The 57,671-nt window shown below is 46.7% G+C and carries 51 protein-coding genes (1 of these 51 running past the window's edge); all 51 read right to left on the bottom strand.

Annotated elements, in window-relative coordinates; translation table 11 throughout:
* Positions 1-2,005: 2,005 nt before the first annotated feature.
* Entirely contained in the window at positions 2,006-2,341 is a 336-nt protein-coding gene (fliT, locus tag AM231_RS27125; protein ID WP_054405534.1) for a flagellar protein FliT, read from the bottom strand.
* Complete coding sequence (fliS, locus tag AM231_RS27120; protein WP_054405412.1) at positions 2,334-2,729, bottom strand: flagellar export chaperone FliS; 396 nt, start codon at positions 2,727-2,729, stop codon at positions 2,334-2,336. The genes fliT and fliS overlap by 8 nt, the downstream gene beginning before the upstream one ends.
* A gap of 18 nt (positions 2,730-2,747) precedes the next feature.
* On the bottom strand, positions 2,748-4,244 hold the full coding sequence (gene fliD, locus AM231_RS27115) for a flagellar filament capping protein FliD (RefSeq protein ID WP_054405411.1): 1,497 nt from the start codon (positions 4,242-4,244) through the stop codon (positions 2,748-2,750).
* 11 nt (positions 4,245-4,255) lie between these two features.
* The gene (locus AM231_RS27110) at positions 4,256-4,630 is read right to left on the bottom strand and encodes a flagellar protein FlaG (RefSeq protein WP_242615321.1); all 375 of its coding nucleotides are present in this window, start codon (positions 4,628-4,630) and stop codon (positions 4,256-4,258) included.
* Positions 4,631-4,755: 125 nt separating this feature from the next.
* Positions 4,756-5,844 carry a flagellin N-terminal helical domain-containing protein gene (locus AM231_RS27105; protein ID WP_054405410.1) on the bottom strand — a complete coding sequence of 363 codons (1,089 nt, stop codon included), beginning with the start codon at positions 5,842-5,844 and terminating at the stop codon, positions 4,756-4,758.
* Positions 5,845-5,995: 151 nt separating this feature from the next.
* A complete protein-coding gene (csrA, locus tag AM231_RS27100; RefSeq protein ID WP_054405409.1) occupies positions 5,996-6,229 on the bottom strand; it encodes a carbon storage regulator CsrA in 234 nt (77 codons plus the stop codon).
* A gap of 2 nt (positions 6,230-6,231) precedes the next feature.
* Positions 6,232-6,684, bottom strand: a complete 453-nt coding sequence (fliW, locus tag AM231_RS27095) for a flagellar assembly protein FliW (protein WP_054405408.1) — start codon at positions 6,682-6,684, stop codon at positions 6,232-6,234.
* 100 nt (positions 6,685-6,784) lie between these two features.
* The gene (locus tag AM231_RS27090) at positions 6,785-7,357 is read right to left on the bottom strand and encodes a DUF6470 family protein (RefSeq protein ID WP_278044652.1); all 573 of its coding nucleotides are present in this window, start codon (positions 7,355-7,357) and stop codon (positions 6,785-6,787) included.
* Complete coding sequence (gene flgL / locus AM231_RS27085) at positions 7,358-8,281, bottom strand: flagellar hook-associated protein FlgL (protein WP_054405407.1); 924 nt, start codon at positions 8,279-8,281, stop codon at positions 7,358-7,360. It lies immediately after the preceding gene.
* Positions 8,282-8,296: 15 nt separating this feature from the next.
* Positions 8,297-9,895, bottom strand: coding sequence for a flagellar hook-associated protein FlgK (flgK, locus tag AM231_RS27080; protein WP_054405406.1), 1,599 nt, complete (start codon positions 9,893-9,895; stop codon positions 8,297-8,299).
* Positions 9,896-9,912: 17 nt separating this feature from the next.
* Positions 9,913-10,413, bottom strand: a complete 501-nt coding sequence (locus AM231_RS27075) for a flagellar protein FlgN (protein WP_054405405.1) — start codon at positions 10,411-10,413, stop codon at positions 9,913-9,915.
* Positions 10,414-10,426: 13 nt separating this feature from the next.
* Positions 10,427-10,711, bottom strand: coding sequence for a flagellar biosynthesis anti-sigma factor FlgM (flgM, locus tag AM231_RS27070; protein ID WP_054405404.1), 285 nt, complete (start codon positions 10,709-10,711; stop codon positions 10,427-10,429).
* Between the two features lie 141 nt (positions 10,712-10,852).
* Entirely contained in the window at positions 10,853-11,257 is a 405-nt protein-coding gene (locus tag AM231_RS27065; protein WP_054405403.1) for a TIGR03826 family flagellar region protein, read from the bottom strand.
* Between the two features lie 239 nt (positions 11,258-11,496).
* Positions 11,497-12,021 carry a ComF family protein gene (locus AM231_RS30125; RefSeq protein ID WP_242615320.1) on the bottom strand — a complete coding sequence of 175 codons (525 nt, stop codon included), beginning with the start codon at positions 12,019-12,021 and terminating at the stop codon, positions 11,497-11,499.
* A gap of 387 nt (positions 12,022-12,408) precedes the next feature.
* Positions 12,409-14,382, bottom strand: a complete 1,974-nt coding sequence (locus tag AM231_RS27055) for an ATP-dependent helicase ComFA (RefSeq protein WP_054405402.1) — start codon at positions 14,380-14,382, stop codon at positions 12,409-12,411.
* 314 nt (positions 14,383-14,696) lie between these two features.
* A complete protein-coding gene (locus tag AM231_RS27050; protein ID WP_054405401.1) occupies positions 14,697-15,119 on the bottom strand; it encodes a hypothetical protein in 423 nt (140 codons plus the stop codon).
* Positions 15,120-15,434: 315 nt separating this feature from the next.
* Entirely contained in the window at positions 15,435-16,157 is a 723-nt protein-coding gene (locus AM231_RS27045; protein WP_053491174.1) for a response regulator, read from the bottom strand.
* Positions 16,158-16,161: 4 nt separating this feature from the next.
* A complete protein-coding gene (locus tag AM231_RS27040; protein WP_054405400.1) occupies positions 16,162-17,316 on the bottom strand; it encodes a sensor histidine kinase in 1,155 nt (384 codons plus the stop codon).
* A 45-nt stretch (positions 17,317-17,361) separates the two neighbouring features.
* The gene (locus AM231_RS27035) at positions 17,362-20,064 is read right to left on the bottom strand and encodes a phosphodiester glycosidase family protein (RefSeq protein ID WP_054405399.1); all 2,703 of its coding nucleotides are present in this window, start codon (positions 20,062-20,064) and stop codon (positions 17,362-17,364) included.
* 469 nt (positions 20,065-20,533) lie between these two features.
* Positions 20,534-21,739: a methionine adenosyltransferase gene (gene metK, locus AM231_RS27030; protein ID WP_054405398.1), complete on the bottom strand. Its 1,206-nt coding sequence runs from the start codon at positions 21,737-21,739 to the stop codon at positions 20,534-20,536.
* 226 nt (positions 21,740-21,965) lie between these two features.
* Positions 21,966-22,253 carry an alpha/beta-type small acid-soluble spore protein gene (locus AM231_RS27025; RefSeq protein ID WP_054405397.1) on the bottom strand — a complete coding sequence of 96 codons (288 nt, stop codon included), beginning with the start codon at positions 22,251-22,253 and terminating at the stop codon, positions 21,966-21,968.
* Positions 22,254-22,434: 181 nt separating this feature from the next.
* Positions 22,435-22,998: a hypothetical protein gene (locus AM231_RS29345; protein WP_054405396.1), complete on the bottom strand. Its 564-nt coding sequence runs from the start codon at positions 22,996-22,998 to the stop codon at positions 22,435-22,437.
* 200 nt (positions 22,999-23,198) lie between these two features.
* Positions 23,199-26,726, bottom strand: coding sequence for an Ig-like domain-containing protein (locus AM231_RS27015; protein ID WP_054405395.1), 3,528 nt, complete (start codon positions 26,724-26,726; stop codon positions 23,199-23,201).
* 367 nt (positions 26,727-27,093) lie between these two features.
* A complete protein-coding gene (locus AM231_RS27010; protein WP_054405394.1) occupies positions 27,094-27,438 on the bottom strand; it encodes a hypothetical protein in 345 nt (114 codons plus the stop codon).
* Between the two features lie 188 nt (positions 27,439-27,626).
* Positions 27,627-31,364, bottom strand: coding sequence for an S-layer homology domain-containing protein (locus tag AM231_RS27005; protein ID WP_242615319.1), 3,738 nt, complete (start codon positions 31,362-31,364; stop codon positions 27,627-27,629).
* Between the two features lie 155 nt (positions 31,365-31,519).
* Positions 31,520-32,644, bottom strand: coding sequence for a glycosyltransferase family 4 protein (locus AM231_RS27000; RefSeq protein ID WP_054405392.1), 1,125 nt, complete (start codon positions 32,642-32,644; stop codon positions 31,520-31,522).
* 114 nt (positions 32,645-32,758) lie between these two features.
* Entirely contained in the window at positions 32,759-33,520 is a 762-nt protein-coding gene (locus AM231_RS26995) for a WecB/TagA/CpsF family glycosyltransferase (RefSeq protein ID WP_054405391.1), read from the bottom strand.
* Positions 33,521-33,525: 5 nt separating this feature from the next.
* The gene (locus AM231_RS26990; protein WP_054405390.1) at positions 33,526-34,806 is read right to left on the bottom strand and encodes a polysaccharide pyruvyl transferase family protein; all 1,281 of its coding nucleotides are present in this window, start codon (positions 34,804-34,806) and stop codon (positions 33,526-33,528) included.
* Positions 34,782-36,800, bottom strand: a complete 2,019-nt coding sequence (locus AM231_RS26985; RefSeq protein WP_054405389.1) for a DUF5693 family protein — start codon at positions 36,798-36,800, stop codon at positions 34,782-34,784. Before AM231_RS26985 ends, AM231_RS26990 begins: the two co-directional genes overlap by 25 nt.
* Before the next feature lie 114 nt (positions 36,801-36,914).
* Positions 36,915-38,633, bottom strand: coding sequence for a phospho-sugar mutase (locus AM231_RS26980; protein WP_054405388.1), 1,719 nt, complete (start codon positions 38,631-38,633; stop codon positions 36,915-36,917).
* 45 nt (positions 38,634-38,678) lie between these two features.
* Positions 38,679-39,110, bottom strand: coding sequence for a 3-hydroxyacyl-ACP dehydratase FabZ (gene fabZ / locus AM231_RS26975; RefSeq protein ID WP_053491160.1), 432 nt, complete (start codon positions 39,108-39,110; stop codon positions 38,679-38,681).
* Between the two features lie 428 nt (positions 39,111-39,538).
* On the bottom strand, positions 39,539-39,739 hold the full coding sequence (locus tag AM231_RS26970; RefSeq protein ID WP_053491159.1) for a DNA-directed RNA polymerase subunit beta: 201 nt from the start codon (positions 39,737-39,739) through the stop codon (positions 39,539-39,541).
* A gap of 9 nt (positions 39,740-39,748) precedes the next feature.
* Positions 39,749-40,573, bottom strand: coding sequence for a flagellar hook-basal body protein (locus tag AM231_RS26965; protein ID WP_054405387.1), 825 nt, complete (start codon positions 40,571-40,573; stop codon positions 39,749-39,751).
* A 68-nt stretch (positions 40,574-40,641) separates the two neighbouring features.
* The gene (locus AM231_RS26960; RefSeq protein ID WP_054405386.1) at positions 40,642-41,523 is read right to left on the bottom strand and encodes a flagellar hook-basal body protein; all 882 of its coding nucleotides are present in this window, start codon (positions 41,521-41,523) and stop codon (positions 40,642-40,644) included.
* 49 nt (positions 41,524-41,572) lie between these two features.
* Positions 41,573-42,571, bottom strand: coding sequence for a rod shape-determining protein (gene mreB / locus AM231_RS26955; protein WP_053494080.1), 999 nt, complete (start codon positions 42,569-42,571; stop codon positions 41,573-41,575).
* Positions 42,572-42,767: 196 nt separating this feature from the next.
* A complete protein-coding gene (gene spoIIID / locus AM231_RS26950; RefSeq protein ID WP_009594246.1) occupies positions 42,768-43,052 on the bottom strand; it encodes a sporulation transcriptional regulator SpoIIID in 285 nt (94 codons plus the stop codon).
* Between the two features lie 265 nt (positions 43,053-43,317).
* Positions 43,318-44,055, bottom strand: a complete 738-nt coding sequence (locus AM231_RS26945; RefSeq protein WP_054405385.1) for a M23 family metallopeptidase — start codon at positions 44,053-44,055, stop codon at positions 43,318-43,320.
* Positions 44,056-44,407: 352 nt separating this feature from the next.
* Positions 44,408-45,433, bottom strand: coding sequence for a stage II sporulation protein D (gene spoIID, locus AM231_RS26940; protein ID WP_054405531.1), 1,026 nt, complete (start codon positions 45,431-45,433; stop codon positions 44,408-44,410).
* A gap of 902 nt (positions 45,434-46,335) precedes the next feature.
* Complete coding sequence (murA, locus tag AM231_RS26935) at positions 46,336-47,682, bottom strand: UDP-N-acetylglucosamine 1-carboxyvinyltransferase (protein WP_165593477.1); 1,347 nt, start codon at positions 47,680-47,682, stop codon at positions 46,336-46,338.
* A 508-nt stretch (positions 47,683-48,190) separates the two neighbouring features.
* The gene (locus tag AM231_RS26930; RefSeq protein WP_053491153.1) at positions 48,191-48,445 is read right to left on the bottom strand and encodes a DUF1146 family protein; all 255 of its coding nucleotides are present in this window, start codon (positions 48,443-48,445) and stop codon (positions 48,191-48,193) included.
* An 851-nt stretch (positions 48,446-49,296) separates the two neighbouring features.
* A complete protein-coding gene (locus AM231_RS26925) occupies positions 49,297-49,701 on the bottom strand; it encodes a F0F1 ATP synthase subunit epsilon (protein WP_053491152.1) in 405 nt (134 codons plus the stop codon).
* Between the two features lie 99 nt (positions 49,702-49,800).
* Complete coding sequence (gene atpD / locus AM231_RS26920; protein WP_053491151.1) at positions 49,801-51,201, bottom strand: F0F1 ATP synthase subunit beta; 1,401 nt, start codon at positions 51,199-51,201, stop codon at positions 49,801-49,803.
* 114 nt (positions 51,202-51,315) lie between these two features.
* Positions 51,316-52,176, bottom strand: a complete 861-nt coding sequence (gene atpG / locus AM231_RS26915) for an ATP synthase F1 subunit gamma (protein ID WP_053491150.1) — start codon at positions 52,174-52,176, stop codon at positions 51,316-51,318.
* 268 nt (positions 52,177-52,444) lie between these two features.
* The gene (atpA, locus tag AM231_RS26910) at positions 52,445-53,959 is read right to left on the bottom strand and encodes a F0F1 ATP synthase subunit alpha (RefSeq protein WP_054405384.1); all 1,515 of its coding nucleotides are present in this window, start codon (positions 53,957-53,959) and stop codon (positions 52,445-52,447) included.
* A gap of 18 nt (positions 53,960-53,977) precedes the next feature.
* Positions 53,978-54,523: a F0F1 ATP synthase subunit delta gene (locus AM231_RS26905; protein ID WP_054405383.1), complete on the bottom strand. Its 546-nt coding sequence runs from the start codon at positions 54,521-54,523 to the stop codon at positions 53,978-53,980.
* On the bottom strand, positions 54,520-55,011 hold the full coding sequence (atpF, locus tag AM231_RS26900) for a F0F1 ATP synthase subunit B (RefSeq protein WP_053491147.1): 492 nt from the start codon (positions 55,009-55,011) through the stop codon (positions 54,520-54,522). Before atpF ends, AM231_RS26905 begins: the two co-directional genes overlap by 4 nt.
* Positions 55,012-55,109: 98 nt before the next feature.
* Positions 55,110-55,322: a F0F1 ATP synthase subunit C gene (atpE, locus tag AM231_RS26895; RefSeq protein WP_006213098.1), complete on the bottom strand. Its 213-nt coding sequence runs from the start codon at positions 55,320-55,322 to the stop codon at positions 55,110-55,112.
* A 95-nt stretch (positions 55,323-55,417) separates the two neighbouring features.
* Positions 55,418-56,185, bottom strand: a complete 768-nt coding sequence (gene atpB, locus AM231_RS26890; protein WP_053491146.1) for a F0F1 ATP synthase subunit A — start codon at positions 56,183-56,185, stop codon at positions 55,418-55,420.
* Positions 56,186-56,219: 34 nt separating this feature from the next.
* Positions 56,220-56,600: an ATP synthase subunit I gene (locus AM231_RS26885; RefSeq protein WP_053491145.1), complete on the bottom strand. Its 381-nt coding sequence runs from the start codon at positions 56,598-56,600 to the stop codon at positions 56,220-56,222.
* Positions 56,593-56,826: an AtpZ/AtpI family protein gene (locus AM231_RS26880; protein ID WP_053491144.1), complete on the bottom strand. Its 234-nt coding sequence runs from the start codon at positions 56,824-56,826 to the stop codon at positions 56,593-56,595. The genes AM231_RS26885 and AM231_RS26880 overlap by 8 nt, the downstream gene beginning before the upstream one ends.
* 174 nt (positions 56,827-57,000) lie before the next feature.
* Positions 57,001-57,671 carry the 3' portion of a non-hydrolyzing UDP-N-acetylglucosamine 2-epimerase gene (wecB, locus tag AM231_RS26875; RefSeq protein ID WP_054405382.1) on the bottom strand. The gene runs 487 nt beyond the window's last position, so only the last 671 of its 1,158 coding nucleotides appear in the window; its start codon lies off the right edge, out of view — the gene reads right to left on this strand; the stop codon is at positions 57,001-57,003.

The raw sequence follows: 57,671 nt of genomic DNA, 5'->3' as shown, positions 1-57,671 counted from the left end.
CTGTTAAATTAATTGTTTCCTCTGGAGGCAGTTCCCCGCCTTTTCCAAACACATTCCACTCGTAAATTCTCGAACTGCCTCCCGTACTTTTTAAAACAACTGTCGAAACATCTTGTACCGGAGCAGGAAGTACCTGGACCTCATCATTACTTAATAGATCATATCTTTGCAGCAAGTTATTATTTATATCGTAAAACTCAACCGTTACGGGACTCGTATATTTTGCGATGACTGCTGAAATCTCAACCGGGGAAGTAAAACTATACCAGACAAAGTCACCGTTAGTTATGATCTTATAAGTAGTCATATTGTTATCGGTCAATTCTCGTACCGTACCTGTCGGGCTGGATATCGATTTGCCTAATTGCAGAGTAACCCAATCAAGCAATCCCCCTGTATACTTCGTTGCCTCAACTTTAATATTCTTCTCAGGCGAGTTGCTGCTTTCACCTGCCTGATTTACCGCTGAAACTACATAATAATAAGTTGTTCCGTTCGTTGCGGTGTTATCTGAATGTGAGGTTCCTTTAACATTCGCAATCGTGGCATAAGGTCCACCTGGAGAAGTAGCTCGCTTTACATTGTACGATGCTGCTCCGTTCGCCGTCCATTCCAGTTTGGCTACTTGGTCACCACCTTGAATCCAGGTGATCGTTGTGGGCAACGGTGCAGTTAGTGGGGCTGCGAACACATTCCACTCGTAAATTCCTGCTTCCCGNCTTCCCGTACTTTTTAAAACAACTGTCGAAACATCTTGTACCGGAGCAGGAAGTACCTGAACCCCATCACTACTTAATAGATCATATCTTTGCAGCAAGTTATTATTTATATCGTAAAACTCAACCGTTACGGGATTCGTATATTTTGCGATGACTGCTGAAATCTCAACCGGGGAAGTAAAACTATACCAGACAAAGTCACCGCTGTTTATGATCTTATAAGTAGTCATATTGTTGTCGGTCAATTCTCGTACCGTACCTGTCGGACTGGATATCGATTTGCCTAATTGCAGAGTAACCCAATCAAGCAATCCCCCTGTATACTTCGTTGCCTCAACTTTAATGCTCTTCTCAGGCGAGTTGCTGCTTTCACCTGCCTGATTTACCGCTGAAACTACATAATAATAAGTTGTTCCATTCGTCACGGTGTTATCTGAATATAAGGTTCCTCTAGTATTCGCAATTACGGTATAGGGTCCGCCTAGAGAAGTAGCACGCTTTACATTGTACGATTCCGCTCCATTCGCCGTCCATTCCAGTTTAGCTACCTGATCACCACCTTGAATCCAGGTGATCGTTGTAGGCAGCGGTGCAGTTAGTGGGACTGCAAACACATTCCACTCGTAAACTCTCGAACTGCTTCCCGTACTTTTTAAAACAACTGTCGAAACATCTTGTACCGGAGCAGGAAGTACCTGAACCCCATCACTACTTAATAGATCATATCTTTGCAGCAAGTTATTATTTATATCGTAAAACTCAACCGTTACGGGACTATTATATTTGGCAATGACCGCTGAAATTTCAACAGGGGACGTAAAAGTATACCAAGCAAGATTTCCGTTATTCAGACTCACATAGGTCAATGGATCATTGTCTGTCAGTTGTGTAGCCGTAGTTGATGATTGCCCTACAGAAGCGCCAATTTGTACCGTTTCACCATCCAGTAGTCCCCCGGTGTACTGGCTTGCTGCTTTGGCAACTGATGGATTAAAAAAAGCCAAACTAATAAATACAGATAGAACTAGTAATAAATAACCACTTTTCTTCAATTTTTATCCTCCTGTAGTATTATAATGGTTCTTTCATACCAGTAAGTTAGCACTTTATCCCATTATTGTCTATGTATATATTGCTAGTACAGGATTCAAATGTTTCTTTGTCCTTTTTGGATGACACAACAAATATCCCCTCCAATCGACAATGTTGAGTTCATTTTGACATGATCTCTCTTTTCACTGTCTATCATGAGGGGATAAAACCAGGCGTCGTATATTATATTGATCCTATTTTCTTTGATCCATAATCATACTGTCAAAAGAATAGGAAGACTCATATGCATTACGCTGTACCTTTACTGCATCACGTTGACGCAACCAATTAGATGCCTCTAATTTATAATCAATCATTCTTGATTGTATCTCCTGGTCATTCTGCAGTATATTCTTAACACCTTTTTTTTGATCTGGGGTAAGAGGATTCTCCGAAATCATTATCGCCATCTTATCCAATACAGGCTGTCGCTTCTCCGTGTATTCAAGTAACTCTTCGTACGAAACTTCTCCAATTCGGCTGATTATTGCGAAACACAGCTTCTCCAGTTCCTGGATTAAATTATCCATTTGCAATATCTGAACCCGCTGCAGCTGACATTTTAGCAGCTTGAGACCATGTTTCCCGTAATTCTACCAGGTAACCCAGTGCCTCTTCCGCAGGGCCTGCCTCTTTTTTGATGTTTGCTTGAATCAAAAGATGGTTGATGTACTCATACATTGCTGCGAGTCCTTTTGAAACCTCAAAGCTATAATCCAACGTGACAATTAACTCACTCATGATGGTTTGAGCTTTGTTCAGAAATGTGTTCGTATTCTGATAGTTACTATCCGTAAGTCCTTCTAAAGCGCCTCTTACAAATTTGATAGCACCGTCATACATCATCAATAGTAATTGAGCTGGAGTAGCCGTTTGGACAGACGACTGTCTATATTTATCATATGGTGATGAAATCATCTAAATCCTCTCCTTCCCTTATTGCCCCATAAAGCCCGCCAAGCTTGCTGACTGTGAATTCATTCGGTTGATTGCCTTCTCCATTGCAGTAAATTGAGTATAATAGTTGTTTTCGATCTGAGTAAGTTTCTTGGCCAATGTAGAGATTCGGCTATTCAAATCTGTCAATTCCTTACCCATCGTACTCTGTTCATTCAAGGATGTCGTTATATCACTGCTATATTTGTAAGTACCCGCTTTATCCGATAGCCTTCCTAAAGTTACAAGCAGGTCATCATACATCTTATCGAAAATACCTTTCTTGCCATCTGAAGAGCCTATGAACAGCTCCATAACCTGCTGGGGGTTATCTTCGATTGCTTGTTGCAGTTTCGTCTCATCGCGCAAATATAACTTACCATTCTCGGTGTACTCACCGGTTGTGATTCCTATCGAAGCTAAATTAATCGTTTTATCACCCAATTTAATGGATGAGGAGGATAACAGTGTTCTCATGCTTGAAAGTGACTCCACCAAAATTTCATCATTTCTAAGCAACCCACTCTTCGCTCTTGCTTCCCAGTTCTTGATGTCATCCTCTTTCATATCTTTCTTCTGGTCTTCGGTCAGCGGCAGGTAGGACCTGTATTTCTGCTCAGACACTTTACTGTTCAGAGTAGCAATAAGATTGTTGTACTCCTCAATGAAAGATTTAATAGTTTCGATAGCCTTTTTGCCGTCTGGTTTGGTTGTGATGGTAGATAACTCCTTTGATGCTGTTTCATCTGTCTTTTTAAGGAGCGTTATCTCAATACCATTAACAGTTAATTGATTGGATGATGGTTTGTACGTTGCACCGTTGATCACAACATTAGCCGGTTGTCCATTTTCAGTCTTTGACAAATCCATCCCAAAGGCATCTGTCAGAAGGTTGCCTTCAAATCTTACAGTATCATTACCGTATTCCTTGGAATTGATTATAAACTTTCTTCCTGCTTCGTCATACGTAGCGAAGAGACCTGCGGAATCATTACTATTTATCTTCGTAAGTACATCTTGGATTGTGTCATCTTTAGAAAATTTAAAAGATTGCTGCACAGGGGACTTCTCGCTGCCTCGGCTCACGGTAAAATCAAATTCTGTTTCCCCTGCGAACAGATTACCTAATTTTGTTCTACTATTGGTTCCCTCGGGGAGTGCTACTGAAGATTTTAGGGTTGTCTGTGTAGCAAGTGATCTAACCTCTACTTCCATAGAAACCGGATTAGCACTTGTGGTTGCTCTTACGCTAATCGCATCCTTATTCCCCGAAACTTCTGCAGAATAAACATTCATTTCCGTAACTTTTCTGAAATTTGATAGTTTATTTTGTCGAAAGTCTACGATCGCACTGTTCATGGCTCGGTAGCTATCACGACGCCACTCCAAGATTTGTTTGTTCTGGTTCAGTTTATTGAGCGGCGCTCGTTTGGCCGTCATCATTTGTTGAACGATATTATCAATGTCCATTCCGGAAGATAATCCAGATATTCTCATAACTTTGCCTCCTATCTGCGTTCGTCAATAATAAGTCCAGCAAATTCCATCATCTTCGCTACAATCTCTAACGTCTTCTCGGGTGGAATTTCCCTAATCAGTTCCCCAGTTTCTTTATTCAATACTTTGATCATGATCGCTTGTGTTTTCTCATGCACATTGACTTCAACCATCGTCTCCGGTCCCTGTAATGCCTTAATTGCTCGATCGATAGAGCGAACAAGCTGCTGCTCACCTAAGGTAACATACTCACCTTGACGCTCCATACGTTGAAGCTCTTTCTCTTGACTCACAAGTGGTCTAGCCTCGATATCATTCTTAGGTGGCTGATTATACATAATGTTCGAAGCCGAAGGATTTCCTGTAATCGAAATTTGCAGATTCACCTTGGCACCTACCTTCGTAAGAATACTATTGTTACTTATATCGGATAAAAGATCGCAATCTATTAGTACTAACAACAAAAAAGGACCTTGGTAGGATATCCAAGGTCCTTGAAATTGTATAAATATTAACGAAGCAATTGAAGAACGCCTTGTGGCTGTTGGTTCGCTTGAGCCAACATAGCTTGAGCTGCTTGGGTAAGGATGTTGTTCTTCGTGAAGTCCATCATTTCTTTCGCCATGTCTACATCGCGAATACGGGATTCAGCAGCAGTCAAGTTCTCGGAAGTAGCACCCAGGTTGTTGATGGTGTGCTCTAAACGGTTTTGGTTCGCACCCAATTTGGAACGCTCTTCGGAAACTTTGTTCAGAGCATCATTAATTGTTGTGATTGCTTTGTCAGCAGTAGTTTGCGACGAAATGTTAACCGCGAGGTTAACCTCTGCATCTGCATCCAATGCAGCATCAGCTTTAAAAAGTAAGTTACCATCTGTATCATAGTAGCCAGCGGCTTTAGCTGCTTGAGCTGGTTGAGCTGGAGTTCCTGGAACAGCAGGAGTTATTTCTGATCCATCATTAGGGTCAATTTCTGCAGGTGTACCCGGGGTTCCAGGGACTGCATCTTTAGCAGCTTCAGCAGCTTGCCAACTACCTACAATGTCTCCAGCAGCATTCTTCAGATCGTCACTATCAGCTGTAACCTTTTGAGAAACTCCCAATTGCTCTGCGCTCATATCACCAATGCTCAGCTTAATATTTTGGCCAGAGTTAGCACCGATATGGAATGTCTTATCGGAGAAATCGCCATTCAGCACTTTTTGGTTGTTGAACTCAGTATCTGTTGAAATACGTGTGATTTCTTTAGCCAGCTCGTTAACTTCAGCTTGAAGCTTCTCGCGGTCAACGCCTTCGTTAGTATCGGAAGAAGCTTGAACTGCAAGCTCACGCATACGTTGCAGGATGCTGTGAGTTTCAGTCAACGCACCTTCAGCTGTTTGGATCAGGGAGATACCATCTTGAGCGTTCTTTTGAGCCATATCCAAACCGCGGATTTGTCCACGCATTTTTTCGGAGATTGCCAAGCCTGCAGCATCATCACCTGCACGGTTGATACGAAGACCGGAAGACAATTTCTCCAGGTTTTTAGAAGAAGCACCAGTGTTAGCACCCAATTGACGGTGAGTGTTCAGTGCAGCAATATTGTGGTTAATTCTCATTTTAAAATTTCCTCCTTGAAATGGTTTATCCCACATCCATGTGGATTTCGCTTGCTTTCGTTAAGGTCGGCCGCCCCTCCGAAATAGCGTCTAATTCATATATCGTCATGTGATTCATACAACTTTATAGTTTTTTTCCTGTTTCAAAAATTTATTTTGGGCTTTTATAATGTTTCAGCAATTCTCCTATATCAACGGATGACTGTTGAGCTGATTCGAGGTTGGCTTCTTGAATGGATAAGTACACCTCTCTCCGGAATACATCTACATTTTTTGGCGCTTTAATCCCCAACCTTACATTGTCACCATCCACACCCAGCACGGTAATCTCAATCTCATCCTCAATGATGATGGATTCTCCCTTTTTTCGCGACAATACCAGCATACCTATTCACCCGCCCCTTCAATTTGAGATGAACTCTCACGCTCTGGCCATAGCGGATGACGTGATTTGTAGTCTGAGGAGTGGAGAATGACCTGCCTTCCGCGCTTATTAGCTATGTTAAACACTAAAGGAGCTAACAAATTAATCGTGCATTGTTCAGGTTTTACATTCAGAGTAACGATGTTGCGAATCATGAGATCCGATTCTATGTTCATCTCTTCCACTACAGATTCAGGCAAGTCAAACTCATAATCTTTATAGAACATAAAGGGCTCTGTAATTAGTAAAGCAATATGGCTGTCTTCCAAAGATTGCAAATACGCAAACGGCCCTTCCTGAAGCTCGATCACTGCAAATCGGGTATGACTTTCAAATCCAGGGATTCCTTTTTCAAACGAAAATATTCTTTCATCTGGCACCTCGATCTGACCAAACTGAGCTGTCTCTACTATCATCGTCGATTTCACTCCTCTGTCCTCTATAGGAAACTGTCAAAAATGAATGAAAACAAGCTATAGATGATGTAACTCACCTTATAGCTTGTCTAAAATTTATTTACATAGTTATATCTATCTGCGGCGGTATGATCTGAATGGAGGCATACTGCTTCACCTGAATGCTCAGATTTCCCGGGTGAAAGTCAATCTCCGGATCATTGGCTTGAGCTGTGATCTGAGGGGCGACCGGATCAATCGTAATGACTGGTGGGTTGCGCCTAACATGAATTTCAACATTATCATATGATGCCGGTGCACGGTATTCTACAAAGGGATCACGTTTCCAGTCCGAACCATAAACTTCAGCGACCGAATTCCCTGGCAGATGAAATTTGGCCAGCTGGTTCCCCTGCTCCACCCGTTTGGCAAGTCCTTCAAGGAATAAGGCAGGCAGCTCGGAATAGATCTGCTGGTTCATTTCAAGAGCTGTTCCACCGTTATAAGCCCTCCACGCCTGATGCTGATCAATCTCCATATCAGGGCGAGGCTGATTAAAGTCCATTTTGGCTTGAGACGTTGTAATTTCCATATCCGGTCGTGGCTGTCGTATCGATATCCCGGCACTTTGAGATTGAAACTCCATAACAGTCGGCTGTTGACGAATTTGAATCTGTGGAATCAAGAACAACACCTACCTCATAAAATCAACAAGTGTGGTGGAGATAATCTTCGCCCCTACCGAAAGAGAAGCATTATAAATACTCTCCTGGATCTTAGATTGAATAATCAATTTCTCATAATCTGCATCCTCGGCTTTAGATTGAAGATCCGTTAAATTGATACCCATATCCTCAAGTCTTCCTGCCATCAGCTCCACGCGATTAGTCTTGGCACCGATCTCGGCCCGGACGGTCAGAACCTTATCCATCCGAGTATCGAGTTTGTCCAACTGGGCAGAAATCACATCGAACTCACTTTTGCCCAACGCGTCGGTAAGTCGATCTATCATTAAGAATAAATGATCGTCCTCACCGGAAGCTCCAAAGATGGAATCGCCCGTAACATTAATCGGAAGTTGTACACTCTCACCGACAATAAAATTAATGTTACCTGGGTCAGTTGGTACCTTACCTGCATTACTAGTATCGGAAAGATGATTCGCATCCTTCGGAAAATCGTACGGTTTCTTATCGTACATCTGACCGTTGAATATGTACTTCCCGTTTAACTTGCTGTTCCCGATATCGATTAACTGTTCCTTCAGCTGCTCTACCTCGGTTTGTATTCCGGTCAGCGCTTCCGGCGGATTCGTTGAATTCGAGGCTTGAATTGTCAGATCCTTCAAGCGCTTAATAATATCGCCCACCTGTCCAACAGTGGTGTCATTATAATCAAGCCAGGACAGGGCGCTGTCCACATTACTCCGATACTGATCATTAGAGTTCAGCTCTGTTCGATAACGGAGTGAGTACGTCATGGCTACGGGATCATCGGAAGGTCTATTCACTTTGCGTCCGGTAGAAAGCTGAAGCTGCGTATTATTCATAGACCGGGCGTTACGATTCAAGTTCAGCATTAACTGCGAGTTCATCATATTCGAAGTGACTCTTAACATTCGCTATGGCCTCCTTTATCGACCGACCACGCCGGTAGAATTAATTAATTTATTCAATAACTCATCAAATGTGGTCATAAAACGGGAAGCGGCACTATACGCATGCTGAAACTTAATCATATTCGACATTTCTTCATCCAAAGAGACGCCGCTTACAGATTGTCGACGGCTCTCAACTTGCGATACCAGAAAAACCGAATTATCCGTCTGACGATTAGCTTCCTGTGCTTCAATACCCAATTGTCCAATCATCGAGCTATAGAAAGAACCAATGGTTCCCTCTTTGCCTGATACATCCGTAAACTTCGTAACATTCAGATTAGCAATCAATAATGCCAACGTATTATTACCTTTAACCACAGTCTCATCAGTACCTGTTCCTGTTGTTCGCATCGAAGTTGCGATTTTGCTCGGATCAGAAGCGATTACGGGATTAAAACTGATATTTCCAGCTGTTATTGTTGTTCCGCCACCGGCAGCCACGAAAAATGGCAATCCTGGCGTCATAGTTCCATCCATGGTATAACCAAGCATATGAAGGCCGTTCAACCCTGCAACCTTTAAATCAGCGCCTTGATTTAACACTGCCCCTTGAGGAATCTGTTGTCCCGCTGGAATCGTGCTAATATCTCCGTTAAGGGATACTTCCACCTCAACGTCAAATGTTGTATTCTCCGGTATTCTTGAACCTGCTGGAATGGTAACGGTGATCTCTCCATTGACAATCGTATTCGCCAGATTGTTCAATTGACTTCTATAGTTCGTGATAATGGTATTCCTCGATACCATCATTCCATGAATTTCACCACCCGACAGAGCCCCTGAAGCGAACGCAGTCTCCAAAAATGCAGCATCCACATTAGCTACAGCAATCTCTGCGCCCTGTACCAAGGCTGTTCCGCCAACTGAGACGTTATATCCCGTTTCATCTTCAACAACGGTAATATTCATAATTTTGGATAGTTTATCTGTGATCAGGTCACGCTGATCGCGAAGATCATTCGCATTATCACCTAACCCTTCAATCCGAGCAATCGAACGGTTCAAATCTGCGATCGTTGATAAATGATTCTGGACTTCCATACCTTTAAGAGCTACATTCTTATTCAGATCCGAATCCAGATTATCTATTTGCTTACTCATATAATTGAGAGCATCTGTAAAAGCTTGTGCCGTTTGTGCTACTACTTTACGTGCAGTTGGGTCTTCAGGATTCTTGCTCAAATCCGACCAAGATGTGAAGAACTTATCCATCACTGTACGAATTCCCGTATCTGACGGTTCATTGAATATAGCTTCCAGTTTCTCTAGGGTATCAGCTTGAATACTCCAGCTACCGAACATATTGTTCTCTCCCCGAAACTGATCGTCAAGGAACATTTCACGAATCCGGTCTATGGAGGTGAACTCCACGCCTGTTCCGAGTTGTCCTGGAAAAACCGATCTCTGAATACCGTATGCTTCCATAGGTCGAGAAGCTGTCATCCTTACCGTCTGCCGCGAGTACCCTTCCGTGTTAGCATTAGCAATATTATGACCTGTTGTTCCTAATGCTGCCGTCTGAGTAAACAAGCTGCGCTTGGCTGTTTCTATTGAGTGAAAAGTTGATGCCATGAATTATCCTCCTGTCATTAGGCACGAGTATCAAAGATTCCAGGACTGCCTGCTCCACTGCTTCGTTTAGTTGGGGGTTGATATGTCATATCCTGAGCTGGTTTACCTGTCAGCAAATCCAGCGATAAATCAATAAAATCCAGTGATTGCTTCATCAAGTGCTGGTTTAGATTGTTCTTCTCCTTAAGATCATTTAAGGTCTCGGACAATCGGGTCTGTATTTGCATCAATCTTGCCTTCTCATCCTGGTCAAAAACCAACCTCACAAGTTCAGTCATTGTTAACTGCAGCTGTGATTTAATGCCTCGACTCTGTAAAAATGCATTCACCATTTCCTGTCGTTGAGTCTCCAGCTGCTCTATCGCTTTTACACCTTTGGTTTCCCTTGTCATGAGCTGTATAATGCTGTCTACATCATTATCTATTATGGCCTGTCTCTTTAATTCTGCTAATTCAAGCATATCTCTGTATACAGAATTCAACTTCTCCAAGACATCATTAAAAGCTGTTACATTCATTGATTAGGCTCCTTTAGCTCTCTGGAAACTGTTTGAAATAAGGAATAAGCTTATCAGCGAGCTTATCGGCATCTACATGATAGGTGCCTGCAGAAACTCTGGATTTGAGATCCTGAATTTTTTGTGCCCGTTCGGCATCTATGGTTTTATCCTTAGCTTGAAGCATTTCCATAGCTTCTGCAGAAATGGAGATCTCGTCTTTCTTGCGGTTAGTCTTCTGCCCTTCTTGCCGTGGTATATCCATATTACGTTTATAGGAGTTAATCCCACCAACACGTCCAGTTTCGTTAATTTTCATGTTTCCACCTTCCTCTTTATAAAGGTTGTATGAAAGTTAATTATGTGCATTATCTGAAATCACTATAAAACAACCGATAACCTTTACTAAGATTATCGGCGGATATTAAAACATATTTAATAGTACATTTGTATCGTTTGCTTAACGGAGCTTATCTATGGCATTGTAGGCACCATTTCCTGTACGATAATCATCTGTCCCGCTCTTATCCTCAGACACAGCCTGTCGCAGTTCTTTGGTTAAACGAGCTCGACAAGAATCACACATATTACTTTCGCGTATTAAGATTCCACAAACCTCGCAAGGATAATTCATATTGGGCGCATCGGCTACCGATATTCGTCCTTCCTTGATAAAGCGGGTAATCTGGCGAATTGAAACCTCTGTTGCTTCAGAGACCTCATTTATGGTCGCCCCTCTTTGTTCTCTTAAAAACTCAACACAGCGCTCGTATTCAAGCTCGATTTCCTTCAGACAATTGCCGCACATCTCTTTGAGATTTAACGCGTACAGCTTCCCACACTTAGGACAATTCCCTATATTCATGATAAACCTCCATTGGCATAATGCATCTCTATACCTATGCTACCAATTATATCATATCCTTTATTCTAACTGATACGTTTGAATTGTTCGCGCCCCCCATTTTCAAAGCAAATTTATTATTAATAAACAACTATGTAGTGGTGTATCGCCAACTTCTATAAGATTACATTTTATCACGCCTATCCCCATTAGCTTTAGAACTTCATATTTTGTCCTGTATTAAATGCTTCCGGTAGCAATTAAGAACGTGCCCAAGTTAAACAAAATACTTCTATCGGCTTCTGCAAAATGGGTTCCAATCGGCATAATACCCGAGAACAGGCATTTACTGTGCTCCCCGTCGTATAGATATCATCTATCATTAGAATACGTAACGGCTGACCTCTTCCGGACACGTTATCTCCTTCTCTGTAACGGTTGGCAGATATCAACTTTTCAAAAGCCTCATCCGCTATCGGATCAAGCTCAAAAATACCATTCATATCCTTCTTTCGTGCGGTACGACTCTTAAAGCTCTGTTTATCCGAGTGGCGCTCTCGAGTCAGCAGATTCAGATAGGGAATATTCCTCTTCCGGGCCAGACCACGGCCCAATACTTCGGCTTGATTAAAGCCCCGTTCCAGCAGCCGTTGTCCACTGACCGGCACCGATGTAATGATATCGATGTTCCAAGGCGGCGTGTTTGCCAGTAACTGTGTATTCTTGATCCTGCTCCGAACTGCCTTCGAGTCTTCTGATTCTAAAGCTCTACATTCGTTAATCATTAGCTCCAAAAGCCCTGTCCAGCATCCGTACTAATAAGGGCGCATATCGCTCCTGGCCCCGGTACTTATACTGCGCAAGCCATTCCCGCATGTCTCCATTATAAAATACTGCACTACGGTTTGCGATGAAGTAGCGCTTTCCATTCGAGGTTCGGCTGCAGTCGGGACAACCGATGCCTCTTCCGCAAATTAGACATCGCGGCGAAACAATCCACGGAATAGCCGCGCTGCACTTATGACATATCCCATAACGTCTATCTAGCGAAGAGGTTCTCATGGAACAGGTTAGGCAGTCCTCACGAATGGGAGCAAGCAAAAGGTAGAGCCGCTCCAATAAAATTTTAAAATATTTATTAACCATAAATGAATACCTCCATTTCCTTCTTCCTAAATACGCAAGTACCCGCCTTTGCTCGCGATTCGGTTCATCGCTTTGATCTGCCGAACCGCCAGGTTTTGGCTACGCGTCCACTGGGGGGCTGCTAACACCACCCGTCCTGCCGGATCATCCTTGGACCGGCCTGCCCTACCGGCCATTTGAATGAGCGCAGCTTCATCAAATAGCTCGCTGTCTGCATCCAATATAAACACATCGCTTTTGGGAACGGTTACCCCGCGTTCAAGGATAGTCGTGGTCACGAGCAGGCGAATCTCCCGGTTACGGAAGGACATCACTTTGCTAGCCCGTTCAGGATCGATGGAGGAAGTCCCTTCAATCGGCATATTAGCAATGGCCTGTCGAAGCAGCTCCAAACAAGGCTCAATATGCTTGATCCGGGAAACGAACAGAAACACTTGGGCGCCACGTTGCAAGGAGGCACTTAGACTGCGAACCAATAATGCGGGAAGCTTCTTCTCTTGTAAGCAGCGTTTCACAGGAGGCATTTTCAGCTTGCGCGGTACAGGCAGCGGATGTCCATGAAAACGCGCCGGAACTTTGGCATGAGGCAAGCGGCCTGCAGCCGCCTCCCGCTGCAGCGGCGCCGGCGGAGTAGCAGACAAGTAGATGTATTTTCCGCCCGGCTTGCTGGCCCCTCTGGCGGCATAATCGAGCATGGGATCATTATGATATGGGAATGCATCAATCTCATCAATGACAACCAGGTCAAATGCGCCACGAAAACGCAGCAGCTGATGTGTCGTGGCGAGGGTGATACTGCCCCGCTTCCAACGCTCGGGACTTCCCCCATATAGCGTGACCACCGTCTCATCCGGAAAAGCTTTGGATAACCGGGGAGCGAGCTCCAGCACCACGTCGCGTCTTGGGGCTGCCACCAGGACGCGCCCTCCCGCATCCAGGATCGACTGCAACAGCGGAAAGATCATTTCGGTCTTTCCGGCTCCCGTTACCGCCCAGATGAGAAACCGGGCGAGCCCTGCGGAGCCCCCTGCGGGCGGCTCCGCCAAGAACCGCAGCGCAGCGCCAGCGGCGACGCTCTGCGCTGGGCTCAGCCCCCACCGGCCCAAGGCCGCGGAGGGGGAACCCCCGGCCGTGCCCCGCACGGCCGACCCTGCTATGCCTTGCAGCAGCAGGGCACAAGCGCGGCTGCGCCCCATCGCGAGGCAGGCCTCGCAGTAGGCGCAAGCCGCCGAGCCGCACGCGGCGCATGCCGTGCGGCTCTTGGCCTCGCTGCCGCAGCGCCGGCAGCGGGGGGCCCTGGCCCGGCGGCGGAGCCAGCCGGGCGCACTACCCGGGGCGGGCTGAACCAGCCCCGCTTCCAAGCGCAGGCGGCCCAGCAGGATGCCAAGCTGGGCCGCGGAGCGCCAGTCGCCGTAATTCCCGGCGACCTCCGCCAGCAAAGCTTCGACCTCGCCAGCAAGCAAGGCTCGTCCTGCCATGCATTCAATCAGCAGCTCCGCTTGCTGCATCAATTCATCCCCACCTGCCTTGACCCCAGTTGGGCTTTTTATAACAATCCATGCCTCTTCCTGTTCCTGACCCCCAATTCTCTGTTCCGGGACCCCAACTAACTTCGAACCTTGATTGCCATCTGGATTCTCAACATATGAAACCAGAGTGTGCTTCTCCAGTATTCGAACGTTCCGCACGCATTCCGCCCATCGCTGCCTGTTGCTTTCCGGTTCTTGAAGAATGAACGTGCTAAGACGCTGATATACATATCGCTGCCATTCTCGGTTTCCCCAATTGTCCATTTCACTCATCGGTCTAAAGCCGTTCCGAAGCTCCACTGCCCATCCGAGTGGACAGTTCATGGATAACAGCACGAATGGCCGCATGCTTGCATTCCGATTCGGTCGCAGCCTCATTCCATACCACCACTCCAGATCAACCCTCATATCCAGCGTGAGGTAACACTCCCACTTCTCCGAAGTTCGAATGGCGTAGATTACTATTTGCATAACACCAACTCCCATACCCGGAAATAACTTAAACTGTTCAATACACTATTCATTAAGAGGCCATTTATTCAAGCACAACCAGCCTTTACGCTGTATGGCTGATAACCATCCAAGCATGCCCAGATCCACGTACCGTCCGCACAATAGGCCAAGGCATCTTTTCCAAAAAGTCCTCGCTATCCACAACATCCATCTTGCCCCATCTGCAATAATGCAAAGTAAAAAGCACACCCCTTCGCTCACGCGGTCGGAGTGTGCTTCACGCCTTCATTAATATGAGTAACATCCAAGGGGCCGTAACCACTAGTTGAAGATTATCCCTGTACATAAGGAATGGGAATTACCTCCAAAGAGTTTCTTAGATCAATCCGTATGGTTTCATCTTCATCATGATCAACATGCTGCTCCCGTGCTGTTGAATCACCGGATGGCAGGGTCCCATACACCAATTCGATTCCAGACATATGAGTTAATCTTTGGACAATCTTCAACGTGTCGTCATACGACTGGTCATCAAGGACGGTGACACGCACGCGCGTCCCGCTCAGCAGGGCATACCATGAAAGGGCTCTCAAATACCATTCCACCTGCCGCTCATGGTTGGACGTGATCAGCACATAATGCTTGCGCCGCCCCGTACCATCACCGGCTCTTCTGAGATGACGGGCATGCATGATATGAACCAGAGCTACAGCGATCCCGTACACCGCGAGTATCCACAGCAGTTGGGCAACCATGAGACTCACCTCCTTCTCTTATCAACAATATATGCGGATCAAGAGGGGTCGGTGACAGTTATATAACGGAAGCCCACACAAAGCCTGCGGGGAACGGCTGAATACCCTAGTCATAAGAAAAACATATATCGAAGTTGCTTCTAAGAAGTCAGACCGCGTTTAGAGGTAGTAGTTTTTCTTGCGATATCAAGACGCCCTTGCTTCATTGCTTATACACTCTGATATCTAAAGAAAAATATATAACATAACAAAAAGGAACCGCCCCTTGGCAGTTCCCTCCCTATGTAAGACGCGTCCGTGCATTCGGAACGACGGTTACAATGTCACCCAGCCATATTTGATCGAGTTGATAACCGCTTGTGTACGGTCGTCCACTTCCATCTTTTGCAATATACTGCTGACATGGTTTTTTACAGTTTTCTCACTAATGAACAGGTATTCCCCAATCATCTTGTTGCTCTTGCCTTCTGCCATTAGTCTAAGCACTTCTGCTTCGCGTCTAGTCAATGGGTTGTTCTCACCAGCCACAAACTTGACTCCCGCTTCGCGCGAACCGCCCTCCGCCATGGCGCCTGCTTCATTAACATAAGTCATACGACGGAGCTGCTGAATCAGCTTGCCCGTTACCTTCGGATGAATAAAAGCATATCCTTCGTGTACCGAACGAATCGCATTAATCAGTGACTCGGCTTCCATATCCTTCAGGAGGTAACCGTTAGCTCCCTTACGGAGCGTTTCAAACACATAGCTTTCATCGTCATGAATCGACAGAATGATGACCTTGATCTCCGGGAACATTTCACGCAGCTTCTCGGTAGCTTGAACGCCATTCTCGGTCGGCATGTTGATATCCATCAGCACGATGTCCGGCTTGGTTTCGTTACAGAACTCAAGCACTTGAATGCCATCGCCGCACTCGCCGATCACGTCAATGTCGTCCTCCATATTCAGTATACGCTTCAGTCCCTCCCTAAACAGCTGGTGGTCATCCGCTAATAATACCTTTATAATCGTGTTCTCTTTTTCCAAATGTTCCATCCGATTACTCCTTTCTCTTTTCTACGTTCGTCGGGATATGAATCACGATCTTGGTTCCTTGATTCTCAGCTGATTCGATCTCCATTCTCCCTTCGAGCAGCTCAACCCTCTCCCGCATGCCAATTAACCCAAAGTGGTCCTTGCTTTTCTGCTCCAGCAAATTGACATTGAATCCCAGGCCATTATCATGGACAACAATTTTGACCAATTGCGCCTGGTACGTAATTTCAACAAGCACATAAGTCGGGTAAGCATGTTTTGCAGCATTCGAAAGTGCTTCCTGCACCAGCCGGTAGATGGCAGCCTCCATCGCAGAAGAGAGACGATGCTCTTTACCCCGTGTCTCGAAGATCGTGCGGATTTTCGCCTTCTCTTCATAATCATGCACATATTTACGCAGTGTGGGGATTAATCCTAGATCATCGAGTGCCATTGGACGCAGATTAAAAATGACTTTTCGCATTTCCTCCAGGCTCGATCGAACCTGGCCTTTTAAATCTACTATTTCGTCCTGCACCATCTTAAATTCCTGCTTTGCCAGCATTCTTTCTACAATTTCCGTCCTAAGAACCAGATTCGCCAACAATTGCGCAGGTCCATCGTGAATCTCTCTGGAGATGCGCTTCCGTTCTTCTTCCTGAGCCAGAATAATCTTCAGGCCAATCACCTGTCTATTCTTCGCAGATTCGATAATCCGGGATACCTGGCCGAGCTCACCGGACAAGTATTCCAGCACGACGCCCATTTGAGATCCGATCGATTCTGCGCGCTCCACCGAGTTCTCGACATTGCGAACCCGCTTTTGCAGCTCATCCCGTCTTGCCTTCAGATACATTTCCTTCTCTCGGTAAATCATGAGGTCAAGCTGAAGCTGCGTTGCTTTCTCATACGCTTGCTTGATGTCCTCTTCCTTATACCGAACAAAATCCCGGCTGACCGCGGTCAGCCGGATTCGGGAACGTCGGTAATTCAGCTCTAACTGATCTACCTTCTCCAAGGTTTCCGTTGTTTCTTTTAACGTTCGCTGCAGCTCATGATTGAGAGACGCCAGCTCCTGACGCGACGCCTCCAATATTTCGAACATCTGGTATTTGCTGTCCTCCATCACTTGGATGGCATTCTTTATGACACGGTCGATGGCATCGGCTTGATAATCCACGCACTCTACTCCATTTCTAACGTTTCATATACATATCATACCATATCATGATTCGATCGTGACGGTCTTCGTTTTCTTGTCCCATTTTACTTTAAGGCCTAATTGCTCGGAAACGAGACGGAGAGGGACCAAAGTCCTACCTCCTTGTACCATTGGAGCTACAGCAGCCGAACTGCGCTTGCCATTTAGTATGAATTCCTTCTTGCCAACCGTCAGTTCCATAAGCATGCCGCCTCTTAGAACGCCTACCCGTTGAGCCGATTGATTCCAGGTAGCTTGTCCGCCAAACGCGTCGAGCACATGTTTAATCGGAACGTAAGTCGTGCCATTCTTCAAGATCGGTGCCGAATCGATGGCCACTTTTGAACCATTTAGCATCATCGATTTTTGTCCAATGGCCATAATGGCTTTCCCAGTCGGAAGTCCCTCATTGCCTGATAGGGATGGCATGGTAAAGCGGATATCATCAAAAGATACAGTGCCCGTCAATGCACGCTCGTCCTGACCTTCCTCCACATTAACCACATACAGCCGCTTCATCTGCGCAGGGAATGCGATGTTAGATCCGCTCAGGTCAATGTTCAGTGTCTTCCAGCCGCTCCAATCAATCGCTTTGGCCAGATCGACATAGACGGTTTTCCCGTTATTGTCCTTAAGCTCGGCACGCAGCCAGTTCAGGCTGTTATCTCCCTCCACATCGATCGTCATCGACGTCGCTTGTGCCGGAATCGTTTTGCCTGTTGTGCCATTTAACTCGGCATATGCGTACATCTTCTGCCCTAAACCGCCTGTCATATCATAGGTCAAGTTCAGCACTTTCGATTTGGCTTTTGTACCGCTGCCATTTTGAATTGCGACGGTTCCAGTGACAGCCGGCACATTGGTCGTAAACTTCACCGGGTAATTAACATTCTCAAAGTTCTCCCATGTGCTCTCACCTGCAGCCGATAAAATAACGACTGTGCTAAAGCCATCGTAACGAGCAATCGCATAACCCACCTTGGTATTGCTATCCACGGAGGATACGGTCAGTCGCCCATCTTGAACGCTGCCTTTAAATCCGATAAACTCCCATTTCAGTGCGCTGCTTGGAACTTCCAGGCTCTGACCATTGGTCGTTACGGCTGTAACCGGTACAGAGACGCTAGTACCCGCCTGAAGCGGCGCACTAGATACGCCCGTGGTCAAGGCTGCGATATCCTCTGCACCCAGCACCTTCACCTGCATCGTTGCTTTTGTGCTGCCGCTGATCGCTGTCAGTGTCGATGTTCCCGGCTTCGTTGCTTTAATGTTTTGTCCGTTGATTGCCAGATTTCCGTTGCTGGATTTCCAGGTCGGTTTGATGGAGCCTGCTTCGATTGGATTGTAGTAGGTGTCATAGCCTTTGAGCTCATACGATCCCGTTTGTCCGATCAGAAGCGTGCTGCTTCCGCTCACTTTCAAGCCCTTCAAGCTGCCCTGTGGCGCTGTAGAGAACACACCGAGTGCGTTAGCAATACTGCGCTGTGTGGTCCCGTATTCAGTGTTAAAAGTCAACTGCGTATTCATCTCGGCCAGCGGACGGTTTACCATCGTTGTTGATCCTCCGCCGTCGAGGTTCATGCCCTTCCAGACCCCAGCCTTCATCATAAAATCCTGAAGCTGCTGCAGCGTCATGCCTTTACTATTAGAATTGCTTTCGGTAGCTATCAGATAAGCGTAGCGTCCGTCTTTGGAATATCCAACAGCTGTGCGAGCACGACTGCCTCCAAGATCGTTCACATTTCTTGAAAAAGAAGTCGCTTTTCCGTTATCCACCAGGATCGTATGCCCGCCAATCATCATCTGCAGGTTTGCAGGATCCAGCTTTTGACCGGATTTCTTCGACACAAGCGTATAATCTGCGTGCAGCTTCTCGCCTACGGCCAGATTGTTCTTCACAAACTCTGCTGCCGCACCATGGGTGCGAAGAATATAGCTCCCTTTAGGCACTGCAGTAGGCAGACCCGCCATCACCGAAATATCCGTAATAACCCCATCCGTCACCATTACTTCGGTTGGTGTGCTCGAGCTATTCTTCGGCCGTTCCAGCGCCTTCCATGCACTCGTGTATATATAAGCGGCATTCACATGGCTGAATTTTGAATCTGTGCCTTCAGGGGTATACGCTGTTTTATTTATGCCTGCCAGCGGGAAAGCGGCTCCATTCTCAGCCCTGATGCTTCCCGAAAAAGAATACTCATCCAGGATCGGCTTGCCATCATTCGTTACTGCAAAAGCATACATTCCCTTAAGCTCCGAAGGAGATGACATCAATTGACCATTGGAGACTTGAGCTCCCATAGGCGCTCCTTCTGCGCCGGTAATAAAGAAGTCACCGTTGATTGCTGCAACAGCGCCATTCTCCTTAGCCATTCCGCCTGTGCTTTGTCTCGTTGTAAATTGATTTCCCTGACCCGCCATAACGTCCAGTTTAACGTATTTGTTGTGCAAATCGATTCGAATGATATTCGCCAGCGATTTTGCACCTGTGCTGTGGGTATACTGATATTTCATCAGAACCGCACCAGAGGTTATAATCTCCTCACCCAGCTTCTTCGCTGAGGTTGATGCTGCATAAGCTACCTGGGAACCAGGTATATTCTCCAGCATCGGGATTCCGTTGCTCAGTACGGGACCTACCCAGATGACTCCCGCCAATGTAACAATCAACCATTTCCTGCTAGTGCTTGTTTTAGTAGATTTCAGTGATTTCCCCTGACTAACCATGTATTCGTAACTCTCCCATCTCTCGTTCAACACGGATGCCGAACAATTAAAGTCTCTAATTAATAGACTTCAATTTTGAGGAAAAGTTACGAATTTGTTATAAAAAATCACTTTCGCGTATCTTACACTATGTTTTAGTGAAATTGTAGCAGCATTAATTGGGCCCTTATGTAAATCCATCCTGCTTTACTATGTTTTCATTAAAAAGTAACTGGTTTGTCATTAAATCCTTTCCTATTCTTCCAGTTATTCAGCAAAAAGAACCGATACTTCGTGTAAGTATCAGCTTGAATATACCTTTTCTAATTATTACATTTTTGCAACAATTTCATCTTCAACATATGATTCTCAGATTACTTTGTGCCGTAAGCAAAATAAGCCTGTGCAAATTTATTTTCATCAGAAAAATAAATTCACACAAGCCTAAAATTTACATATAGAACATATTCTTAGATTACCTCAAAATCCCTTAGTTCACGCCAGCTTGTTCCTTCAGCACTTCGGCTTTATCTACGCGTTCCCAAGGCAGATCCAGGTCGGTACGCCCAAAGTGTCCATAAGCAGCAGTCTGCTTGTAGATCGGACGACGAAGATCCAGCATACGGATAATGCCAGCAGGACGAAGGTCGAAGTTGTTACGCACAAGCTCAACCAGTTTCTCTTCGCTTACTTTACCTGTTCCGTACGTATCAACACTAATCGATACCGGATTCGCTACACCAATAGCGTAGGCCAGTTGAATTTCGCATTTGTCAGCCAGGCCGGCTGCAACCAGGTTTTTAGCCACGTAGCGAGCCGCATAAGCCGCAGAACGGTCAACTTTTGTCGGATCCTTACCAGAAAATGCACCGCCGCCATGACGAGCGTAGCCGCCATAGGTGTCCACGATGATCTTACGTCCAGTCAGACCTGCGTCACCTTGTGGACCGCCGATAACAAAACGGCCGGTAGGGTTAATGAAATATTTCGTCTCTGCATCCAGCAATTCAGCCGGAACGACAGGAAGAATAACTTGTTCTTTAATATCCTTTTGGATTTGCTCCAGCGTTGCTTCTTCAGCGTGCTGCGTCGATACAACGATCGTATCCACACGGACCGGTGTGTTGCCGTCATACTCGATCGTTACCTGGGTTTTGCCATCCGGACGCAGATAATCCAGCGTACCGTTCTTACGAACCTCAGACAAACGACGAGCAATGCGGTGAGACAATGCAATCGGAAGAGGCATCAGTTCGGGTGTCTCATTGGTTGCAAAACCAAACATTAGACCTTGGTCGCCAGCACCAATGTTCTCGGTTTCCTCGTCCATTTGGGAAGGGTCACGATTCTCCAGTGCAGCGTTTACTCCCTGTGCAATATCCGCAGATTGCTCATTCAGCGATGTTAACACCGCACAAGTATTCGAATCAAAACCGTATTTTGCACGGGTATACCCGATTTCCTTCACGGTTTCACGTACGATGGATGGAATATCCACGTATTCGGATTTCGTGCTAATCTCACCAATAACCAAAACAAGACCCGTCGCTACGGAAACCTCACAAGCTACACGTGCGTTCGGATCATTAGCCAAAAAAGCATCGAGCACCGCATCGGAAATCTGGTCACAGATTTTATCCGGATGTCCTTCTGTTACGGACTCAGATGTAAATAAACGTCGCCCTGTTAAAGACATGAAATCAACCTCCCATATGAATAGTATATGAAATATCAAGAGGTCCTACACAAAAAATGAACCTTTTCCGATAGGAAAAGGTTTGAAATGTACAATCCTCAACATGCATATTAACGTATTTGTTACTAGGTGTCAATCCAGTAAGTAAGCTGCTTTCCAAGGATTTTCTTGGGTTTTTCAATCGGATGTTAGTCAAGGATAAGTTCCGCTTTTAACTGAAAAACAACTACAATTTACCGAAGAGACTTTGTTCAGCGTTTCGAACCAAACGTTTAGTGATCTCTCCACCAACCGATCCATTCTCACGGGATGTTAGATGACCCCACCCAGGACGACGGCTGGAAGATCCACCACCGATGACTCCTAACTCAGAGCCAAATTCCGTATCGGCTCCATTGGAACCGCTAGCATATCCCACGGGTAATCCAAACTCTGCTGCAATTTCGTATTTCATTTGCTTCAGCATTTCACGACTCTCCGGTACTACTTGACGGTTACGACTGCTGCGTGCCATGAAAATACACCTCCTGTATTGGTTTTTACAAGATGTATTATTTGTTGATTTCAAAGCACTCACACGTATAAAACGTTGTCACTACTGGCAATAATTATAAGAGGATTATACAGGACAGATGTTAATGCCTCTCGGTAGGATGGAGCAAGTATGGCAGGAGCCAAACGCATCCTAGTGCTTCCTACTTAATAGTGTAACCACCACGTACCATGACAATCAGATTGCTCGTCTGCCCTTCTTCCACCTGTATGCCGCGACCTTCACGCGGGAAGGAAAGCAGATGGTTCTTAGGCGCCGTTTCACCATTTAAGAGGTCTTTACCGTCCGTAAGGTCTGCAACGCCGCTAGCGACTTCTGTGTAAATCACAGCGATACCTGAACGCACAATGAACTCTGTTCCTGCATCGGCAATCAGAATCTTACCTGGTTTCAGCGCAACGTTCTTAACTTCATCAGCACTTTGGGATGGCTGAGTTGGATTTGTAGGGTTTGTTGGGTTTGTTGGGTTTGTTGGGTTTGTTGGGTTTGTTGGGTTTGTTGGGTTTGTTGGGTTCGTAGACCCTCCACCACCGCCATTCAGTGCCTGCTGAATTTGTTGATCTACGTAGCTCTTGGTGACGACCGGGTCGTCCGTGGTGCCTGGGGTGGTGCCGGCACCGGTGGCGGTGTTGCTGTATACTGCCCCGATCCATATGCCGGCTCCAACTGCTAGTGCTGCTATTGATACTTTCCAATATGACTTCATTCGTATTCTTTCCTCCTCCACGGTTAGATCATGACTCTTAATACTATAGAGAAAATGAATAGCAGGAACAAGCAAAAAATTGCTCCATACAAAAATACAATAAATAATATGAAATTGTTTTAGAGGTATAAAAAACACACCAGAGAACATTAAGTCCTCTGGTGTGTTCCTAACCGTCAATATTTAGATTCGATTGACAATTACTTAACAGTTACCTTGATTGGGTTAACGCGACCTACTTCACTAGTCACATCAGCAGTAAGTTCTTTACCAATTACTTCATCAGAACCAACATTAACCTCAAAGCTCAATCCATCATTGGTATTAAGAACAACATCAGTACCTTTGTATTCTTTGCCGTTAATTTTAACGTTTGCCACGTTAGTAGCTTTTTGTTTAAGCACTACATTAACTTTACCTGCAGCTACTTCACCGCGAGCAAGTACATGAGTACCTGCTTTTGCAGTAGTAACAGTGCCGTCCAATGTTGCTACAAACTTAAGATCTTCTTTAGCATCGTAAACAGCTGTAACTACATCTTGAGTTGTTGCTGCTGCTTTAATATTGATGACACCGTTTCTAACAACAACGTTAGCACTTTGTGCATCATCTTTTACCTCAACCAATTTTACTTCAGTACCATTAGCTGCAGTACCTTTGTTAAGAGCTGTGAATGTAAGACCATCAGCTGTTACTGTAGCAGCTTTTCCTTCTTTACCTTCATCTGCTACAAATGTAGTGCTCTCTACAGCGATTACACCAGTATTTTCTTCAAAGGTATTCACAGTTGTTCTGTACACATCTGATTTACCTGCAAACTTACTAGGTTCAGCAAAATTCCGGATAAATGTAGCATTCTCTTTAACATTAATGAGATATGCAACATTGTTAGGGTTGTTATCTTGGAAAGTAATCTCCAAGTTATTACCATCAACCTTAACTTTGTAATCAATATCGGCTCTCAGCGCATCACTATCGCTAGGTTTGTCAGCACGTTTAACATGGAGATTTGCTGCCAAGCCTGCTACGCTAGCAGAATCATCAAGCTTTGTTGTGAACGGAAGTTTTACAGAACGATCAGTTTGTACGAGTTCTTTATCATTTGAAACCGATACTTTCGGTGCAACTTGACCTACAGAAGTAATGTTTACCGCACCGATTTTGTGTCCAGAGAATGTCTGAATACCATTGTTGCTCACAGTAGAGATGCTGCTGCCAGTGGAGACATCAGAATCAGTTTTTAATGTAACTTTATTGCCACTTACAGATACAGAAGTAACTCTTGTTCCTGCAACTGCAAAATCACTATTATAAGCGTTAGCGATAGCTTTATTGAATACTACTTCGATTGTTCTGGAATCTTTTTGAATCGCATCAGTTGCTTTCAATTCCGTTTCATTCAAGATACCGGTAGTGATCCAACCAGTTGCTTGACCAGTTTTGGATTTCAGTCCAGCAATGCTAACAGATTGGACAGAGCTCGGGAACGATACCGATGTTCCTTCAATGTATTGAGGGAATACCAGTACAACGGATTTGCCACTGTCTAACACGTTCACTTGAACATCGTTTGGAATGGAAATGTTTTGCGTCTGACTGGAACCGTTTTTATTGAATCCAATGTAATAGTTAGCACGGTTGTTCAACGTAGCGAGATCAATTTCTCTATCGAAAGTGAGTGCAACTGTACGATTGGAGTTGTTCACATCTACACCGTATGCTTCCAATTGCGGTGCTGCACTATCACTTGCCAAGAAAGTACTATCGTACGTTACCATAGTGTTTTTCAGAGCCGTTAAGTCCTTAACATCAGACACTTTCAAATTATAAGTACCTGACAAGTTGGAGTAGAACTCAACATTAAACACTTTATTATCTGTTCCAGGTTTTACATATACATTCTTAACAGGAATTACATCGCTACCTTTTTTAACAGAGAAGTATTTGATATCAGCAGCATCAACTGCTTTATCAAAACGCACTGTCAATTGGTGTGCAACATCTGTACCGTAAGATGCATCGATCAATCTAGGTTGAACCAAGTCTACAGTTGCAGTAACTTTGTGCTCTTTTACAGCGTTAGCGTTACCGGAATAGTCTTTAACTTCAACAAACAATGTAGTTTCGTATCCTGGCAGACGGTTTTCAGTAAAGTCTACTTCATACACGTTTGATTCGATTTGAGTTGCTTTACCTGTTTTCTTGCTGTCCCCAGACTTCCAATAGAAGCTGTCGTTAGTTACAGAAGTCGGATCGATTTCTTCATCGAACGTTACAGTTACTTTTTCCAAAGTAGCAGTAATTCCAGTTACTTTAGGGCCTTCAGTATCAATTTTCGCCGTGAAATCAGTAGTTGCTCCCAATGATTTCAGACCAGCGTAATCTTCAACCAAAGAAGTAGTCAATTTGTGAGCACCTTCAGAGATAGCTCCTGTGTAGTCACGAAGGATTACTTCTCTTTCGTTCGCACCCAGAGTTACAGAACCAACATAACCTTTGTCATCCAATTGGAAGTTGCTGCTTGTTGGAGTTTTGATTGGCTCAGAGAAAGTCACTTTGATAGCTTTAGTTCCCAGAGCTTTCACTTCTGTTACTGTAGGCAAAGTGTTGTCAGAAGATGTGAAGGAAACTTCACCTTGTGGCAATACAGAACCACTCTCACCTTTTACATTCTTCACAACAACTTTGTAAGTTGTACCTTGAGTGAAGATTCCAGATGAAGTTGAATCCAACAATACACGAACTGTTTTTCCATCTTCCAACAAAGTTACAGACTTAATTTTTTTCGAATTGGAATCCACAGTGTAGTTGTTTTTGTCAGTAGCAGTAGCTTTGTCTACTTTACCGTCAAATGCAACTTCAACCTCTTTCAGGTTAGTGGAGCTAGCGGACTCAACTTTAGTAGCGGAAGTTACAACCCAAGTTACGCTTTCAGTGTACTCGTAGTTGTTGTGTTTGAACTTAACTTCAGTAGCTGTGTTAGCTTTCAGAGCTGTTTCCAGTTCAACTTTCACTTCTTCGTTGTTAGCAAGTTTGAAAGTTACAACTTTACCGCTCTCAGTAACTTCGTAAGAAACTACTTTTGGTTTTTGTTGGCTCAGGTAGATAGTGTAAGCAACTTCAACCAGTTGGGAACGGGAAGCGTTCGCTTTAGGGTTTGCTTTAGCGTCTACCAGACCAGCGTTGATTGCTGCTTGAACATATCCTTTAGCCCAGTCAGAAGCGTTGTTGTTTGTTTCTGTTGGGATTTCAAGTTTTTGAGCAGTAACGAGAACCTTCGCCATTTCTTGAACGGTGATTTTACCGTTGAAGTCGAAGATCATTTTCGTTGTGTTCTTACCTTCCATCAGACCAGCAGAGTATACTGCTTCTACGTATGGAGCAGGCCATTTGCCAGCTTTGTAGTTTTTGTCTTTGAAGGAAGCTTTGCCTTCGATTGGCTCAAGACCCATGATGCCTACCAGGACTTTAGCGAACTCAGCGCGAGTCATCTCTTTGTCAAGGCCAGCTGTTTGGTCTGGATAGCCAGTGAAGATACCTTTCTCTTTCAGTACATCAAATTTCTGTTGTGTGTTAAGCGCATCGTCACCGAATGCAACAGAAGCAAACATGGAGAATGCCATTGCTGTAGACAGTGCTACGGATAAAATTTTCTTCATAACCTTTTTTTCTCCTCCTTGGATCATCACTTGATTGTTTTCTTTAATTTGGTAGCTCTTATCACTCATTTACGTGCACCTCCTTTCTCGAGTTGAGCGTAAATCATAAATGATGTCTGTGACGGTATCACAGAATCTTGTTAACGAGAGAACACTACAAACTAGAATAGAATTCCTAATCCTACCTAGGTATTATACAACGAGTCCAATAGTCCGTAAAGAACATTTTTCTAATTTATAGACAAGTTTCTTGTATCGGATAATCTTGGTTAGCTCGTTGGGCTCTACATTATAAACGTTTGGTTTTCCAAAAAGTTGCGGTTGTTGCAAAGTTTTTTTAAAAATATTTTTCAAAATCTGCATTCTTCATCTAACAATTAGCTGATTACATATTGCGACAACAAAAAAGACGCCCGTCGGGCGCCCCTGTAGAATGTTAGCGAATCTTCATAGCCAGCTGAATAATGCGCGCACGCATCTCCGGGTTACTATGCAGGGTTTCGTACATTATATCGATCTCGGCTTTGTTTGTGCGATATGTTTTATCATGTTTAATGGTTGTATGAGACCACTGGATCAACGCATTCTCTGCTGCTGTCATTTCGTTAAATGAATCATGAAAGCCTGTCTCAACAACGAGTCCCTCCATGACTTCCTGAGTTATCTCATTATGAGCGGCACGAGCCAGCTCAATCTTCTTCTCCATTACTTTGGCTTTTTCCTCGAACTTGGTCTTCGCCTTCATGTAGTCGAGCTGCGCTTTAGATAATATCGGCTTCATAAATTCATCTTCACCCTCTAAAAATAGTATGTGCTTCCGCTATTGTAGCGTATTCTACATGAAATTACAAAACAATAGATAATGGAAAGATTTTTATGACACTGAAAAAGGAACGAGAGCACCGCCATTAGAAATCCAGGCATCTGCTCTCGTACCTTGTGTCATGCTGTTTCTTCTATTAATATAACCTACAGCAACTTGAGCTTGCTCATCATGCGTTTCACGATTGTTGCCATATCCGCACGATTCAGAACAGCGTCCGGATTGAAGTTATATGTCGGTTTTTTCTCGCCTTCTTTTAAGCTATTGGCCACGCCAGTGATGATACCGGCTTTGGTTACAGCAAGAATGGCTGGGTAAGAATAATTCGATTTGATCTTGCCGACATCCTCGAATTGCTTCTGAAGCGCAGCTTTATCTTTATCAACTTCACCCATTTTCAAGTTCATTGCACGGGCGATGATGCTGGCCGCTTCTTCACGTGTCAACTCCATATTCGGAGCGAAGCTTCGAGGCGCGATGCCGCGGATGATCCCTTTTCTGGCCGCAGTCTCGATATAACGGTAATCCCATAACATGCTGTTGATTACATTTTCCTGATAAATATCATCAAAGGTCAACTTGCTCTTATCTGTATCGTAATCCAGCTCAATATCCAGCAATTTCACGATGATCGTAGCAAACTCGCCGCGGGTCATCGGATCGTAGATACCAAACGCATCTGTTTTGGATGCTTTCATATATCCTCTCGCCAGCATCAGTTCAATATCATTCCGTGCTGTTTTGTGGGAGATTGCATCGGAGTAGCTGTAACGCAGTGATTTGACGACATAGTATCCGAAGCCTTTAAATGTAGCCGTAACCGTCTTTTTCTTAGCGTCTACCTTACCGCCGATATTCGTCCATTCTCCCTGAGAAGGATTGTACCACCAAATCCCCAGGTTGCTGGCAGCTGCGTTCACAATTCCCGAATCATACTGCAGCGTAATCGTACCCTTCAGCGATGTTTCCATCCAATTCTTAGGCATCATACGTTGTAGTACAAAGTCAGATCCCTGCGCATATGGATGAGTTGCCGGCTTCACAAGAAAGTCATTTACTGGCTCAAGCGTGTCAGCATTCAATGAACCTGCATCCAGCCAGTAGAGCGGAGAAGAGTATCCGAAATGAGGTTTCGGGAATAGACGAGCTGCAAGCTCATTCTTGCCTGGAATCAAAGCCAAGCGTCCATCCATCTCCACACCGTTCTCGATTTCTCCAATTCGATTATAGGCCTTAATGGTCCGGCCATCAATCGGATTCGCGATTCCGAACATGATATCATGCTCTCCGAGCAGGTTGATCGTAGGCACCTCAGCGTTAGGGCTGGAATCTGACTGCTGAAGGACTGTTCCTTTTGGCAAGGACAGGGACAAGCCGCCCTTGAATACTTTCACTTTACCTGACTTGGAAATATTCGTTTTATACTGGGAGCCTTCTGTAGCATCGTCTGTATACGTTACTACAATAGAACCGTTTGTCTTCTTCGATCCTTGCTGGATCGTAAACTTGATGGTGTTCTTTCCGCTCTTCAGATTCTTGACCTCAAGACGAAAAATATCGCTGATCTCCGATTTCACCATAGGCTCTTTGCCAATCAAAATGGAGTCTGCGCCTTCTGCCTTAATGCTTACCATCACGAAGTTTTGCTTCAACACACCCTCGTTAGGCAGTTTCGGTGACAGCACTTCATATGGCGCACGCTCACGTGTAATTTCAATGCTGTCCGTAGTTGTAACAGCCTGATAACGCGATTCGATCGTAACTGCCTGCAATCCAACTTCAGGAAGAGCAAGTTCCTTCAATACAACCCGGGCAGAACTGGAATTGGCACCATTGGTAATATTATAGTACAGCTTGTGATCCGCCTGGTTGATCGCATCCAGTTGAGTTTTCAGGGAGCCCCCTGTCAGAGTCCAGGAGCCCAAATTTCTTGTAAATACAGCATACATGGTTGGAGTCGGGTAACTGAGATTTACTGTAATTTCATCAGTGTTCTCAACTTCAAACCGAAGTCCAAGAGCCTTCTCATACGTATTAAAAGCATTCTTGGCCGTTTCTCTAAAAAGACCATCCGGATCGGAATCGGTAGCAGAACCAACAGGGAACGGAACCATATTCTTGATTATGGATTTGGTATCACTGAAATACAGCAATGTCAGTTTAGTCGAGATTTTTCCGGCTTTATCCTTGATGACCAAGGTGTTCGGTCCGGGAACCAACTGCAGGAAGCTGGTGTCTGTAAAAGCGAACTGGCCGTTTGTCACCGTCAGGTCACGTGTATTTCCGTTCAGGGAAATGGTGAACTCCGAATTTCCCGTGTAGTTTACAACTCGTCCAGTCACTTTATTGAATTCGGTGCTGTTCTTAAACAGCTGGTTGTTGTACAAATCATAAACATCAATATACGAGGAGGACAGGAAAGTTACTGGTATAACTCGGGTATCCGATGTTCCGGAAGCATTCCCTGCATTAATGATCAGGTTCTGCTGTCCTGAAGGCAGATTCGTAATCTTGAATACAGTGTAGCCATTGTACGGACTGCCAGTTTTATTATAAGTATAGATATCGGCTATGCCTGCGCCTTTGCTGGACTCGATAGTTATCGTACCCGCGTTTTTCTGTTCCACCATTAAATAAACCGGCAATTCGTTCAGAATCGTATCGTTACCGCTTGGAAACACGGATTCCGAGGTTGACGTAACTGTTTTATTCGTGGCATCATCTACGACGCCATACAACTGATACACTTGTTCAATCGTCGGCGCGTTCCTGTCGCGATATTGGAAAGTTTTCTTCAGATCCAAGCTGCCTGATTTAATAAAGACAAAATACTCGCCGCTTTGTGTAATGTTTGCTGAACTCTGAGTTGTAAAATGATACATATAGGAATTATTCAACACGGTCGCTTGACCTAAAGTGATCGTGCTGTTAGGACCGCTGGTCGTGTTGCTTAGAAGCGGTGCCGCTGTTCCGACTTGGTACAACTCCACATCCAATTCAGGGGTGACCACAGGTGCACCTGCTGGTGGAGCATCCACGATAATATAACCGGAGATAACCCCGTTTACACTCCCTGTGACAACTGCTTGTCCATCAATTCTTGTGCTGCCGATTTGCAGATCATTGACAGTCAAGCCACCCGTCGGATGATATACAACCTTGCGGGTAATGGTCTGTGTCTTCGATTCCGAATTGACGACGATGACCAGTTCATTGACGCCTTCTTGCAGGAGTAAGCCTGCCGAGTAGAAAGTATCCCCGCCGCCGGCATACATACTCTGCCCGTTGACGGTAACACCCTTGGATCCATTCGTTGCTTTAACAGAGATACTGATGGTTTGCGTGGTAACAATGACCGGATTCGTGGCGTTCTCTTCCAGTATGCGTCCATCGCTCAAGGCTACTTCATATGCGGCGGGAACATCCGAGAATTTCACATAAGCTGTAGCACTTACCCGCTCACCGGTTGTGCTGATACCGGAAACAATGATTTTATTATCACCTTGATTCAGCTGTACGTTCAAGAATTGGAACGTATTTGTTGCCTCGTCAAGAATCGGCTTTACGCCTGTACCGCCTGTGACTGTATCATCAAAACGTTTGATCTCATAAGAGATCGTACTAGGGTTAATCTGGCTGTAGGTACCTGATACGACAATGGAGCTTCGGTTCTCTGGCGTTGGTGAGCCGGGAGCCATACTCAAGTTAGAAAAATGGAAAAATGATGCCCCGGTTGCAGCAGAAGCCGGCATGGCCGGGATCAGAGAAAAGAACATAGCTACAGCCAGCAGCATGCTTGTTATAGCCCGGAATTGGTTTCTCAACGGTTTAGCCTCCTTGATCGTACGGACATTGGAGTCCGTTTTGGTTGTTACGTCGTTCACTGAGTCCCCTCGCTTTCACTCACGATTTGTTACGAGCGCATAGTTCATATATCGGTAACCAAGGTGCTATTATTTAGCAAATCATACAAAAAAGCCTCACCCTTTTTTAGCGGGTAAGGCTTGTCTTATTGTGACGCATTATGAAAGAATAAGTTCTATTTCGTACGGCTTTGAGTATTGGTCTTCATTCGCATTCGATTGATCAGTCCGAGTATCGGGCGCTTGGTCTTGCCGACCAGTCCAATGATCTCTGCCCCGATCTGCATAAAGCACATCATCACGCAGATGACAACAAAGGTTACCCAGTTCGCTTCATACATAGCAGCCGAAGATTGAATGACAGCCAGTACACCGAAAAATGCAGCGATAACGTAAATGATCAGCACAGTCTGTCGATGACTGAAACCGAGCTCACGCAGACAGTGATGAAGATGGCCCTTGTCCGGAGCAAAAATCGGCTTCTTCTGGATCTTGCGCCGGATGATTGCGAAGAACGTATCTGATAACGGAACACCGATAATGATAAGCGGTGTAATGAAGGAAACGATCGCAATTTGCTTAAAACCGAGCAAGGACAGCATGGCCAAACAAAATCCAAGGAATAATGATCCCGTATCCCCCATGAAAATCTTGGCAGGATGGAAGTTGAAGAACAAGAATCCGATAATACTTCCGAGAAGCAGCAGACATAACAGTGCTACGGTGGTATTGCCCATCAAGATGGCCATCACCAGAATCGTACCGATTGCGATGCCGGAAACGCCAGCAGCAAGTCCGTCCAGCCCGTCGATCAGATTAATCGCGTTGGTTACGCCAACAATCCAGAAAATTGTCAGCGGGATGGATACCCAGCTCTCCAGCATGGAGTAGCGGTCCTGAAACGGAATATTTACGAAGTCAACAGTAATATTAAATCCGAACACAACGACGCATGCCGCTGCAATCTGTGCCAAAAACTTCACTTTAGCCGAGAGTTCAAATCGATCATCCAAAGCTCCAATCAATACAATCATGGAACCACCGATCAGAAATGCCTTCATAAAGTTGGCATCGCGAGGTGACAAGCTATCCGGCAAAAATGGAAGTACAGCAATCAGTCCAATAATAAAAGCCAGATAAATGCCAAGTCCTCCGAGCCGGGGCATGATCCGCGTATGAACCTTGCGGGCATTCGGTACGTCAACGGCGCCAATCTTAACCGCAAACTTCTTCACCAGCGGCGTTAAGAGCAGCGCCAGCGCCAGTGAAATGATAAACCCGATGATGTATATCATTAACATGTAATTATTCGACCCCCAATAAAAGTCTACCGGTTGAATTATACTCCGTTCGGGTCCGAAAACCAATGCCAATTTCCGGTGAAATCCCGGACTTTACCCATGGAAATGAGCCATTTAGCTCGATTTCGTTACGTTTTCTTTCTCGCGCAGCACTTTCACGACAAACTTCGGCAGCGCCAGCATTCTTTTGTAACGGGTAGGCTCTTTCAGAAGGCGATAAAACCATTCGAGACGCAGCTTTTGGAATACCTTCGGTGCCCGCTTCAATTTACCGGAAATGATATCGAATGATCCTCCGACACCCATCACAACAGGAACTTGGAGCGCTTCTTTATGCTCCGCAATCCATGGTTCCTGGTTGTCCGCACCGCGGGCCACGAATAGAATATCCGGTGAAGCTGCCCGAATCTGTTCGATCACTTCGGCATCCTCTTCAGGTCCAAAAAAACCGTCCCGATAGCCGCATATAATAGCAGCCGGATACTGCATTTGTAACCTCTCGGCAGCTTCCTGAATCACTTCAGCTGTCGTTCCCAGCAGAAAGAACTTCCATCGATAGGTTTCCCCGGCCTTCAACAATTCATGTAAGAGCTCGAAGCCGGTGACGCGCCCTTCAAGCGGGTCTCCGCCTACACCAGCTGCCCAGACAATGCCTGTTCCATCCGGAACGATGATTTCGGCACCCTGCATCATCTGCTTATATGCTGGATTGTTTACGGCGGTCATAACCATGATCGGATTCGCCGTAATCAGCTGATGGGGCTGCTGCCGAGATTGCACAACCTCGGTCAGGTATTTCACCGTATCCTTCATAGACAGCTTGGAAAAAGGAATGTCGAACACCGATACGGTAGGAAATGGATAGGTCTGTTTCATGTTTATCATCCTCTATGGCGTAAATATTGAGCAATGTGGCGTGCAGGCAAGGCCGCCTCGTGTTTCAAGACGGCAATCTGCTCGCCGTGCTCTGCCTTCCATGCCTCTGCCTCATCCAACAGATGCAGCAGCTGATGCTTCAAAACCTCTGCATCCAGCAGCTCACTGGTCCCGACAGGCCTACTCTCCAGCCGCTTCAAAAAGTGATCAATCTTCGGATCATAGGAAATGCCGAGCAGCGGTACACATTGATTCGCTGCGTAGATCAGGCTGTGTAGACGCATGCCTAATATCAAATCACAGCGGCTAACTTCACGCAGCATGTCTTGGGGCTGCTTTTCATCCAGATAAAAGCTGATCTTGGAACCATTTCGGGAAATATCTCCAAGGACATTGGCAATAAACTGTGAAGCTTCAAGATCATCCGGCTGATGAAAAGGGAGAAACCGAAGGTGAACCGCTCGTTGTTCAGCTAAAGCCCTCAAACCTTCCGCGGCAGCTTTCAGCTCTTTGCGATCAGGATTCCAATATCGAACCGAAATACCGATGACTGGCAGAGAGTCAACACCTGCTATCGTATGGTTTGGTCTTGTAGACTGCAATGGAGGCTCTTCGAATGATCGATCCTCTTCTATAGAAGAAACAGATGCAACATCTGTCTCTTTCAGTTCCGAAGCTGGGTTATTATCAATCTGAGCAGGATTGACCTCTTCCATTGCTGAAACCGGGCTATGAGCAGCCTCAGCTTCTGCCAGTGGCAAGCCCATTACCGGATCCGGTACGACATGAATGGCTTCTTTCGATATTCCCATGGATTGAAGCAGTTCACCCGACTGTATGTCACGCACGGAAATGTAAGAGCATTTACGGAAGATCGAACGAATCATCGGATGAAACAATTTACGATTCACCGGTCCAACGCCCTGTGCGTATATAAATGTCGGTTTTCCGAGCCACTGCGCAATTTTGAGAACGCCCAGATAATACGGTATCGTCTTCGGGCTGGTCGCATCCTGGAGCAGACTTCCACCACCGCTGATCAAGCCATCGCTTGCTTTGATAGCTGCTCGGACCTCTCCCAGCTTCATCCGATGTACGGACTTGACTCCGTAGGCAGCCGAAGTCCACTCGGGGTCAATGGAAAGTACAACGGGGTTGATTACAACCCCGGCTTCCTTCCCTTCCTGTTCCAGCGCGGTCAGGATGGACTTCAGTACCGCTTCGTCCCCGCTGTTCTTGAAACCGTAATATCCGGAAATGACTATTGTCTTAGAAGTGGAGACCATCGTTTCCAGATCCTTTCTGCTACTTGCCATACTACGATCGCAATCAAACCGATGATCAGTCCAAGTCCAAGACCCAGTACTACCCGGATCGCCGAAATATAGATCGGCGTATGGATATGCGTGAATGTGCCGACCATCGACAGCTGCCCCATCACACCGATAATGAGCAAATACACGGCGTCCCGGTACTTAAATGACAGGAAGACGCCAAGCACCATTATGGGATGAGCCAGCAAGAACTCCTTGTTACGCGGACGTACGCCAAATGTATTCTCCAGGAACGAACGGAACGCCATCTCGATCGAGGAAACAGAGCCTGCATTACCTGTACGGGTGAGATAGTACCAACCAACGATACCCACAATGCCGGCTGCGATAACCCATGTCAACGTAATCGGTGATTTAAGCAATTTCTGAATAGAACTAAACGTTGATCCACCGCGATACAATACCACGTAAATGGCTATAAGCCCAATCGGAGCTGCTGCCAGCAAGTTTACACCACGGAACTGCTCCAGGACGAGCATATACGTCACATTGTTCAAGAGCGCAACCACGATCGGAACAGCGGCAAGCGACAGGATCGATGTCTTTATCAGCAATACGATCGAATGAGTCACTCTTCTTCCGGCACTCATATCCGGAATGCTCCGCTGCGTCTCATTAACCTTGCGGATAGCCAAGATGACCGCAACCGTCGGAGCACTGATGGCGGCAAACAAAGCAATAGCCTGCTCAAGCAGTGTCGCATTCAGAACGTACAATCCGGCGCTGCCCAAGAGTCCGATAAGGAACGCAGCAATTGTCAGGAATGGAATAAAGTAAGAAACCATAAGGGCAATCAACGCAATAGCTCCCACGAGAGCCCCCAGCTTGAAGTAACGCTGCATAGACGAATCGGTTACCTTAAACGGCTCTGCTTGTCCCATGGTAAAACCGTTGTCCTCCATCTGCTGGATAGCCTGGCCCGATCCGGTCAAGCTATCAATCAGATTATCCAGCGGATGCGTGACGCTGGCTTTGGTCATATCCCGGCTCGGCTCTGCGTTCAAATAGAACATCCGTATGTTACGGTCTTTGGATGCAAGAGCAAAGCGGTCTCCAATTACCTCAGGATCCAGATTAGCATCCCGCTCGCTCAAGGAATAAATACGGGTTACGTTGTAATCCGTCAAATAAGCCAGTTTCGTAAAGCCTTTTTGCGGACGCTTGATATTCTCAATCGCCACAAGGCCGATTTTATGCTCGTTTAATAGCTCTGCAAATGCATCGAGGCTCTTCATATCCGCATTATCGTTGAAGCCTTTGGCTGAATCTCCTTCAAACAAAATGCGTTGTACGCCGTTATCCGCGAAGTATGTCATCAAGTTCTCCATATAAGCTTCGTCATAAGGGAGACTATCGGATAGACGCGGCACAATGTTGAAGCCTTTATCCCGCAACATGCTAATCGTAATTGGATCAGGAGACAACGGTTTAATCACCGCATTGGAACGCGGGGTCTCCAGAACCAATCCATCTACCGCATGCTCAAACTGCCATGATCTTACCGGGATACCCAATCTTGTAAAAGTTTCTTTTATGATGGGTTTAATTAAAGTCGCACTTTCCTCATTAAGGAATGCAACATACGTAAAGTTCTCGTTCGGAGAGATCATCGTGCCAGTCAGATCAGCAACCTGCTGCCCGTCATATACCGAAATTCGCCGCGATCTCACCAGCTCGTCCAGCGTGCTTTCATAAAGCGCCATACTGATCACGCCAGCGTCTTTCAGGCGGTCCAGCTGCTCGGATACAAAATCCTGCGGCCTGGACTGATACACCGCGACATCCAACAAATCCCGATAATCAAACACCAACTCTATCTTTTTTGATGTTGACTCTGTTTGCAGTCGGTCATAACCTACCGGCAGGGCCGCTGCAACGCCAAGAACAACCAGAATCCACAGCCACTTGCGGGCTGCCGTGTTCCAGCGTTTCCATTTCTGAACCACGAAAGTACCTCCTCATCGAACCTATGGAAATTTACGATGGAGGGCAACAGCTCTAAAGCCTTGCAGCAACCATCGTAAATTCCCTTCGTTCTCATAACATTAATTGTAACTAGCTTATCCGTCTACCCGTGACATTACTTGTTCCGTGAGCAATTGAATTCTTTCCTTCGCATCAGCGAGGGACTCGCCGCGGACGGCAAAGTACACTTTGATCTTCGGCTCGGTACCGGAAGGTCTCAGGCAGAACCAGGATCCGTCTTTAAGCAAATATTTTAACACATTTTCCTTTGGCAATCCGTCCAGACCTTGCGCATAATCAAGCACCTGCTTAACCAATACGCCTCCAACTTCCTTCGGCGGATCGTTTCGCCAATCAGACATTTTCGCTTGAATCTGGGCAATGCCGTCTTTGCCTTTGAGTGTCCGGGATTCCAGTGTCTCAAGGAAATAGCCGAACTGTTCATACAGCTCCTGCAGCACATCGTACAGAGTCTTGCCCTGTCCTTTATAGTAAGCAGCCGCTTCACAGATTAGCATGGAAGCCAATACGGCATCCTTATCGCGTGCGTAATTGCCTGCCAAATAGCCGTAGCTTTCCTCATAACCAAACAGATACGTATGGCTGCCGGACTCCTCGAACTGGGTCATTTTCTCACCAATGTACTTAAAGCCGGTCAATGTATTCATTACCTTAGCACCGTAATGCTCCGCAATGGCTGCTCCCATCTCACTGGTTACGATCGTCTTGATGACAGCACCGTTATGAGGTAGTTTGCCCGCTTCCTTCAATTGACCGAGCAGATAATGGATCATAATAGCACCAGACTGATTTCCTGTAAGCACGACATATTCGCCTTGACTGTTCTTTACAACGGCCCCCATACGGTCTGCATCCGGATCCGTTCCAATCAGAATATCAGCCCCAACTTCCTCGCCGAGCTTCATCGCCAGCGTGAAGGCTTCGCGTTCCTCGGGATTGGGAGATTTTACAGTAGAGAAGTTGCCATCCGGTTGTGCCTGCTGGGGCACGACATGGATATTCTTAAAGCCGATGGTGCGAAGCACATGTTCCACCGGGGCTTGCCCCGTTCCATGGAGCGGCGTAAATACAATCTTGAAATCCTCGCCCAGCTTGGATGCAATAAGTTCTCTATTTACACTGACACTCGCCACTGTATCCACAAATGCCTGATCCTCTTCTTTCCCAAGCCAAACCAGCATACCTTGCGCTTCGGCTTCGGCCTGTGACAGCCTCTTGACCGCGGAGAAGGAATCGACTTCTTGAATCCGGGCAATCACATTCTCTGCTTCATCTGGCACCAATTGTCCGCCTTCGCGGTTGTATACCTTATAGCCATTGTATTCCGGGGGATTGTGGCTTGCCGTAATGACAATCCCGCCTGTTGCTCCCAAGTGACGCACGCTGAAGGACAGCTGCGGCGTAGAGCGCAGGGAAGGATACAGCTTCGCGATAATTCCATTGCCAGCCAAAACCAGTGCAGCCTCTAAGGCAAAATCAGGCGAAAAATGACGGGAATCGTGAGCAATGACAACAGAAGGCCTGCCCTCTGCAGCACCGTGAGCATCCAAGATATAGCTTGCAAAGCCTTGTGTGGCACGCCCTACCGTATATTTATTAATCCGGTTGCTGCCTGCACCAATGATACCGCGCAGTCCGCCCGTTCCAAATTCCAGATCGCGATAAAAACGCTCCTCCAGTTCTTGTGCATCATGCTCAAGGGCGCGCAGCTCCTGCTTCGTCTCTTCATCTACATAAGGATCATTCAACCAGCGCTGTACCGTATCGATTGTTCTCTGACTCATCTCTGACATGAAAAAAAGTCTCCCTTCCTCATCCAAACAAGAATAGTCTGAAAATTACTCCTTATCCGAGAGAGCAAACATTATCTCTCCCTCAGCAACGACACGCCCGTCCACGGTCGCGGTTGCTTTCCCCTTGCCGATCATGCCTTTTAAGCGGATAATCTCGACTTCCAGCCGCAGCGTGTCTCCAGGCACGACTTGGCCGCGGAAACGAAAACCATCAATGCCCGCCAAAAAGCCGAGCTTCCCCCGGTTGCTCTCAACATTGAGAATCGCAACAGCGCCTACTTGTGCCAAAGCTTCTACAATGAGAACTCCAGGCATAACGGCATACTCAGGGAAATGCCCGACAAAAAACGGCTCGTTGATCGTAACGTTCTTGATGCCGACCGCCCGTTTGCCATCCTCGATCTCCACAATTTTATCAACCAGCAAAAATGGGGGGCGATGCGGAATAATTTCTTGAATCTGTTTGATGTTCAACATAATATACAAATCCTCCTTATGTACGTACCCACCAAGCATAGCGTTTGAAAAGCTTCGCTCATTCCAGATGCTTCCGCTATGCCGCTTTTTTCAAGCTGGGGAAGGTTTTATAGATGGTTCTATCCTGCTTCATCTTTGAGGTTCACATGACGAATTTCAATTCATTTGCATAAAAATAAGGATCTGCGGAGAAAATGATAGATATCCTTCACCGCTGCAGAAGTGAAGGTTTTAGATAAGGGGCTTTCTCCTTCTGAACATCTATATGGGGAGAGGGCCCTTTTGTATACATCCGTTCTTTGTCATGGAATGACAAAGCTAACACGCAAGTCCCACCCCATTATACCGTTTAACCCCCAAAAAAGAAAACTCCCCGAAGGGAGTTCTTCATATACACGTAATGAAATTAAATTCACCTTAACTTCGAATCAAGGCGCAAATATCAAATCAAAAACATGCTTCCACGTGCTCCATTCAAACACTTCGCTAAGCTCCTGTTTCCCAAGGACAACATATCCAAAGACCAGACCCCCGCATAATGCCAATACGAGCAATATGGGAACCATGATGCGGACAGCTATTTTCCATCCGGATGTCTTGGAGCGTTTTTTGGCGTTTGATTCACTCATGAAGCCCACCTACCCTCGCATTGTGTTAGCAAGGTTCATCATGGTATCGCTGGAACTAAGTCCACGGGCCATTAGCTGGTAGGTTCGCTGAACTTCCATCATTTTGGACATTTCATCGGCCAGGTTAACGTTGGATTGCTCAATGAATCCGGAGAGCACCTTCGATTTAGGCTCTTCACCCGGAGCGAGCGGCGTCATATCGAACACATCAGCTTCCGTCAAGCCATCCCCTACCACAAACATGTTGTCGCCCACCGCAGCCAAGCCCTCAGGACGCATAAGCTCGACCAGCTTCAAGGTTGCATATGGAGCCGTACGACCTGTTGGGGTCTCCACGATGATCTGCCCCTTCTGATTAATGGCCACTTTCCCTTTGACCGGGAGTGAAATCGGCGCATTATTCACATCTAATACGGGATAGCCCTGGGAATTGACCAACAACAAGAAATTAGGGTCACGTTCATCCGGGGTTACATGGAATCCGCCTTCACGGGTATATCCGATCGCACCATCCCCTTGCACGGCAAACATGGCTTGTCCGTCAACCATCAGATCAAGGGGATTGCCGGTTTCCTTCATGGCCCCCTGTTCCATATTTGGCACGATGGAGGACATTCTCATCCCATATCCGAGAGTATAACCAAGCGGTGTGGCACGTCCGGTCCGATCAAAATCCTTATGATATCCCTGTACCTGCGTCAGCACATCTTCAAAGGAGGCTTCCTTCTTCTTATAACCAGCCGTGTTGACGTTTGCCATATTATCCGCGATCACATCCAGCCGCTGCTGGAGTGCATTCATGGACACCATAGCGCTTATCATCGAGTTGTTCATCACTTACCTCCCGTGGGCTCACATTTAACATACAGCAACGTGCAACCTAAATACATACAAAACCAGCCCTAAACCCGACCGATCTCATTAACCGCTTTATCCAGCGTCCGATCGTAATACTGAACGATCTTCTGATTCGTTTCATACGCACGCAGCGCAGCAGTCAATTCGACCATGGATTGCGTTGGATCCACATTCGATGCTTCAATGAATCCTTGACGGATGACTCCATTATCAGTATCGGTCATAAAACGCGTCTGTCCATCTGGATCCGCCATACGGAATACTCCAAGACCCTCACGAATTAAGCCATGAGGTTCACTCACGATGCTGATTCCGAGGGTGATGCCTGTCCCATTACCATCCGCGTCCATGATTTCACCTTGTTCATTCACTGTAAAGTTACGCGCCGAGCCTGTCAATACGATCGGCCTGTTATTGTTATCCAGAACCTGATAGCCGTTCTCGCTCAATAAGCTGCCCTCCGGACTCAACCGGAAGCTTCCGTTACGGGTATAACGGGTGTCGCCATCCTCATTGCGAACGGTGAAAAACCCTTCCGGACGGTAGATCACTTCACCGTTATCATCCACATATCTTCCGGAAGCATCGAATGGATAATTCTCACCTGTAGCCGGATTTTGAACATTAAAGGATGAAACAAGGGCGAAGTCGGTTGTCTTGCCAGTTTCGCGCAGTGCACCTTCGGTATAAAGCGAGATGCTCTCCTCAGCGTAAACGCCGGTATTGAACTTCCCGAGCTTCCTTCCGGCCTCTGACGATTGATTGCCACCGATCATGGAGACAAGCACTTCAGGGAACGAGCGCTGCACACTGTTCACTGCCTTGTAACCGGTTGTATTGATATTGGCAATATTCTGCGTTACCGTATTATGTCGCTGCTCCTGGGTCATCATCCCCGAAGCGGCTGTATATAATCCTCTAAGCATGAAGGCACTTCCCTTCTAATATCACAATCCTATCATCTATATCGGAAGGTTAGAACTTTTTCTTTACGACCTTGTCCAAATTATCCAGCATGATCCCCGTTCCCTTAACCACACAATGCATAGGATCCTCCGCAACGAGCACGGGTACCCGAAGTTCGTCCGTTAACAGCTCGTCCAATCCATGAAGCAGTGCACCGCCGCCCGTTAAAATGACTCCGCGATCAATAATGTCCGCCGACAGCTCAGGTGGCGTGCGCTCCAATACGGATTTGGCAGCAAGTACAATCGCCGACACAGGATCCCACAAGGCTTCTTGGACTTCGGCTGAGGATACCGTAACGGTCAACGGCAGACCGGATACCATATCACGTCCGCGGATGTCCATCTCAGCTTGCTTGCCGCTTGGACGAACAGTACCGATCGCCACTTTCAAATCTTCTGCTGTCCGCTCACCAATCAGCAATTTATATTTTTGCTTCACGTACTTCGTAATCGCCTCGTCGAATTTGTCTCCTGCCATCTTAATAGAGGAAGCGGTAACGACATCGCCCATGGACAGGACGGCCACATCCGTGGTGCCGCCCCCGATGTCCACAACCATGTTACCGCTTGGCTGGAAGATATCCATGCCTGCGCCAATTGCCGCCGCTTTCGGTTCTTCTTCCAGAAACACATCTCTGGCACCGCTGCGCTCAGCCGCTTCCCGGATCGCCTTCTGCTCCACCGAAGTAATATTGGTCGGTGCACAGATCAGGATTCGGGGCCGGCTGTGCCAACTGCGCGCGCCAACGCGATCAATAAAATACTTCAGCATCGATTCCGTAATATCGAAGTCGGCGATGACCCCGTCCCTCAGCGGGCGGATCGCCGTAATGTTGCCGGGAGTACGTCCGACCATGCGCCGTGCTTCCTCACCGACGGCAAGGACACGTTTGGTGTCGGTCTCAATCGTGACAACGGAAGGTTCGTCTAACACTACCCCCTTCCCCTTTACGTGAATAAGCACGTTCGCCGTTCCGAGATCGATTCCAATATCCTTGCTCAACATCATGAAAAGCCCCCAAAGTGTTATTTTATGGTAAAAGAATCTGTTCACTGCACCGAAACACTCATCGACAAAATCTAGCAATCCATGATGCTCTTCGGCAAAACAGGTTCCAAATGTCGATCCTATACCAGCTTTTAACATATCATACTTTAGGGGAGGGATTCAACGGCAATCTAGCGACCAAAGCCCTAAAAAATCAGGATTTTGCTGTGGCCACCGGTTCACGATTGCTGCCTGTTTTTTTGTACTTGATCTTGGTAGCTTCTCCGCCTCTGAGATGGCGGATAGATTTGTGGTATTCGAGAATGTGCTTCACCTGATCCGCCAGATCCGGGTTGATCTCCGGCAGACGTTCGGTTAAGTCTTTATGCACCGTGCTCTTCGACACGCCAAATTCTTTGGCTATAGTTCGAACCGTATGCCTCGTTTCCACGATACAGCGTCCGATCTTAATGGTCCGCTCTTTGATGTAATCGTGCACGCTCCCGCCTCCCTACTGTGTGGATAGTTTGGTACATTATATGAGGGGCATGACGGGATATTCGCGGTTTCAAGGAGTGACAAGCTTACTTGGACTCATTTATTTTCAGGACATGCCATGGGTGGACAAGAATGAAATGACCATAAAGCAAGGCACAGCAAGGGTAGGACTTGCCCACATGAATGGGACAAAAAAAAGGCAGGATCTTAGCGATCCTGCCCTCTTCACGTGCGCGGTGGGCGCATGCGTTATCGAAGAGATAAATTTATTTTTGCGGAAGCACACTCACAGGGTTGACCAGTTTCCCGCCCTCATACACTTCAAAGTGCACATGGTTGCCGAGATCCTTCTCAAATTCACTGCGTCCAGCAGTTGCGATCGCATCGCCCTGCTTCACTTCCGCGCCTTCCTTCACTTTCACTTCGTTCAAGCTTTGGTACACGGTTTTTGTATCACCGGATGTAATCTCCACCACATGACCGTTAAGCGGATGATTCTCTACCCGAGTTACTTGCCCTGTAAGTGCTGCTCTAACTTCAAACTCCGTGCCATCCGCTGTTGCCAGGTCAATACCCAAGTTGGGCGAAAAGGTATCGTTGTATTGCACCATCGCCTCTTGATGCGTTTCCGGGCTTGCCTCATCGAAATATGGTTTGACAATGCTAACAGCTACGTCATCCGTTACCGGCCAGATCATCGATTGAGCCTGGGCCGTTACTTCTAAAGCTTCTCCGTCTGTTGCGGTTCCAGCAGCCTTCTCTGAATCCTGTGCTGTTTCGTTTACAGTTGCCATTTCCTCTTGTGGTTTCAGCGTTTTTTGGCTGGCGTCCTGGTAGACCCACACGAGGGTTAGTATAATTGCCGCTGCTGCTAAGTATGCTGCCGGGAACACCCACCGTTTGGATAAAGCTTTCTTCCACGAAGATGACGTTACCACCGAATCTCCTTGTACAGTTTTAGGAGTTTCTTCGTGGGGTTTACTATTTTTGTTCTGTTCATTCATTTGCAATCACCTCAGTAACCATTGTTACCGGGGGCAACTCTTTTATACGTTATCACTATTATTTTTTTGAGAGGTTGTTCAAAAAGTCATCTTTTGATAAGAAAACCAATCGAGGCCAATCAAAGAAGAGCGACCGCGATTCAAAGGTAGGTTTTCTTGCGATATAGAATTCCATCAGCTCTGCTGATAATGAATAAATTCTATATCTAACACGAAGTAAATCAAGAAGTAACTCGGCATCGAATCTTGAATTCAGCTGGTCCTAGCTTTATTTAACCTGAAGCATTTTGAAAAAACGCACTTCGGAAGCATTACCCTTCGGTGCTGAAAATTCGACTTTTTGAACTTGCACTTAATGAGAGAGAAGATTTGAAGTTTCGGCAAAAGAAATATTCGTATAGTAGTGCTTCAGAATCTCTTTCGCCTTGTAACCCTCGCGGGCCATGCCCTCGGCTCCGTACTGGCTCATACCTACGCCGTGGCCGTTACCGTAGGTCGTAATCTCAATCTCTCCCTCTTTCATATGAAGGGCGAACTGGCTAGACCGGAGCCCGAGCTTCTCTCTCACCTCGCGACCGGAAAACTTCTTGCCCCCGACCCGTACGCTCTCAATGCGGTGGCCTTGTGTATACGAGAGGACTTTCAAAAAAGAAGAGGCCCCATCCCCGCCTGCCGATACCGGTACGGCTCCATCTGCCAAACCAAGCTTACCTAAAAACTCTGAACGCGGCATCGTAACTGTAGTCTTGTATTTTGGTGAAATCTCTTTATCCCATGGACTCTCCACGCTGCGCAGATAGGGAATCTCGTTCTTCCAATAATCCTCTGAATTTTCGGTATATCCGTTACTTGTGGAGAAAAAAGAAGCCGTGATCGGCTCACCCTCATAGGTCATTACCCAGCCCGCCGTTTCATTTACCGCCTGCTGGAGCTTCGCCAGCTCCGTTTCCTTGCCCAGTCGCTGCCACTCCATTGTCAGCTCGGCTTGGGCAATGTAAGCCTGGTGGCTGACGGTATCGGTCACCAGTGCCTTGTCGTCCGGCACGCCGCTGCGGTCGCCGGACAATAGCCGCTGCACAATATAGGTCCGTGCCGCGATGGCCTGGGCCTTGAGTGCCTCCAGCTGGAACTCTGCCGGCATCTCGGCGGCCAGGACGCCGACGACATATTGTTCCAGCGGCAGCTCTTCCACGGTTTCCGTCTTGGTTAAGTAGACGGAAACCATGGGCTCTTCCGCCGCCTGCGGCTCGGCGGAAGGCAGCGGGGGCGGCCCGGGCGGCAGCGGCTCTGGTGGATGGTTGCCAGGGGCAACCACCAGCAGAGGCAGCGCCAGCGCCAAGGCCAGCAGCCCCGCCACCGCCCAGACGGCAGGGTGCATCCGCACCCGCCGTCTTCCGGCGGTCGGGCGCCGCGCGGCAAAGCCGCGGCGCCCCCAGCGCGAGGGCCGCGCACGGAACGTGCGGCCCCCGCGCGGCACGCGGCCCGATGCCGCAGGCGCGTAGCGCTGCGGCTCGGGCGCGGGCTGCGGGCCCTGCGGCATGGCCGCTGGCCCGCCGGGGTCTGGCGCGGCGCCGTGCGCACGCGCGCCAGCCGGGCGTTCGGGCGGCGGCGCAGATGCCGCCCGCTTGCCGTGGCCGGACTCGCCATAGGCGTCCGGCCCTTCCCCTGGGCCGCGGTGCCCACGCGGCCCGCCCTCCATGCTGTATCGATTTGTATCCGATATCGATAGCTGTCTATGTTTTTCCGTAGGTACCGTTTTCTGCTCAAGCGCTCCGGGAAATTCCCACTTTATTATGGGTACAGCCTCATCTTTGGATGGCTTCTGATACGGCTCTACCTTCTCTGCTTTGGGAGTTTGGTCTGGACTTCTCGCTCGCGTACCGCCTGCGCTGCCCATATTCACCCGAACCTTCGAATCTTTCATTTGCATTTCCCTCCTGTGTCTGTTCCCCTGGTATATGCCTCTTCTGCTTCTCTCCCTCTCCTCGCATCTTTGGTTAAGCCTCTACTGATACTTATGAGAAACGGACTTTTGATAGAACTGTTCTAAGAGAAAGATTGGAAAAGGAATCCAAGCAAAACTTTCACAACCTAAGAGATAATCCATCAGGCACGTTCCTGACGTACCATCGGTCCTAGATAAAAGGTTAGAATGAGGATTAATAAGAAACCCAGCACTTAAGAAGGATCAAAAAAAGAAGAAGAGGCTCGCCCTCACGGGCCAAGCCTCTTCTTCTTCACTCTATCACACTCGGATGACCTCATCATCCAAGATGGTTATTACGCCCAAGTTGGTTGGACTTTAAAAAGTTTGGTCTCTTCCAATTCGTTTGCCACTTTCTTCGGAGCCTTCTCCGTGCTCGGTTCCTCCGTCGAGATGCGCCAGATGTCCGCGCCAAGTCCAGACAGCTTCTCAGCCAAATGAACATATCCGCGGTCGATATGCTGAACGCCACCGACTTCCGTTGTCCCCTCTGATACGAGTCCCGCCAGTATCAAAGCAGCTCCGGCCCGAAGATCGGTTGCTGTGACTTTAGCGCCCTTAAGCTTAGCACCACCTGTAACGATGGCAGAGCGCCCTTCAACCTTAATTTCGGCATTCATCAACTGGAACTCATCCACATGCATGAAGCGGTTCTCGAATACGGTTTCCGTAACTACACTTGTACCTTCGGAGACCAGCAACAGCGCCATCATTTGGGACTGCATGTCAGTTGGGAAGCCAGGGTAAGGCAAGGTTTTCACATCCACTGACTTTAATGGTTTATCCGCGATAACGCGGATTCCATTCTCGTCCGGTTCAATCGTGATCCCCATCTCCTCCATTTTGGAAATGACAGGTCCAAGATGATCGGCGATAGCTCCTTCCACATAAACATCCCCGCCAGTGATAGCAGCAGCTGCCATAAAGGTACCTGCTTCGATCCGGTCTGGAATGACATTATGCTGGACGCCATGCATTTTCTCAACGCCTTCGATACGAATGACCCCCGTACCCGCACCGCGAACTTTGGCGCCCATCGCATTCAGGTAATTCGCTAAATCGACAATTTCCGGCTCTTTCGCCGCATTTTCGATAACGGTAACTCCCTCTGCCAATGTAGCAGCCATCATAATATTTTCAGTAGCACCTACGCTAGCTACGTCTAAGTAGACCTTCGCTCCACGTAATCTGCCATTGCTCTTTGCTTCAATATATCCTTGTCCGAGGCTAATCTCAGCCCCGAGCGCTTCAAATCCTTTAAGGTGTTGATCAATCGGTCTTGTGCCGATCGCGCATCCCCCGGGCAGCGATATCCGGGTACGTCCACAGCGTGCCAGTAAAGGGCCCATGACCAAAAAAGACGCTCGCATCTTCCGCACCCATTCATAAGGTGCTTCACATGTCGTTATGTGCTCTGCATTCACACGTATCACTTCATCTTGATATGTAATGCCTGCACCAAGCGATTCCAATACTTTACTAATTGTAATTACATCGTCAAGAGGAGGCGCGTCAATAATAACACTTTCCCCAACTTCCCCTAAGAGAGAGGCAGCGATGATCGGAAGAACTGAATTTTTTGCTCCGCTGACTTTGACGCTTCCGGTCAGTCTTTTGCCACCGCGGACGATAAATTTGCTCATCATGGTTTCCCTCCGCGTCCATAATTTTCCTGATTCCATGTGTTAGTGATTAAGTTGCTGCTAATTCCCTAACTTTCATCTTACCATTAGGGTTTTCAGCTATACAAGCGATTTTCGAACTATTTATGACACCTGATTCGATGAAACAGCATCTGTTATCAGATACTTATCATACTGCTTTATGAAGCATCTGTTATCCGCAGTAAGGACCTACGAAAGTTACCATGACCGATCAACACTTGTCAATGCACAACAATTACCGGGTGAACTTTATAGTCCGGAAGTCATACGGTCCGCCCGATCAAAGTCTTATTAAGTTAAGTGTTAACATAATAAAATGTGTTTATTCGACATGTTCTCTTCAAGCAATCTAACAGAGATATAACCATTCAACCCGCACTTAAAACAGACGAGTATAAAATGGAGTAAGTGCAACATCATCATACAATCAAATTCGAAAAGAACCTTTGAAAACATTCTAGTGTTATGTATGACGTTCTTTCTCGCCCTAAAACATATATCGGATCATTTGACTCCATGTAATATAGTCAATTAGGAATTCAGCCACGAATCGCCCGAGCACCACAGCTAGCAGCAGGTGTAACAACTTTCCCTGCGGCCCTTTCGGATGACGGACAATCAAATCCAGCTTCACTTGCTGTAATGCCCACCAAGCCAGTGCAATACAAATCAACGAAACGACAATCGATACCAATCCGTTCACACCGATTGCACTGATTGAACTAGATAAATCCTGACTCATGCTCCCTCCTCCTTCGTAAATTCGCAAGTCCACTTCAGGACCGACTCTTCTATAATACTTGGCTGGACGCTAAGAATCCAGCACTTTCTATCCGACATTTCCTCGGAAATAATAAAATTTATCGACATTGCTCAAAAAGGATCAAGAACACGCCATTAATAGAAGTCAAAAACACTGTTTATAACGCCATCATAAACCATTTAAACACCAGTAATGGTAATATTTTCATTCCCTAAGCAGCTATTTATACTTATTATATTACAAAAAAATACCGGAACCTAATTTAGGGTCCGGTAAAGCTTTTAGCATATTCAGGTCACTGTATACCTCGCCTCTTTTAGAAATCTGAGGTCGCTATATGAATGGTTCCAAAAACCGGCAGTGCACCTGACAGGAGAGCAGCAACCAACAAGCGATACCGGCGCGTCTGAGAAGTTATTGACGGTTACGGATGCATTCAAGCCGCCAGCTAGATTCTCATAATACGATTTACCGACATTCTGTGCCAGTGAGAAGATTTGCTTCCGGGAGTAGAATAGCCATAAGGATGACCACCCTACTCTCTTAGATGCTATAGGTTATGCATCAACTCTATTAAAATAACCGATAGATGTAATAGGAAATTCGCACATTTAATAGAATCGCAATCGGCTTATGAGTATTAGATTCCAAGAGCTATTGCAGTTATGATACTCAATGTACTCTCCTAAATTACCGAACCATTTATTTATATAATTGAAGACTCTTCTTGTGATTCATTGTTGAAACAGCATCAATGAAACCTATGTAGACCAGTAAATAAAAAAAGACAGCTTGCTGTATGAATACAGCAAGCTGTCTATGTCTGTTCATTAATTATGTCTCACTTTAATCCGGTTCATCGCTCTTTGCAGAGCCAACTCTGCGCGACGATGGTCAACTTCGTCCTGTCTTCCCTTTGCATGCAGGCGAGTTTCAGCTCTTTCCTTCGCGGCTTCCGCACGCTCCAGATCGATCTCAGTTGCTCTCTCTGCGCTTTCCGCCAGGATAACAATCTTATCTTTACGAACTTCGACAAAACCGCCTTGTACCGCAAACGGAGTTTTCTCGTTGCCGACTTTCACATAAACTGGCGCTATCTGAAGCGGCGTAACGAAGGAAATATGGCCAGGCAAAATACCCAGCTCTCCCTCAACTCCACGTACCGTAACACTGTTCACCTGCTCGGAATAGACCAGGCGGTCCGGGGTTACGATTTCCAACAAAATGGTGCTCACTTCCATCCCTCCTCACCGTTTTCCGCAGAAAACTCGCGCAGCAGACCTTACCGTCCCGGTACGGGTTCGGCTGCGGTCTGCTGATCACGGAGCGTCAGCTTACAATGTTTTTGCTTTTTCAACTGCCTCTTCAATCGTACCTACGAACAAGAAAGCCGCTTCTGGAAGGTGATCGTACTTGCCTTCCAAGATTTCTTTGAAGCTGCGCACGGTTTCTTTAACCGGTACATACTTACCCGGAATGCCGTTGAACTGCTCGGCAACGTGGAAAGCTTGGGAAAGGAAACGCTGAATACGACGAGCACGTCCAACAATCGCTTTATCTTCCTCACTCAGCTCATCCATACCGAGGATGGCAATGATATCTTGAAGCTCATTGTAGCGTGCAAGAATTTGCTTTACGCCCTGAGCTACATTATAGTGCTCTTCACCCACAATTTCCGGAGCCAAAATACGGGAACTGGATGCAAGCGGATCTACCGCAGGGTAGATACCCATCTCGGAAATTTTACGCTCGAGGTTCGTCGTTGCATCCAAGTGAGCAAACGTCGTCGCCGGAGCCGGATCCGTATAGTCATCCGCAGGTACATAGATAGCCTGAATGGAGGTTACAGATCCTTTTTTGGTAGAAGTAATCCGCTCCTGCAAGCGTCCCATCTCGGATGCCAGCGTTGGCTGGTAACCTACTGCGGAAGGCATACGGCCCAGAAGGGCGGATACTTCGGAACCCGCTTGAGTAAAGCGGAAAATGTTGTCGATAAAGAGCAATACGTCTTTACCTTCTTGATCACGGAAATATTCCGCCATCGTCAAACCAGTCAATGCTACACGAAGACGGGCACCTGGAGGCTCGTTCATCTGACCGAACACCATCGCCGTTTTGCTGATAACGCCGGAATCACTCATCTCGTGATACAGGTCATTACCTTCACGAGTACGCTCGCCTACGCCGGCAAATACGGAGATACCGCCGTGTTCTTGAGCGATATTGTTGATCAATTCCTGGATCGCAACGGTTTTACCTACACCGGCACCACCAAAGAGACCGATTTTACCGCCTTTTTGGTAAGGAGCTAGCAAGTCGATAACTTTAATACCCGTTTCCAGCATTTCTGCTTGGGTAGAAAGCTCGTCATAAGCAGGAGCTTCGCGGTGAATCGGGTTGTTTACTTCGGATACCACAGCACCCGCATTATCGATCGGCTCACCCAGTACGTTAAATACTCGGCCGAGTGTAGCGGAACCTACAGGTACCGTAATTGGTCTGCCCAAGTCCACAGCTTCGATACCGCGAATGAGACCATCCGTGGATGACATCGCGATACAACGAACCAGATTATCTCCTAAATGATTGGATACTTCCAAAGTCAAATCAATCGAGCGGCCGCCTTCCAACGTTGCTTCAATCTTGACAGCATTAAAAATCTCGGGAAGATGACCGCGCTCAAATTCAATGTCAACTACAGCACCTGTAATGCTGACAACGCGTCCTTTATTCATTGATTCGTTTTCCCTCCTACCCGCTCACCTCTAAGGATGAACGATGATCGTAAAAGCGGCTGACATGTCATGCCGCATATCCGTTACATACTAAATTATAAATTCCAATGTGCATTACTGCTGAGCGTTTGCGCCGCCCACGATCTCGGAAATTTCCTGCGTAATGGCAGCCTGACGAGCACGGTTATATGTGAGGTTCAACTCGTTGATCATCTTGCTCGCGTTCTTCGTGGCTGCGCCCATCGCAGTCATCTTCGCACCCAGCTCACTCGCCTTCGCATTCAGCATTGCACTGAAAATCAACGTTTCCGCATATTTCGGAAGCAGAATCTCAAGCACGCCTTCAGGAGAAGGTTCGTATTCATAACTGGTCAAGTCGCCTCCACTACCAATGTTCTCCATTGGCAGAAGTTTGGAGATCTCTTGCAGTTGAGTCAAGGCATTCACGAATTGGTTATAGCACACGTATAACTCATCAATCTGACCCAGCTCATACTGATGAACCGCCGCATTAGCGATGGTCTTGATATCTGCATAAGTCGGACTATCGGATAAATCGGTGAGCTCTTCAACAACCGGAAGTCCACGACGACGGAAATAATCCCGTCCTTTACGTCCGATCACAAACAGGCAATACTCATCCTTGGACTGATGGCGTTCTGCGATAAAATTCGAAACCTTGCGCAAAATGTTGGAGTTCGATGCACCAGCAAGACCGCGGTCAGAAGTGATTACCAGATAACCGGTTTTCTTCACTTCGCGCTTCTCCAGCATCGGATGACTGATTCCATTGGTTCCAGCAGCTATGCTGCCCACAACCTCTTTCAGCTTCTCGGAGTAGGGAAGTGCAGAGGTTGCCTTCTCTTGAGCTCTTCTCAGCTTGGCAGCAGCAACCATTTCCATCGCCTTGGTGATCTGCCTTGTGTTCTGAACACTCTTGATCTGCCGCTTAATATCACGTAATCCTCTTGCCATGTTTTCACCACCTTAAAGCTTTGGCGAAGCCAAAGCTAACTTCGAAAGCAATCACCTAACTTTGGCGAAGCCAAAGTTACTTCGTAAGCAAATACCTAGCCTTGGCCGAGCCAAAGCCAACTTCATATACGTAGACCAAGCTTTGGCTAGGACCAAAGCCAAACCTGTTAGACAACATCACTTTGGTCACAGCCAAAGCTACATTCCATATGATGAAAGAGGATGCCGGGCGTAACCCGGCTCCCCTCCTGTTACTTGCTTGAGGAGCTTACACCGAAGTGGCAAAGCCCTTCTTAAATTGATCGATCGCCGCTTTCAAAGCGTTTTCGTTATCGGATGTCAGATCCTTCGTATCTCTGATGGATTGAAGAATCTCCGGTTTATTGCTTTCAATAAACGCGAGGAATTCGCTCTCGAAACGACGCACGTCGGCAACCTCGATATCATCGATATATCCCTTAACAGCTGCGTACAAGCTAACCACCTGCTGTTCAACGGACAACGGCTGGTTTACGCCCTGTTTCAGAATTTCCATCAATCTTGCACCACGGTTCAAACGAGCCAAGGTTGATTTGTCCAGATCGGATCCGAACTGGGAGAACGCCTGAAGCTCACGATACTGCGCAAGATCCAGCTTCATGCCCCCTGCAACCTTTTTCATCGCTTTGATCTGCGCGGAACCACCGACACGGGATACCGAAATACCAACGTTAATCGCTGGACGCTGACCGGAGTAGAACAACTCGGACTCCAGGAAGATCTGTCCATCCGTAATCGAAATTACGTTGGTTGGAATGTAAGCAGATACGTCAGAAGCCTGTGTTTCAATAAATGGAAGTGCGGTTAATGAACCACCACCAAGCTCATCATTGAGCTTCGCTGCACGTTCCAGCAAACGGGAGTGCAGATAGAACACGTCACCCGGATAAGCTTCCCGACCCGGAGGACGACGAAGGAGCAAGGACAACTCACGGTATGCAGCCGCTTGTTTGGACAAGTCATCATAGATGATGAGCGCATGCTCGCCTTTGTACATAAAGTACTCGCCCATTGCGCAACCTGCGTACGGAGCGATATACTGCAGCGGAGCTGGCTCAGAAGCCGAAGCCGTAACAACAATGGTGTACTCCAGTGCGCCGTAACGGCGAAGAGTTTCAACCACTTGTGCTACAGTCGATTGCTTTTGTCCAATCGCTACATAGATACATTTCACGCCGCTGCCTTTTTGGTTTAGAATAGTATCGATTGCAACCGTGGTTTTACCCGTTTGGCGGTCACCGATAATGAGCTCGCGCTGTCCGCGGCCGATCGGCACCATTGCGTCAATCGCTTTAATCCCTGTTTGCATAGGCTCATGAACCGACTTACGGTCGATAACGCCTGGTGCACTACTCTCAACCGGACGGAAAGCAGCCGCTTCAATAGGTCCCTTGCCGTCAAGCGGTTGACCCAGCGGATTGACAACGCGTCCAAGCAGAGCTTCGCCTACAGGAACTTCCATGATACGTCCTGTACGTTTTACCTGATCGCCTTCCTTGATATCGGAGTAAGGTCCCAAGATAACGACACCCACATTGCTCTCTTCAAGGTTCAGCGCCAGACCGAACACGCCGTTCTGGAACTCCAGGAGTTCCCCGGACATTGCGTTCTCCAGGCCATACACGCGAGCAATACCGTCACTAACTTGAATGACCGTACCTACTTCAGAGACAGTGATATCGGATTTATATTCTTCAATTTGACTTTTGATTAAAGTACTGATTTCTTCAGGTCTGATACTCAACGTTTTCACCCCTATCTACTATGCTCGTCTATTAAAAGACTTTTCAAGACGTTCCAGCTTACCGGAGAGGCTTCCATCATACAGCTTATCGCCAATGACAACCTTCAGGCCCCCGAGCAAGCTCTTGTCTACAATATTGGACACCCGGATCTTCTGATGTGCCAACTGTCCGAATTCCGAAGCTACCTGTTCTTTTTCCTGATCGCTAAGCGGATAAGTGGAGTATACCGTAGCGTCTGCCAATCCCAAGCTTTCGCCTTGTATCTTCACATAACTGTTCAGCAGTTCGGAGAACATATCTGTACGCCCACGGTCAAGAAGCAATTCTATCGTATTCAAGACCGGCTGCGATACTTTACCTGCTAACGCCTGCCTAATGGCATTCATCTTTACGGACTGGGGAATATTCGGCGTGGAGATGAAGGTTTGAATGTCCGCATCACCTTCAATAGCTTGCACAACTGCGCGCAGCTCCTCTTCCACTTCCAGACCCTTCTGCTGCTGAGCCGCCACATCGAACAGCGCCCGCGCATACCGCTTGGCTGCTACTGTATTTTGGCTCATGATCTGCCTCCTACCTCTTTAAGGTATTGGTCCACCAGTTCTTCTTGAGCTTGGTCATTCTTCACTTCACGTTCAATCAGCTTCTCAGCGATCTTAACGGAAACGCTGCCGATTTCACCGCGAAGCTCTGCCACGGCTTTCGTTTTCTCGCTCTCGATTTCGCGTACAGCATCGACTTTGATGCGATCCGCTTCCTCTTTAGCCAGTTCCAAAATCTGTTCAGCCTGCTTGTTGCTCGTTTGCTTGGAACGTTCGATGATCTCATGAGCTTCTTGACGCGCTTGGTTCAGCGCTTGCTTCTGCTCTTCTACATAGACATGTGCCTGTTCGCGAGTTTTGGAAGCTTCGTCGAGCTGGCTCACGACCAATTCCCGACGCTGCTCCATAATTGCAAACAATTTACCGAAAGCATATTTATTAAGCAGAAAGTACAGAATAGCAAATGCAAGAATTGAGACTATAATATTCTCCCAAAGTACTTCTCCCATGGATGAAGTCACTCCTTTCCGTTAATGCGAATTGCAGTTCTTAACAAAACGAAGGCGCGGATGGCATCGGCCCTCCCCGCCAAACCGTTGTATTCTTATTAAGAAAACATGATCAAGAAAGCAATAACGGTAGCAGCGAGTGGAACTACCTCGACGATACCAACACCGATAAACATCGTTGTTTGCAACGGACCGCGAGCTTCCGGTTGACGAGCGATAGATTCTACTGTTCTACTTACGATCATACCGTTACCCAAACCTGCGCCCAACGCGCCCAAACCTACTGCAATAGCTGCTGCTAAAAATTCCATTGATAAATTTCCTCCTTAAATATGGTTCTAATTTAGTTAATATAATAGATCTCTTTCGAAATTGCCGATTAGCCGGCACGTTTCGGCCGAGCTTATTAATGCGCTTCTTCTTCGTGAACCGTGGTTTGTGCGATATAAACCATGGTCAAGATCGTAAAGATGAAAGCCTGCAATGCACCGATAAATATACTGAACCCTTGCCATACGGCCAGGAACGGTATACCGAAGTATCCCATTTTCAGGATTACCGTGATGAGTACCTCACCTGCGAAGATGTTAGCAAACAAACGGATTGCCAGAGCGATCGGTTTTGCCAGGTTCTCAATGATATTGAGCGGCAGGAAGATCGGGAACGGTTCGATGTAATGCTTCAGGTAATGCTTGCGATTCAGCTTCAGACCCAGGTAGTTCATCAAGAAGAACACAACGATTGCTAAACCTGCTGTAATGGAGATGTCAGCTGTCGGTGATTTCCACCAGAGAACGTGAGCCATATGGCCATCTTGCAGACCTCTCGTAGCTTCAATCGTATGACCGAACACTTTAAAATCAGCAGGCAAGTCTGTGATAATAGCAAACGGCAATCCTAGCAAGTTCGCTACGAAGATAAATATAATCAAGGTTAAACCTAGAGATATATAGGGTTTCCCCTTCTTTAAATCCATAGCACTGGCTACGATGCCTTGCACAAATTCTACGACCCACTCCATGAAGTTTTGCATTTTGGAAGGGTTTTCGACAGACAGATTACGAACGGCCAGCCTCGCCAGTACGAAGACAATGATACAAGTCACTAGCAACATAATGACGGCTGATAGATCAAGTCGAAATCCACCTAGATCAATAATCGGTGAATCATGCATATAATTGTTTTCACCCCTTTCCAATTAGCGCTGATCAATTCTTCATTCTCAAGCTAACAATAATGCTGACCGGAATCATCAACAATTGGGGAATGAACAGGCCAATGATCGTAGCACCGAGCGATACTTGTTCGAGCTTGGCTGCCATCATCACGATTAAAAACGCGATGCAAAGTCTTGTGACGAATCCAAAGCTGAACCGTCTGCGCTCCTGGCTCACGGCCAAGTCCACAAGCTGCCTTACTTTAATGGAAAGAAAGCGGACGTTGAACAAACCGCCAACGATTCCCAAGATCAACCCAGATTCCTCCGGTCGATAATCCGGGTATAACGCCCATCCCAAAAACAAAGCAGATAATAAGAGTATCGATACCCTAGTTACACCGTTCACAATGGATGTTGTCAAATCATTCACTTTGCGCCCCCAAAAACTTCTTAATGAGAAGAGCAATATTCAAAATCCCTGTAAAGAGCCCTAAAACGGTTCCAATCGCCAACCAGTATCTGGGCCCGTCCAGCCATTCAGCCAGCCATCTTCCAGCAAAAAAACCGGTTACGATATATACAGCCAGCAAACCACCGCCCCCGCTAATATATAGCGCTATCAGCCAAGGGCTGTCTTGACTTTTCGGATTTTTCATATAACCTCTAATCCCAACTCATTTTACTGAATATTACAAGAGTTTGTCAATGAATCGATTTTATCGATTTACCGTGTAGAATCGGCGTTTTGAGCAATTTAAATTGCACAAAACACCGCGACAACCGTACAGTTCAACTGTATGCTGTACCCTTGTCAATCAGAATCAAGAAAACTATGCCTTTGTGAACATTCTGTGAAATTCTTTTGGACGCTCTTTTTGGATGCCAAAATGGTGCAAAATCGCATGGACAATTCGCTCTGAAGCATGTCCATCTCCATATGGATTTGCTGCCTTACTCATCTTTTCATAGAGCGCTTGATCCGTTAATAAAGCCTTAATTCGATCATACACATTCTCTTCCTGGGTACCGACAAGCTCCAGAGTCCCCGCTTCGATGCCCTCCGGACGCTCCGTCGTTTCCCGAAGCACCAATGTCGGTACGCCGAACGAAGGAGCTTCCTCCTGCATACCGCCCGAATCAGTAATGATAAAGTGCGTGCGAGTATAGATATTGTTCATATCCACGATATCCAGGGGATCGATCAGCTTAATACGCGGATGATTTCCCAGAATGCGATGAGCCGGCTCTTTGACGGCAGGGCTCGGATGCACAGGATATACGATAGCAATGTCTTCAAATTCATCTGCAATGCGCTTCACCGCTTCAAAGATCTGGCGATGCGGCTCCCCTTGTGACTCCCGGCGATGAGCCGTCATTAAAATTAAACGCTTACCTTCCGCCCAGTCCAGGACCGGATGGGTATAATCTTCACGCAACGTATATTGGAACACGTCCGTAGCCGTATTTCCTGTGACATAGATATGAGATTCTGCCTTGTTCT

Source organism: Paenibacillus solani, assembly GCF_001277345.1.
Classification (GTDB): Bacteria; Bacillota; Bacilli; order Paenibacillales; family Paenibacillaceae; genus Paenibacillus_AQ; species Paenibacillus_AQ solani.
Note: the sequence above shows the minus strand (reverse complement) of the source record. Positions and strands in the feature narration are given on the sequence as shown.

Coding starts and splice junctions, on each gene's coding strand:
- fliT (WP_054405534.1), bottom strand. CDS start 2,341: ATGGATAATTTAATCCAGGAACTGGAGAAGCTGTGTTTCGCAATAATC.
- fliS (WP_054405412.1), bottom strand. CDS start 2,729: ATGATTTCATCACCATATGATAAATATAGACAGTCGTCTGTCCAAACG.
- fliD (WP_054405411.1), bottom strand. CDS start 4,244: ATGAGAATATCTGGATTATCTTCCGGAATGGACATTGATAATATCGTT.
- AM231_RS27105 (WP_054405410.1), bottom strand. CDS start 5,844: ATGAGAATTAACCACAATATTGCTGCACTGAACACTCACCGTCAATTG.
- csrA (WP_054405409.1), bottom strand. CDS start 6,229: ATGCTGGTATTGTCGCGAAAAAAGGGAGAATCCATCATCATTGAGGAT.
- fliW (WP_054405408.1), bottom strand. CDS start 6,684: ATGATAGTAGAGACAGCTCAGTTTGGTCAGATCGAGGTGCCAGATGAA.
- flgL (WP_054405407.1), bottom strand. CDS start 8,281: ATGTTAAGAGTCACTTCGAATATGATGAACTCGCAGTTAATGCTGAAC.
- flgK (WP_054405406.1), bottom strand. CDS start 9,895: ATGGCATCAACTTTTCACTCAATAGAAACAGCCAAGCGCAGCTTGTTT.
- AM231_RS27075 (WP_054405405.1), bottom strand. CDS start 10,413: ATGAATGTAACAGCTTTTAATGATGTCTTGGAGAAGTTGAATTCTGTA.
- flgM (WP_054405404.1), bottom strand. CDS start 10,711: ATGAAAATTAACGAAACTGGACGTGTTGGTGGGATTAACTCCTATAAA.
- AM231_RS27065 (WP_054405403.1), bottom strand. CDS start 11,257: ATGAATATAGGGAATTGTCCTAAGTGTGGGAAGCTGTACGCGTTAAAT.
- AM231_RS30125 (WP_242615320.1), bottom strand. CDS start 12,021: ATGATTAACGAATGTAGAGCTTTAGAATCAGAAGACTCGAAGGCAGTT.
- AM231_RS27055 (WP_054405402.1), bottom strand. CDS start 14,382: ATGCAAATAGTAATCTACGCCATTCGAACTTCGGAGAAGTGGGAGTGT.
- AM231_RS27050 (WP_054405401.1), bottom strand. CDS start 15,119: ATGGTTGCCCAACTGCTGTGGATACTCGCGGTGTACGGGATCGCTGTA.
- AM231_RS27045 (WP_053491174.1), bottom strand. CDS start 16,157: ATGGAACATTTGGAAAAAGAGAACACGATTATAAAGGTATTATTAGCG.
- AM231_RS27035 (WP_054405399.1), bottom strand. CDS start 20,064: ATGGTTAGTCAGGGGAAATCACTGAAATCTACTAAAACAAGCACTAGC.
- metK (WP_054405398.1), bottom strand. CDS start 21,739: ATGTCTTTAACAGGGCGACGTTTATTTACATCTGAGTCCGTAACAGAA.
- AM231_RS27025 (WP_054405397.1), bottom strand. CDS start 22,253: ATGGCACGCAGCAGTCGTAACCGTCAAGTAGTACCGGAGAGTCGTGAA.
- AM231_RS29345 (WP_054405396.1), bottom strand. CDS start 22,998: ATGAAGTCATATTGGAAAGTATCAATAGCAGCACTAGCAGTTGGAGCC.
- AM231_RS27015 (WP_054405395.1), bottom strand. CDS start 26,726: ATGAGTGATAAGAGCTACCAAATTAAAGAAAACAATCAAGTGATGATC.
- AM231_RS27010 (WP_054405394.1), bottom strand. CDS start 27,438: ATGAAGCCGATATTATCTAAAGCGCAGCTCGACTACATGAAGGCGAAG.
- AM231_RS27000 (WP_054405392.1), bottom strand. CDS start 32,644: ATGTTAATGATATACATCATCGGGTTTATCATTTCACTGGCGCTGGCG.
- AM231_RS26995 (WP_054405391.1), bottom strand. CDS start 33,520: ATGAAACAGACCTATCCATTTCCTACCGTATCGGTGTTCGACATTCCT.
- AM231_RS26990 (WP_054405390.1), bottom strand. CDS start 34,806: ATGGTCTCCACTTCTAAGACAATAGTCATTTCCGGATATTACGGTTTC.
- AM231_RS26980 (WP_054405388.1), bottom strand. CDS start 38,633: ATGTCAGAGATGAGTCAGAGAACAATCGATACGGTACAGCGCTGGTTG.
- fabZ (WP_053491160.1), bottom strand. CDS start 39,110: ATGTTGAACATCAAACAGATTCAAGAAATTATTCCGCATCGCCCCCCA.
- AM231_RS26970 (WP_053491159.1), bottom strand. CDS start 39,739: ATGAGTGAATCAAACGCCAAAAAACGCTCCAAGACATCCGGATGGAAA.
- AM231_RS26965 (WP_054405387.1), bottom strand. CDS start 40,573: ATGAACAACTCGATGATAAGCGCTATGGTGTCCATGAATGCACTCCAG.
- AM231_RS26960 (WP_054405386.1), bottom strand. CDS start 41,523: ATGCTTAGAGGATTATATACAGCCGCTTCGGGGATGATGACCCAGGAG.
- mreB (WP_053494080.1), bottom strand. CDS start 42,571: ATGTTGAGCAAGGATATTGGAATCGATCTCGGAACGGCGAACGTGCTT.
- AM231_RS26945 (WP_054405385.1), bottom strand. CDS start 44,055: ATGAATGAACAGAACAAAAATAGTAAACCCCACGAAGAAACTCCTAAA.
- spoIID (WP_054405531.1), bottom strand. CDS start 45,433: ATGCACCCTGCCGTCTGGGCGGTGGCGGGGCTGCTGGCCTTGGCGCTG.
- murA (WP_165593477.1), bottom strand. CDS start 47,682: ATGAGCAAATTTATCGTCCGCGGTGGCAAAAGACTGACCGGAAGCGTC.
- AM231_RS26930 (WP_053491153.1), bottom strand. CDS start 48,445: ATGAGTCAGGATTTATCTAGTTCAATCAGTGCAATCGGTGTGAACGGA.
- atpD (WP_053491151.1), bottom strand. CDS start 51,201: ATGAATAAAGGACGCGTTGTCAGCATTACAGGTGCTGTAGTTGACATT.
- atpG (WP_053491150.1), bottom strand. CDS start 52,176: ATGGCAAGAGGATTACGTGATATTAAGCGGCAGATCAAGAGTGTTCAG.
- AM231_RS26905 (WP_054405383.1), bottom strand. CDS start 54,523: ATGAGCCAAAATACAGTAGCAGCCAAGCGGTATGCGCGGGCGCTGTTC.
- atpF (WP_053491147.1), bottom strand. CDS start 55,011: ATGGGAGAAGTACTTTGGGAGAATATTATAGTCTCAATTCTTGCATTT.
- atpE (WP_006213098.1), bottom strand. CDS start 55,322: ATGGAATTTTTAGCAGCAGCTATTGCAGTAGGTTTGGGCGCGTTGGGC.
- atpB (WP_053491146.1), bottom strand. CDS start 56,185: ATGCATGATTCACCGATTATTGATCTAGGTGGATTTCGACTTGATCTA.
- AM231_RS26880 (WP_053491144.1), bottom strand. CDS start 56,826: ATGAAAAATCCGAAAAGTCAAGACAGCCCTTGGCTGATAGCGCTATAT.